Raw genomic sequence first — 55,750 nt, 5'->3', positions numbered from 1 at the left:
CTGGGCTCGACGCCATGCTTCACCGCGTTCTCGACCAGCGGCTGCAGCAGCAACGGCGGCAGCCGGGCCTCGTTGGCCGCGGGATCGATGTCCCAGCGAATGCGCAAACGGTCGCCGAAGCGCACCTGCTCGATCGCCAGGTAGCGCTCGGCCAGCGCGATCTCGTCGGCCAGCGTGACCGATTCGCCCGCATCCGCCAGGGCGTGGCGGAACAGCTCGCTCAGGTCTTCCAGCATCGCCTCGGCCTTGGCCGGCTCTTCTCGCACCAGTGCGATGGCACTGTTCAGGGTGTTGAAGAGAAAGTGCGGGCGGATGCGCGACTGCAGCTCCTCCAGCCGCGCGGTCGTGGCCGCCGGCGTCTGGCCACGCGCGCGCAGCACCAGCGCGACCATCACCAGCGCCGCGATCATGGCGCCGGCCAGGGCGCTCGCGAGCCATGGCGCGTTGCCCACGACGCCGGTCAGCCGCAGCAGCCCGCAGCCGTAGAGGGCCGACAGCGCCCCCAGGAGCACACCGGCGCCGTACTGCCCGGGGTGCGGCAGGCGCCCCAGCAGCTTCTTGAGCCAGCAGGCCGCGAGCAGCCACAGCAGCGCGGCCGGCAGGGCGCCGCCGGTCACGGTGGCCAGCAGCATCAGCCACTCGGCAGCCGTGGGCGCCTGGAACAGCGTGACGACGGCCACCACCGCCTCGACGAACATCACGGTGCGCAGCACCACACCGATCTGGCAGGCATCGAACAGCGCGACATCGGCGCGCACCGGTGCGCGGGCCCGTGCCTGGGGCGGCGCCTGGGGGGTGGTCGATAAAATCGATGGGTTGCGCATCAAGCAGACATCGGGTGCAAACCCATTATTGCCTCCCAACCGGCTCACCCCATGACCCACAACCAACTCGACAAGAAATCCGAAGCCTGGTCCGCCCTGTTCTCCGAACCCATGAGCGACCTGGTGAAGCGCTACACCGCGAGTGTCTTCTTCGACAAGCGGCTGTGGCAGGCCGACATCCAGGGCTCGCTGGCGCACGCAGGCATGCTGGCAGCGCGGGGCATCATCGGCGCCGAGGACCACGCGGCCATCGAGCGCGGCATGGCGCAGATCCAAGGCGAAATCGAGTCCGGCGCCTTCGACTGGAAACTCGAACTCGAGGACGTGCACCTGAACATCGAGGCCCGCCTCACCCAGCTGGTCGGCGACGCCGGCAAGCGCCTGCACACCGGCCGCAGCCGAAACGACCAGGTGGCCACCGACGTGCGCCTCTGGCTGCGCGGCGAGATCGACCTGATCGACGCGCTGCTGGCCGACCTGCAGAAGTCGCTGCTGGCCATCGCCGAGAAGAACGCCGAGGTGATCCTGCCGGGCTTCACGCACCTGCAAGTGGCGCAGCCGGTGAGCTTCGGCCATCACATGCTGGCCTACGTCGAGATGTTCGCGAGGGATGCCGAGCGCATGGCCGACGTGCGCGGCCGCGTCAATCGTCTGCCGCTGGGCGCCGCCGCGTTGGCCGGCACCAGCTACCCGCTGGACCGCGAGCTCGTGGCCCGCACGCTGGGCATGGACGGGGTGTGCGAGAACAGCCTGGACGCGGTGAGCGACCGCGACTTCGCGATCGAGTTCAGCGCCGCGGCGGCGCTGGCGATGGTGCACATCAGCCGGCTCAGCGAGGAGCTCGTGCTCTGGACCAGCCAGGCCTTCGGCTTCATCGACATCGCCGACCGCTTCTGCACCGGCAGCTCGATCATGCCGCAGAAGAAGAACCCGGACGTGCCCGAGCTGGCTCGCGGCAAGACCGGCCGCGTGGTGGGCCACCTGATGGGCCTGATCACGCTCATGAAGGGCCAGCCGCTGGCCTACAACAAGGACAACCAGGAGGACAAGGAGCCGCTGTTCGACACCGTCGACACGCTGAAGGACACGCTGCGCATCTTTGCCGAGATGGTGGGCGGCATCACGGTCAAGCCCGAGGCGATGGAAAACGCCGCGCTGCGCGGCTACGCGACGGCCACCGACCTGGCCGACTACCTGGTAAAGAAGGGCCTGCCCTTCCGCGACGCGCACGAGACCGTGGCGCACGCGGTCAAGGCGGCGATCTCGCACAAGGTGGATCTGTCGGAGCTGCCGCTGTCGGTGCTGCAGACTTTCCATCCGAAGATCGAGAAGGACGTCTACGATGTGCTGAGCCTGCGGGGATCGCTGCATGCGCGCAACATCCTAGGCGGCACGGCGCCTGCGCAGGTGCGCAAGCAGATCGCACGGCATCGCGCCCGGCTGGGCTGAGAAATATTTGGGGTTTACCCCAAATATCGCCTGAAGCCTTTTCTGGCTCTCGTTCGGACGCTATCAATTGGATAGCAACTGCGCCAGCAAGCACACCCTAGGGCGTAAGCCTATGCCGTAAGCTTTGTGGCCAGTTGTAAAACTGTAGTGCTAAAGTTTGGCATTGCATTGCAGCAAAGTGCCCGGCAACCTGTGTTGCCGAAGCACGCCAGCCGACCGAATCCCATGGAACAAGCACCCTGCGTCGTCGTCATCCTCAGCTTCAATTCCGCCTCGATCATCCGGGAGACCGTGTCGCAGGCGAAGAAGGTGAGCCCGAAGGTCTTCGTGGTCGACTCGCATTCGTCCGACAACACCGTCGCCATCCTCGAGGAACTGGGCTGCACCGTGGTGCAGCGGCCCTTCTCCAACTACAGCGACCAGCGCAACTGGGCGATCTCCCAGGTCGAGGGTTCCTACGGCTGGCAATTGCACCTCGATGCCGACGAGGTGCTGGACGAGCAGGCCGTGGGCGAGATCCGCGCCCTGCTCGCCGGCACGCCGCGCTTCGACGCCTACATGCTGCGCCGGCGCGACTACTTCATGGGCAAGATGCTGCGCTTCTCGGGCGTCAACCCCTGGCACCTGCGGCTGTTCCGCTCGGGCGCGGGGCGCTGTGAGTCGCGCCTCTACGACCAGCACTTCATCAGCAGTGCAACGCCGGGGCGCCTGGAGGGCTTCATGCACGACAAGAACTCGGCGCGGCTTACCGACTGGATCAGCAGCCACAACCGCTGGAGCGATGCCGAGGCCAAGGAGAAGCTGGGCCCGCGCCTCGCCGCCGACAACGTGCTCAAGCCGCGCCTGATGGGCGATGCGCGCGAGCGCACGCGCTTCATCAAGGAGCTCTACTACAAGCTGCCGACCGGCCTGCGCTCGCTCGGCTATTTCGTCTATCGCTACGTCTTCCGGCTCGGCTTCCTCGACGGCACCACCGGCTTCTATTTCGCTTTCTTCCAGGCCTTGTGGTTCCGTATGCTGGTCGACGCGAAGATGTACGAGCAGCGCGCAGCGCAGCGCCCGGCGCCTGAACTGAAGGCCAAGGCCACCCACCCGATTCCCCCAATGGAGTGATCTCGCAACATGCGGCAATACAACGCTTCCAAGAAAGTCCTGGTCACCGGCGGCGCCGGCTTCCTGGGCAGCCATCTGTGCGACCGGCTCATCGCGCAGGGCCACGACGTCCTGTGCGTGGACAACTTCTTCACCGGCACCAAGCGCAACATCGAACACCTGCTGGGCCATCCCCGCTTCGAGCTGATGCGTCACGACGTGACCTTCCCGCTCTACGTCGAGGTGGACGAGATCTTCAACCTGGCCTGCCCGGCCTCGCCCATCCACTACCAGCACGACCCGGTGCAGACCACCAAGACCAGCGTGCACGGCGCGATCAACATGCTGGGCCTGGCCAAGCGGGTACGCGCCAAGATCCTGCAGGCGTCCACCAGCGAGGTCTACGGCGACCCCGAGATCCATCCGCAGGTCGAAGCCTACTGGGGCCGCGTCAATCCGATCGGCCTCCGCAGCTGCTACGACGAGGGCAAGCGCTGCGCCGAGACGCTGTTCTTCGACTACCACCGCCAGCACAAGCTGCGCATCAAGGTCGTGCGCATCTTCAACACCTACGGCCCGCGCATGCACATGAACGACGGGCGCGTGGTGTCCAACTTCATCGTGCAGGCGCTCAAGGGCGAGGACATCACCATCTACGGCGACGGCCAGCAGACGCGCAGCTTCTGCTACGTGGACGACCTGGTGGAGGCAATGCTGCGCATGATGGCCACCGGCGACGAGGTGCCGGGCCCGATCAACATCGGCAACCCGGGCGAGTTCTCGATGCTGGAGCTGGCCAACAAGGTGATCGAGCTCACCGGCTCCAGGAGCCAGCTGATGCGCATGCCGCTGCCGGCGGACGATCCCAAGCAGCGCCGCCCCGACATCAGCCTGGCCCAGCAGGAGCTCGACGGCTGGGCGCCGAAGACCCAGCTCGAGGAAGGCCTCAAGAAGACCATCGCCTATTTCGACAAGGCACTCTCCGAATCAACTTCAGACTGAACGCATGAACGTCACCATCATCGGTACCGGCTACGTCGGCCTCGTCACCGGCGCCTGTCTCGCGGACATCGGCAACAACGTGCTGTGCATGGACCTCGACACGCGCAAGATCGACACCCTCAACGCGGGCGGCATTCCGATCTACGAGCCCGGCCTCGGCGAGCTCGTCGAATCGAACGCGGCGGCGAAGCGCCTGAGCTTCACGACCGACATCGAGGCCTCGGTGGCGCACGGCGAGGTCCAGTTCATCGCCGTGGGCACCCCGCCCGACGAGGACGGCAGCGCCGACCTGCAGTACGTGCTGGCAGCGGCACGCAACATCGGCAAGTACATGAACGGCTTCAAGGTCGTGGTCGACAAGTCGACGGTGCCGGTGGGCACGGCCGACAAGGTCGCGGCCGTGATCCAGGAGGAACTCGACAAGCGCGGCCGCACGGACCTGCGCTTCTCGGTGGTGAGCAACCCCGAGTTTCTGAAGGAAGGCGCGGCGGTCGAGGACTTCATGCGGCCCGACCGCATCGTCATCGGCTACAGCGACGACGAGGACGGCCGCGAAGCCCTCGCCGCGATGCGCAAGCTGTACGCGCCCTTCAATCGCAACCACGAGCGCACCCGGGTGATGGACGTGCGCTCCGCCGAGTTCACCAAGTACGCGGCCAACGCGATGCTGGCCACCCGCATCAGCTTCATGAACGAGCTGGCCAACCTGGCCGACCGCGTGGGCGCAGACATCGAGGCCGTGCGCCAGGGCATCGGCTCCGACCCGCGCATCGGCTACAGCTTTCTCTACGCAGGCACGGGCTACGGCGGCAGCTGCTTCCCGAAGGACATCCAGGCGCTCACGCGCATCGCACGCGACAACGGCCAGACGCTGCGGGTGCTGGAGTCGGTCGAGGAGGTGAACGACGAGCAGAAGCGCGTGCTGACGCAGAAGGTGCTCGACCGATTCGGCCCCGACCTCAGCGATCGCAGCTTCGCGCTGTGGGGCCTCGCCTTCAAGCCCAACACCGACGACATGCGCGAGGCTCCGAGCCGCGTGGTGCTGGACGCGCTGCTGCGCGCCGGCGCGCGCGTGGTGGCGCACGATCCGATCGCGGTCGACGAGACCCGGCGCGTGCTGCAACTCGACTTCGCCGATGCGCCGGCGCTGCTGGAGCGCGTCAGCTTCTCCTCGGCCAAGGATCCGATGGAGGTGCTGGCCGGCACGGACGCGCTGATCATCGTCACCGAATGGAAGGCCTACCGCAGCCCCAACCTGGAGCGGCTCAAGGCGCTGATGAAGTCGCCGGTGATCTTCGACGGCCGCAACCTCTACGAGCCCGGCGTCATGAAGGAAGCCGGCGTCGTCTACCAGGGCATCGGGCGCAACAGCCTCTGAGCGCGCGCCACCATCGCCCGGCAGCGTGTTCTACGCCATCCCCCTCGAGAGCCGGCCGAGCTGGCGCAGCCCGCCCTGGATGACGGTGCTGCTCATCCTGGTGAACATGCTGGTTTTCTGGGGACCGCAGCGCGCGGAAGACAAGGCGCAGGCGCAAGCCGCGCAGTTCTACCTGCAGAGCAGCCTGCCGACGCTGGAGCTGCCGCCCTTCGTTGCCTGGCTTCAGGAGACCGGCTCGCCGCGCGCGGCAGTGGCCCGGCGCCTGCTGGCGCGCGAAGGCCATGCCGAGTTGCTCGAAGGCCTGCAGCAGGAGCAGGGCTTCCTGCGCAAGCTGCACGCGGACCAGGTCATCACGCGGGGCCATCCGCAATACGCAAACTGGAAGCGCGAGCGGCAGCGCTACGAGGCCCTGCTGCCGCCGCCCTTCACCACGCGCTGGGCGCAGGACCACGACGCGGATGCCGAATTCAAGCCCTGGACCTGGCTCACGTCGGCCTTCCTGCATGGCAGCAACGGTCACCTGCTGGGCAACATGCTCTTCCTCTTTCTTTTCGGCTTCTCGGTGGAGCTGGCGCTGGGCGGAGGCCTTTACCTGGGGTTCTACCTGCTGGGTGCGGTCGGCGCCTCGGCGCTCGCGGCCTGGGCCTATGCGGGCCAGGGCGGCTACGGGCTGGGCGCCTCGGGCGCGGTGTCGGCGCTGATGGGCATGTACGCCGTGATGTACCGGCTGCGGCGCATTCGCTTTTTCTATCAGCTCTTCTTCTACTTCAACTACGTCACGGCGCCGGCGCTGATCCTGCTGCCGGCCTGGATCGCCAACGAATTGCTGCAGCATGCCGTCGGCGGCAAGGGAATCGCCTACATGGCGCACCTGGGCGGGCTGCTGACCGGCGCGCTGCTGATGGCCATCGCGATGCGTTGGCGCCGGCTGCGCCTGCCAGAGGCGTCGCCCAAGCAAGCGCCGGACCCTTTCGAGCAGCATGTGACCGCGGCGCGGCGGCTGGCCGGCGAGATGAAGTTCGAGCCGGCCTGCGCGCAGTGGCGCGCCGCCGCGAAGCTGCGCCCGGACGATGCGGACACGCTGCGCGCCTGGTTCAACACCGCCAGGCTCTGGCCCGCCGGCGAGGACTTTCATCGTGCGGCACACCGCATCTTCCGGCTCCGGCCGCAGGACCCTGCCACGCTGGAATTGCAGCATGCGAGCTACAAGATCTACCTCGATCACGCCAAGCCGGGTGCGCGCCTGCGGCCCGAAGACATGGCGCGGCTGGCGCGCCGCTTCACGCGCGCTCAGCAGTTCGCCGATGCCGAGCGGCTGTGCCACGCACTGATGAAGACGGCGCCGGCGCATCCGGAGCTGGCCGAGACCGTCACGTTGTGCGCCAGCGGACTGATGCAGGCGGGCCAGCGCGAACAGGCGCTCGGCTGGCTGCCGCATCTGTTGCGGCTGGCGCCGGAGGACATGGTGACGCGGATGCTCCAGAAGGCCTGAACGACTTGCGCCCTGCCTCCAAGCGCGGCGGAGAAGGCCTCAGCCCTGCGGAACCTCGCGCATCAGCCAGCGCACCTCCTGCGTCTGCTCGCTGTCCGGATAGCGCTTCTCAAGCGTCCTCAGGATCGGCCGTGCCATGTCGTGCCGGTTCAAGCCCTGCACCAGCACCCGCGCCGCCAGTTCGTAGGCCTGTGGGACTGCGGCATGCCCGCGGAAGCGCTTGTCGAAGCCGGTCAGCAGCGCGAGCGCGGCCTTTCCATCGCCGTGGCGCCACTCCGTGCGGGCCAACGCCAGGGTCGTCGCCGGATCGTCGAGCACGAAGCCACTGTCCTTCTCGCGGCAGGCGTTGTAGACCTTCAGCGCCTCCGACGCGAGATCGCGTGCGGCGAGCATGCCGATCAGCCGCCGCCCATGGTCCAGCAGCGTGGCCGTCTTGTCGGGCGCCAGCAGCAGCACGCGGTGGTAACGCCGCTGCGCGGCCAGGTCGTTCGGCTCGGTGCGCTGCTCCTCGTAGGCCAGCGCCAGGGCGCCGGCCATGTCGCCCTCGGTCACCATCTGCGCCACCAGCATGTCGGTCTGCTGCTGGGCGATCTGGGCCGGCGTGCGGGTGTCGAGCACACGCTCGTCGGCACCGGCGCCGGGCAGCAGGTCGATGCCGAGCGCCGCATGGTTCTGGTACATCACATAGCCCAGCAGGCTGGCCATGACCCAGCCGAAATAGATCATCACGAAATTGAAGAGCGGCAGCGCCACCCAGCCCTTGAAGACGGGCAGCAGCATGACCATCGCCAGCTGCGCGCCCGAGTTCAGCAGGAACAGGAAGAAGCACAGCAGCACATAGGGCCAGCCGATGGCACGCAGGGTCTGCCACACCAGGCCGGGGTTCAGCGCCTGCCAGAAGCTGCCCGACTGCACCAGCACCATCGTCGTGGCCGGCAGCGTGAACGAGAGCAAGAAGATGGCGATGTAGCCGAGCGCCGGATTCAAGGCGCCGATGAAGCCGCCCGCCAAGCCCTGCAGCACCAGCAGCGCGAACAGCTTCCAGGGGAGGTGGATCCACGCCTCGTCCAGCAGGCGCGGAAAGTCGGCGGCGCGCACGATCCCGCGCGCGCCGAGCGCCATCACCTTGAAGCCGTAGCGGCTGGCCGCGAGCACGATGCCCAGCTCGACCAGCAGGAGGCTCAGCGCCTGCGGCAGGAAGAACATCAGATGGATCAGCAGGCTGGAAGCCGCGAGCAACAGCGCATAGCCAAGCGGCTGGAGCTGCAACGGAAAAGCGAAGAAGGTGTTCAGGCGCTGCCAGAACGGGCGGGGCGAAGGACTTCCGGGCTCTTGCTCTTGCATGGGCGCTCCAACGAAGGAGTGTCCAGTATAGGTTTCAAAATGTTGCAATGCCGCATCACGAAGCGCGGCGGCTGTGCAGGACCGCGCACATCGCGGGATAAAAGGTGCAGTCGGCCCGATCGGTCGGCGGCCTGATGCGGTGCCTCCCGAGAAGAGGCTCCGAGGGCCGTTAACATCCTTCGACGCATCGTCGAAGGCTCGAACGCATGATGCGATCGAAGCCCTTGCCCTGGACTCCACCCTTGTGATGAACGCTGCCCGCCGGGCCCTGCTGCCGATCGCCCTCCTTCTCGCGGCCTGCGCCTCGCAGGCCCAGCCCTCGCCCGCCGACGACGCCCCCACGCCCGCGTATCTGGCCGCGCAGACCCGCTGGCGCGGGGAGCTCTCGGCCTTCGATGCCGCCGACCGGCAGCAATGGCCTGGCGAGGGCGGCGTGGTCTTCGTCGGCAGTTCCACCATCCGCCTGTGGACCCGCCTCGCGCAGGACTTCCCGCAGTTGCCGGTGGTCATCAACCGGGGCTTCGGCGGCTCGACCATGGCCGACTGCAGCGTCTTCGCGCGGGAACTGGTGCTGCGCTACAAGCCGCGGCATGTGGTGGTCTACGCGGGCGACAACGACCTGGCCGAGGGCCGCACGCCGATCGAGATCCTGGAGAGCTTCGCGCAGTTCGCCAACACCGTGCGTGCCGCGCTGCCCGAGGCGCGCATCAGCTACATCTCGATCAAGCCCAGCCCCTCGCGCGAGAAGCTGTTGCCGCGGATGCGCGCGACCAACGACATCATTGCCGCCTATCTGCGGCGCCTGCCGAACAGCGACTACATCGATGTCTTCACCCCCATGTTGGGGGCGGACGGACGCCCGCGTCCAGAGCTGTTCCGCGGCGACCAGCTGCATCTCAACGACGAAGGCTACGGGCTGTGGCGCTCCGTGATCGGCGGGCAGTTGGCGCGGGTGGCGGAGTAGAGGCTGTCGAAGTTCGCGAGGATCGAACATCCGGACGCGAAGGTTTTCGCGAATAGCGCGAAATGAAAATGTCCGCCTATCGGCCCTGAACCGAGCTGTCGATTGCAGCGATGTCGCGGTAGGTGCCGCGGCTGCGACGGTGCTCGCCCCACCATAGCGCCGCGCGGGCGACGGCGTAGAGGCCTGCGAAGACCACGGCCAGCAGCAGCACATCGCCCCACCAGGGACGCGCGGTCTGGCTGTCGCCGTAGAAGGCCAGCACCAGCAGCACCGCGACCAGGTGCGCGCAGAACACGGGCAGCGAGGCCGAGCCCATCGCTTCCAGCGCGTGCAGGCGCGGCAGGCGCCGCATGAGCGCCGGCCCGAAGCGCACGGTGACGATGCCGAGCACCACCAGGTTGACGATGCGCAGCGGCCCGAGCTGCCATTTGTCGAACAGCAGGTTCATCGCTTCGTCGCCGCCGAAGGGGGCCTGGCCATTGATGCCATGGTGCCGCCACCAGAACCCATAGAGCGCCGTGCCGACCGCGAGCGCCACCAGCCAGGCCGGGAAGCGGAAGGGCTCGGCATCGGGCGCGTGCCGGCTGGCGCCCATCCACAGCCCCGTGAACCACAGGAACTGCCAGGCGAAGGCGTTGAAAGCGCCCATCTCGCGAAAGGGCACGGGCAGATGCAGCGAGTGCACCGCCAGCCCGTATAGCCATTCGCTGAAGCCGAACTGCGCCAGCCCCCACAGCGCCGCGCTGGCCACCATCACGCCGGTCCAACCATGGCGCAGCGCGAAGGCAAGCACCCAGGGGCTCATCAGCATGAAGAAGATGTACATCGGCAGGATGTCGAGCAGCGCCGGCTCGTACACCAGCAGCAGCGAGTAGCCGAAGCCCTCGAGCGGCTGCGCGAGGTAGAAGGACAGCAGGTTCTTCACCGCCGGCTGGTCGATGCGCAGGCCGACCCGCGTGATGATGGTGAAGAGGAACAGCAGCGTTGCGGCCTGCACCAGATAGACCTTGAGCGCGCGCCGCCAGAAGGCGCGGCGCATCGCATCGACACCGCGGCTGTCGCTGATGCGCGTGTAGACCAGCCCGGCAACGAAGGCCGAGAGCAGCACGAAGCCTTCGGCCGCCGAGACGAAGCCGAAGGGCTGCCCGAGCGGATCGGTGAACCGCGTGGGCAGGTGGGTGAAGGTCATCAGCACGAGCATCAGCCCGCGCAGTGCGTCGATTTGCCAGTAGCGCTTCATGGTGGCTCGGCACCCGGCATCTTCGGCGGGCGCCGTTTTCGGTGCTACGCCAGCTTGCGAATGGCGTCGATCACCACCTCGCTGTACTTCTCCCAGGTGTAGCTGGCCGCATGCCGCATGGCCGCCTCGCTCATGGCCGGGAGTTCGTGCCGGTTCTGGTTGAACCAGGCGAGCTTCTCGGCGATCTTCTCCGGCGAACGGATCGGCACCAGGAAGCCGGTCTTGCCCTCGATCACGAGGTCGTCGCCGCCGGTGTTGGGCGTGATCACGATGGGAAGGCCCTGACTCATCGCCTCCTGCATCACCAGCGCGCGCCCTTCGTACAGCGAAGGCAGGCAGAACACGTCGCAGCTGCGCATCAGGGCCAGCACCTCGGCATGCGGGCGCCCCTTCTCGTGGGTGAAGTCGGCGTACTGGCTGCGGTAGAAGCTGGGCTCGTTCAGCAGCGAGCCCATCACGACCAGCTCGATGTTCTCGCCCTCGAGCAAATGCATGGCCTGGAACAGGTCGGCCAGTCCCTTGCGCTGCCCCATCGAGCCGACGAAGAGCACGCGCAGCGGCTTCGAAGGGTCGACCGCCTGGCGCGCCGGCGCGGCCGCCGACAGCGGCGAGCCGAAGGGCGACAGCACCCGGGTCTTCTGCCCGGCCCAGGCGGGCAGCGAGTCGGCCACGAATCGGCTGGGCACCACCACCAGGTCGGCCAACTCCAGTTCGCGTGCCTTGCGCTCCAGCTTGGCCGGCGAATCGGACATGCCGCCGCCCAATGCATGGGCCCAGGCCGGCAGGCGCTGGATCTCTTCTTCCATCAGCTTGCGGCCGACTTCCCAGTACGAGATCGGCAGGTCGTACACGCACTTGAGGCCGAGGTCCTTGGCCGTGCGGAAGGTGTCGAGGGCGGAGTCCTCGTAGGTGTAGACCGCGCCGAGGTCCAGGCGCTGGTGCAGCCGCGGCAGGGCGCGGGCGCTGAAGCGGTCGAAGTCCTGGAGCACGCCGTCGATCGAGGCGAAGCCCTGCTCGTGGCGCAGCCAATAGTTCCAGCCGGCCCGGGAACAGACGGCCCGCGCCAGCTCGCGCCAGGGGTGCTGCAGGATCTTTTCGCGCGGGACGTTGAAGCGCCGCCGCAGCAGGTCGCGGCTCAGGCCCTGGGGCACCAGTTTCAGCGCCACGTTGTCGGGCGCCACCGCCAGGGTGGTCGTGAAACGCGCAAGCATTCCGGCGGCCTCCAGTCCGTCGAGCATGGCGCGAACGTTCTGGTTGCCTGCGGGGTGGCTGAACAGCAGTTTCATATCGATCGATCATAGTGGACGCCTGTGGCGCGTCGGGCGGGTTGCGCTACGCTGCGCACCCGAAGGAGAAGCCTCTTGCAACCAATGAGAACAACGCCGCGGGCGCTGGCGGCCGCGGCCCTGGTCTTGTGCAGCCTCGGCGCCCACGCGCTGCAGATCAGCAGCCTCACGCCGCAGGGTGAGGTGGCTCGGATCCGGCAGGTGGTCGCGAAGTTCGACCAGCCGGCCGTCAACTTCGGCGACCCCAAGGCGCCCGCCCCGCTGGCCGTCAGCTGCAGCGACGCGCAGGCCGCCAAGGGCACGGGCCGCTGGACCGGCGAGAAGCAGTGGGTCTGGGACTTCGAGAACGACCTGCCCCCGGGCGTGCGCTGCACGATCACCCGGATCGCAGGCTTCAAGTCGGCCGCGGGCGCGGATCTGACGGGGCCGGAGCGCTACCAGTTCTCGAGCGGCGGTCCTTTCGTGCGCAGCTGGCAGCCCGGCGATGGAAAGATCGACGAAGAGCAGCAGTTCATGCTGGAGCTCAACGGCCCGGCCACGCTGGAAAGCGTGCGCGACAACATCTGGTGCCAGGCCGACGGCGTGGGCGAGCGCATCCCCGTCCGGCTGGTCGAAGGCGAGCAACGCCAGGCCCTGCTCAGGGCCCTCGGCCGCGACAGGGAAGCCGAGAAGACGCCGCTGCGCTTCGTCACGCTGCAGTGCCAACGCAGGCTGAGCCCGGGCGCACGCCTGCAGCTGGTCTATGGCAAAGGCGTGGCCACGCCCTCCGGCGTGGCCAACGCGATCGAGCGGCGCCTGAGCTTCCAGGTGCGCGAGCCCTTCGCGGTCTCCTTCAGCTGCGAGCGCGAGAACGCGCAGTCGGCCTGCCTGCCGCTCAAGCCCTTGGTGCTGCGGTTCAACGCGCCGGTGGCGCGCAAGCTGGCGGCGCAGATCACGCTCCAGGGTGGCGGCAAGACGATCAAGCCCAAGTTCGACGACGAGAACACCTCCGCGGACGAGGACGCGGTGGTCGACTCGGTGAGCTTCCCGCCGCCTTTCGCCGAGCAGACGCCCTTCACTCTCACGCTGCCGGCCAGGTTCGAGGACGCCTCGGGCCGCGCCCAGGCCGCGTCCGACAGCTTTCCGCTGAAGGTCGCGACCGGCGCCATGCCGCCGCTGGCCAAGTTCGCGGCCTCGCCCTTCGGCGTGGTCGAGCGCCTGGCCGAGCCCGGCGGAACGGCGCTGATGCCGGTCACGGTGCGGCGCGTCGAGCCGGCGCTGCAGGTGCAGGCGCTGACGCCCGGCAAGGTGAGCGACATGAATCCGAGGACCGACGCGGAAATCATCGCGTGGTTCCGCAAGGTGCGGCGCTATGACGGCAACTACACGGTCTCCCGCGCGCAGGCGGCGCGCGACGTCAAGGGGCCACTGCCCAAGGTGATCGACAAGGACGAACGCGACCGTGTCCAGACTCGCATGGTCTCGCTGCTCGGCGGCCAGGCCGGCGTGAAGACGCTCGACATGCCCAAGGCCGAGAGCGGCGACCCGAGGCCCTTCGAGGTGATCGGCATCCCGCTCACGCCGGGCTTCCACGTGCTGGAGATCGCCTCGCAGAAGCTGGGCGACACGCTGCTCGACGAGCGCTACGGCGCCGGCCGCACGATGTACGTGCGCACCACCGCGCTGGCAACCAACCTGGCCGTCCATTTCAAGCTGGGACGCGAGAACGCGCTGGCCTGGGTCACCACCTTGGACAAGGGCCAGGTGGTGGCCCATGCCGCGGTGCGCGTCTCGGACTGCAACGGCAAGGAGGTCGCCGCCGGCACCACCGACGCGCGCGGCCTGGTGCAGCTGTCCGGCATCTCGCCGAACCCGCCGAGCTGCTCCGGCGAAGAGGACGAGGGCGGCGACGCCTGGTTCGTCAGCGCACGCGCCCGGGACCCGGCCGGCGTGGAAGACCTCGCCTTCACCTGGAGCGACTGGCAGCGCGGCATCGAGCCCTGGCGCTTCAACGTGCCCACCAGCCTGGAGCCCGAGCCCGACCGCGTGGCCCACACCATCTTCGATCGCACGCTGCTGCGCGCCGGCGAGACGGTGTCGATGAAGCACCTGATCCGGACCCAGACCCGTGCGGGCTTCGGCCTGCCGAAGACGCTGCCCGACACCCTGGTCGTGACGCACGTGGGCAGCGGCCAGCAGTACACCCAGCCGCTGAAATGGCGCAAGACCGCAACCGGCGGCCAGAGCGGCGAGAACAGCTTCGCGATCCCGCCGGCCGCCAAGCTCGGCCTCTACCAGGTCGAGCTGCGCAATGGCAAGGGCAGCGGCGGCGACAGCGAGGAGGGCGGCGAGCGCAGCTACGGCACCGGCGAGTTCCGCGTCGAGGAATTCCGCCTGCCGGTGCTCGAGGGCCGCATCGCGCCGGCCGAGAAGAAGGCGCTGGTCGCCGCGAGTTCGCTGCCCATCGAGGTGCAGGTCAACTACGTGGCCGGCGGCGGCGCGGCCCGTCTGCCGGTGCGGGTCTCGGCGGCGGTGCGCGCCAAGAGTCTCGCCTTCGCGGACTTCGACAGCTTCAGCTTCGCCCCGCCGCGCAAGGACGGCCCGGCCGCGAGCGAGGCCGAGGAACCGGATTCGGCCTCGCAGGCGTTGCGCGTGGTGGCCGACAAGCTCCCGCTCACGCTCGACAAGGACGGCGCGGGCAAGCTCACCCTCGAAAAGATCCCGATGGCGAAGGGGACGCCCCGCGAGCTGCTGCTCGAAGCGACCTACGCCGATCCCAACGGCGAGGTGCAGACACTGCGCAGCGTGCAGACGCTGTGGCCCGCTTCCGTGATCGCCGGCGTCAAGACCGAAGGCTGGGTCTCGACCGGGCAGAAGATGAAGTTCCAGGCCCTGGCCCTGGACCTCGCGGGCAAGCCGCAGGAGGGCGTGACGCTCAACGTCCGCGCCATCGCGCGCATCACCACCACCAGCCGCAAGCGCATGGTGGGCGGCTTATACACCTACGACAACAAGACCGAGGTGAAGGAGATCGGCACCGTCTGCAGCGGCAAGAGCGATCCGCGCGGCCTGCTGCTGTGCGAGGCCGAGCTCAAGGAGTCCGGCCAGGTCGAGCTGATCGCCAGTGCCACCGACAAGGACGGGCGCGACAGCCGCGCCGCGAGCTCGGTGTACGTCACCCGGCAGGGCGAGCTTTGGTTCGGCGGCGAAGACCACGACCGCATCGACGTGCTGCCCGAGAAGAAGAGCTACCAGCCCGGCGATACCGCCCGCTTCCAGGTACGCAGTCCGTTCCGCTTCGCGACTGCGCTGGTATCGGTGGAGCGCGAAGGCGTGATCGAGACGCAGGTCGTCCGGCTCGACGGCAAGGACCCGACGGTGACGCTGCAGGTCAAGCCCGAATGGGGCCCCAACGCCTACGTGAGCGTGCTCGCGTTGCGCGGGCGGCTGCGCGAGGTGCCGTGGTACAGCTTCTTCACCTGGGGCTTCAGGGCGCCGCGCGAGTGGTGGACCGCCTTCTGGTACGAGGGCAAGGCGTACGTGGCGCCGACCGCGCTGGTGGACCTCAGCAAGCCGGCCTTCCGGCTCGGGATGGCCGAGATCCGCGTCGGCACGCAGGCCCACCAGATCGACGTGAAGGTGGCGAGCGACAAGCCCAGCTACCCGGTGCGCGGCAAGGCGCTGATCACCATCTCCGCGCGGCTGCCCGATGGCAAACCCGCCGCCGGCGCCGAGGTGGCGCTGGCCGCGGTCGACCAGGCCCTGCTGGAGCTGATGCCCAACGACAGCTGGAAGCTGCTCGAGGCGATGCTGCAGCGGCGCAGCTGGGGCGTCTCCACCTCCACCGCGCAGATGGAGATCGTGGGACGCCGCCACTATGGGCGCAAGGCGGTGCCGGCCGGCGGCGGCGGGGGCAAGGGCCAGACGCGCGAGCTGCTCGACACCCTGCTCCTGTGGAACCCGGCCGTGGTGCTCGATGCCAACGGCCAGGCCACGGTGACGGTGCCGCTCAACGATGCGCTGACCACTTTCAAGATCGTCGCAGTGGCGGACTCGGGCACAGGTTTGTTCGGCACCGGCCAGGCCTCGATCCAGGCCACGCAGGACCTGCAGATCGTCAGCGGCCTGCCGCCGCTGGTGCGCGAGGACGACCGGTTCCGCGCCCAGATCACCCTGCGCAACACCACGCAGAAGCCGATGAAGGTGGAGGCGGCGCCGCGCGCCACGCTGTCGGAACCGAGCGCCGCGCCAGGCCGCCCCAGGCAAGCGAGCACCTCCTCGGAAGGCAGCGAAGTCCGCGCCGTGACCAGCGAGGGCGCCGTCCTTGCTCCGCAGACGGTCGAGATCCCGCCCGGCGAGGCCCGCGAGCTGGCCTGGATGGTGACCGCGCCGGCCCAGCTGGCGCAGACGCGCGCCGAGGCCTTGCTGTGGGAGATCGAGGCCAAGGACCAGATCGGCGGCGCGCGCGATGCGCTCAAGGTGCGCCAGCGCCTCGTGCCGGCGGTGCCGCTCACGGTGCAGCAGGGCCTGCTGGTGCAGCTCGAGGGTCCGTTCACCCTCGACGTCGCGCCGCCGGCCGACGCCCTGCCCGGCCGCGGCGGCCTCAAACTCTCGCTGCAGCCGCGGCTGGCCGAGGGCCTGACGGGAGTGCGCGACTGGTTCGCCGCCTACCCCTACGCCTGCCTGGAGCAGAAGACCAGCAAGTCCATCGGCCTGCGCGACGGCAAGGCCTGGCAGGCCGTGCTCGGGCAGCTGCCCAGCTATCTGGACGGCGACGGCCTGGCCAACTACTTCCCGCCGCGCGACGGCGAGGCCAACCGCGGCAGCGACATCCTGACCTCGTACCTGCTGGCGGCGGCGCACGAAGCCGCGTCCCTCGATCCGGCCTTTGCGCTGCCGGATGCCGCCAGCGTGCCGATGGCACAGGGCCTGATCGCCTTCGTCGAAGGCCGCATCCAGCGCGAGTTCTGGAGCCCGCGCAAGGACCTGGACGTGCGCAAGCTCGCGGCCCTGGAAGCGCTCTCGCGCTACGGCAAAGCGCAGGGCCGCATGACCACCAGCATCGCCATCGCGCCCAACCAGTGGCCGACCAGCGCGGTGCTCGACTGGCTCAACATCCTCAAGCGCGTGCCCGACGTGCCGCAGCGCCAGCAAAGGCTCGACGAGGCGAACAACGTCCTGAAGGCGCGCCTGAGCTACCAGGGCACCCGGCTGGTCTTCAGCACCGAGCGCGACGACTACTGGTGGTGGCTGATGGCCAACGGCGACGTCAACACCGCGCGGCTGCTGCTCACGGCGCTGGACGACCCGGCGTGGAAGGAGGACATCGGCCGGCTCGCCACGGGCTTCATCGGGCGCCAGCAGAACGGCGCCTGGCACACCACCACCGCCAATCTGTGGGGCGGCCTCGCGCTCGAAAAGTTCTCGAAGCAATTCGAGAGCGCGCCCGTGGCGGGCGTCACCGCCGCCAGCCTGGGCGGCGCCAAGGCCCTGGTGGACTGGAGCAAGGTCGAGCGCATCAAGGCCAGCGACCCGGCCGGCGCGCCGAACCAGCGCACCGCCTTCGGCGCGCCGGCAGCGCCCGGCAACCTGCGCAACAACAGCATGTTCCTGCCCTGGCCGGCCACGGCTGCTGCCGCGCGCGACACGCTGCTCGTCACGCAGAGCGGCAGCGGCAGGCCGTGGCTCACGCTGCAGTCCATCGCGGCGGTCCAGCTGAAGGCGCCCTTCGCGGCCGGCTATGCCATCAGGAAAACCGTCACGCCGGTCGAGCAGGCAGTCCAGGGCGTCTACACGCGCGGCGATGTGGTGCGCATCAGCCTGGAGGTCAATGCCGGTGCCGACATGACCTGGGTTGCGATCACCGATCCGATCCCGGGCGGCGCCACCATCCTCGGCAGCGGCCTGGGCCGGGACTCGCAGATCGCGAGCCAGGGCGAGAAGCGCTCGGGCGCCGGCTGGCCGGCCTTCGAGGAGCGCAGCTTCGAAGCCTTCCGCAGCTACTACGAGTACCTGCCCAAGGGCGTGGTCAAGATGGAGTACACGGTGCGGCTGAACAACGTGGGCGAGTTCGCGCTCCCGCCCAGCCGGGTCGAGGCCTTGTACGCCCCGGAGATGTTCGGCGAACTCCCGAACGAGCGGGTGAAGGTGGAAGCGCCAAGATAGGGAGGCGCATGCCCTCCGAACGACGAAGCGACGGCCCGGTTTGGGCCTAAACTGGCGCCTCGTTTCGAATGCTGAAAGTCCAGATTTTCAGCAGGCGCCATTCACCCGAAGGCATTCCCCTCGACGTGTCTTTCCGGCTGCAAGTGCAAAATGCTCCGCACCCTGCGCCGGCAGCGCGGTTTACAGCCCCAGGGTGATCGGCGATGATCGTGCCGCACTCTCACGTCTTGTTACATTCCACTGAATGGCTGCCGCTGACCCTCTCATCAAAGAAAGCTCGTCCATCGCCCTGCCCGGGCTGGCACGCGCCTTGATCTCCGCCGGCAAGTTGCCGGCGAAGACTGCGGAGGAGATCTATCAGAAGTCGCTCAGCAGCCGCAGCAGCTTCATCGCGGAGCTGACCGGCACCGGCGCCGTCTCGGCGGCCGACCTCGCCCACACCCTGTCGAGTGCCTTCGGCGCCCCGCTGCTCGACCTCGACGCAATCGATTCACAGCGGCTTCCCAAGGACCTGCTGGACGCCAAGCTCTGCCAGGCCTACCGGGTCGTGGTCCTGAGCAAGCGCAACAACCGTCTCATTGTCGCAACAGCCGACCCCTCCGATCAGCAGGCGGCGGAAAAAATAAAGTTCGCCTCGCAAATGGGCGTGGACTGGGTGGTCGCCGAGTACGACAAGCTCTCCCGCATGATCGAGGCGGCGGCGGTCAGTGCCGCCGAAACCATCGACAGCATCGTCGGCGCCGAGTTCGAGTTCGACGATTCCTCCATTGCCGAGACCGCCGATGCCAACGAATCGGCAATCGCCGAGGTCGAGGACGCACCGGTTGTGCGCTTCCTGCACAAGATGCTGCTCGACGCCTTCAGCATGCGCGCCTCGGACATCCACTTCGAGCCTTACGAGCATCAGTACCGGGTGCGCTTCCGGGTCGACGGCGAACTGCGCGAGATCGCGACGCCGCCCACCGTCATCAAGGACAAGCTGGCCTCGCGCATCAAGGTCATCTCGCGGCTGGACATCGCCGAGAAGCGCGTGCCGCAGGACGGCCGCATGAAGCTCAAGATCGGCCCGGACCGGGTGATCGACTTCCGCGTCAGCACCCTGCCCACGCTGTTCGGCGAAAAGATCGTGGTGCGTATCCTCGACCCGAGCAGCGCGCGTCTGGGCATCGACGCGCTGGGCTACGACGCCGACGAGAAAGAGCGCCTGCTGCAGGCCATCGGCCGACCGTACGGGATGGTGCTGGTCACCGGGCCGACGGGCTCCGGCAAGACGGTGTCGCTCTACACCTGCCTGAACCTGCTGAACAAGCCGGGCGTCAACATCGCCACGGCCGAAGACCCGTCCGAAATCAACCTCCCCGGCGTGAATCAGGTCAACGTCAACGACAAGGCGGGGCTGACCTTCGCGACCGCGCTGCGCGCCTTCCTGCGCCAGGACCCCGACATCATCATGGTCGGCGAAATCCGCGATCTCGAAACGGCCGACATCTCGATCAAGGCCGCGCAGACCGGCCACCTGGTGCTCTCCACCCTGCACACGAACGACGCCCCGACGACGCTGACCCGCATGCGCAACATGGGTATCGCGCCGTTCAACATCGCCTCCAGCGTGATCCTGATCACCGCCCAGCGGCTGGCACGCCGCCTGTGCACCGTGTGCAAGGCGCCGCTCGAGGTGCCCAAGGAAGCGCTGATCGAGGCCGGCTTCAAGGACCGCGAGATCGACGGCACCTGGAAGCCCTACAAACCCGTCGGCTGCGCAGCCTGCAACGGCGGCTACAAGGGCCGGGTCGGCATCTACCAAGTGATGCCGATTTCCGAGGAGATCCAGAAGATCATCCTGCGCGACGGCAGCGCGCTCGAGATCGCCCGGCAGTCCGAGGCCGAGGGCGTGCGCTCCCTGCGCCGGTCCGGACTTCAGAAGGTCATGCAGGGCCTGACTTCGCTCGAAGAAGTACTCGCGGTCACCAACGAATAGAGAAGCGGACATCGAATGGCAACGGCAGCAGCATCCTCATCCCGGACCGCGCTCAAGGAATACGTCTTCGAATGGGAAGGCAAGGACCGCAACGGCAAGGTGGTGCGCGGCGAGATCCGCGCCGCCGGCGAGAACCAAGTCCAGGCCGCGCTGCGGCGCCAGGGCGTGCTGGCCTCGAAGATCAAGAAGCGGCGCATGCGCGCCGGCAAGGCCATCAAGCCCAAGGACATCGCCATCTTCACGCGCCAGCTGGCGACCATGATGAAGGCCGGCGTCCCGCTTCTGCAGGCCTTCGACATCGTCGGCCGCGGCAACGCCAACCCCAGCGTGGCCAAGCTGCTCAACGACATCCGCAGCGACGTCGAGACCGGCACCTCGCTGTCCGCCGCCTTCCGCAAGTTCCCCAAGTACTTCGACAACCTCTACTGCAACCTGGTCGAGGCCGGCGAGGCCGCCGGTATCCTGGAAGAGCTGCTGGACCGGCTGGCCACCTACATGGAGAAGACGGAGGCCATCAAGTCGAAGATCAAGTCGGCGCTGATGTACCCGACCTCGGTGATCGTGGTGGCCTTCGTGGTGGTGGCGATCATCATGATCTTCGTGATCCCGGCCTTCAAGCAGGTGTTCACCTCCTTCGGCGCCGACCTGCCGGCGCCGACGCTCTTCGTCATGGGCGTCAGCGAGTTCTTCGTCGCCTACTGGTGGCTGATCTTCAGCGTGATCGGCGGCGGCCTCTACTTCTTCTTCCAGGCCTGGAAACGAAATGAAAAGGTCCAGCGCTTCATGGACCGCCTGCTGCTGCGCCTGCCGATCTTCGGCACGCTGATCGACAAGTCCTGCGTCGCGCGCTGGACCCGCACCCTGGCCACCATGTTCGCTGCCGGCGTGCCACTGGTGGAGGCCCTCGACTCGGTCGGCGGCGCCTCGGGCAACACGGTGTACAGCGATGCCACGGTCAAGATCCAGCAGGAAGTCTCCACCGGCACCAGCCTGACCGCGGCGATGACCAATGCCAACCTGTTCCCCTCGATGGTGCTGCAAATGACCGCCATCGGCGAGGAGTCCGGGTCCATCGACCACATGCTGGGCAAGGCCGCCGACTTCTACGAGTCGGAAGTCGACGACATGGTGGCGGGCCTGTCGAGCCTGATGGAACCGATCATCATCGTGTTCCTCGGGGTGATCATCGGCGGCATCGTGGTCTCGATGTACCTGCCCATCTTCAAGCTCGGCCAGGTCGTCTGATGCTGCCGTCGCAGGGGGTCGACGCCGCGCTGGCCGGCGTGCTGGGGCTGCTCGTCGGCAGCTTCCTCAACGTGGTGGTCTACCGCACACCGGTCATGATGTACCGGCAGTGGCTGGGCGAGGCCGTCGGCAACCTGATGAAGGTCGACGGCGTGCCCTCGTTGTGGAGCCTTGTGTTCGGCCCGAAGACGAACACGCCGCCGGCGCTCGAAACGGCCGCCGGCGAAGCGGCCAAGTCCATCGATGCGCTGCCCCCCTTCAGCCTGGCGCGTCCGGCCTCGCGCTGCGGACACTGCGGTCACCAGATCCGCTGGTACGAGAACGTCCCCGTGCTCAGCTACCTCTTTCTGCGCGGACGCTGCAGTGCCTGCAAGGCGTCGATCAGCCCGCGCTACCCGCTGGTGGAACTGGTCACCGGCGCGCTGTTCGCGCTGTGCGCCTGGCGCTACGGACTGTCGCCCACCGCGGCGCTGTGGGCGGCCTTCGCAGCGCTTCTCGTCTGCCAGTTCCTGATCGACCTGGACACGCAGTACCTCCCCGACTCGCTCAACTATGCCCTGCTCTGGCTGGGCCTCATCGGCGCGGCGGCAGGCCTGACGCGCGTGCCGCTGGCGTCCGCGGTCTGGGGTGCCGTGTTCGGCTACCTGGGCCTGTGGCTGGTGTTCCACGCCTATCGCCTGGCCACCGGCAAGGAGGGCATGGGCTATGGCGACTTCAAGCTGCTGGCGGCGCTGGGCGCCTGGCTCGGCGCCGACTACCTCATCGCCATCGTGCTGGTTTCCTCGCTGGTGGGCGCCATTCTCGGCACGGTCCTGCTGGTGGTGGGCAAGCTGGCCCACAAGGACGTTCCGATCTCCTTCGGCCCCTTCCTGGCGGGCGCCGGGCTCGTGTGCCTCGTCGCCGGGCCCGATACTGTGCGGCAATGGATTCCCTTCGCCTTTCCCCTGGGCGCGCTGACGTCCTGAAGCTGCGCATCGGCCTGACCGGCGGTATCGGCAGCGGCAAGAGCACGGTCGCGTCCATCCTGGTCGCAGACGGCGCGACGCTGATCGACACCGACGCCATCGCGCGCGCCATCACCCTGCCTCGCGGCGCCGCGATGCCGGCGATCGCGGCCGCCTTCGGCCCCTCGGTCGTCGCCCCGGACGGCGGCATGGATCGTGCACGGATGCGGGAGCTGGTGTTCGCGGACTCCGCGGCCAAGCAGCGGCTCGAGGCCATTCTTCACCCCGCGATCGGCGCCGAGTGCGAAGCCCAGGCGGCCGGCGCCACGGGCCTGATCGTCTTCGACGTGCCGCTGCTGGTCGAATCGAAGCGCTGGCGCGCGCGGGTCGACCGCGTGCTGGTGGTCGACGCCACCGAAGCGACCCAATTGCGGCGCGTGGTCGCGCGCTCGGGCTGGACCCCCGAGGCGGTGCTCGCCGTCATCGCGCAGCAGGCGCCGCGCAGCGCGCGCCGGGCGGCCGCGGACGCGGTGATCTTCAACGAGACGCTGTCGTTCGAGGAACTTGCGCTGGAAGTCCGGGCTCTGCCCTGGCATCCCGCCGCCACGCGATAATGCAGGGCTTTCTGCCCCCCGGCGGCAGCCCTCCCCCACCCGATCAGAAGAAGGCGGCGCATGAGGCCAGCGCGCCCGCCCCATCCGAGATGCTTTTCAATTCACACGCGTTTCTCTTTGTCTATTTCCCGATCGTCCTGTTCGGCTTCTTCCTGATCGGCAAACGCAACGCGCGCGCAGCGGCCGGCTTCCTGGCCCTCGCTTCGCTCTTCTTCTACGGCTGGTGGAGCGTCAAGGCCATACCGCTGCTGATCGGCTCCATCTGCATCAATTACTGGTTCGGGCTGCGGCTCACGCCTGGCCCGGCACGCGATGACCACCAGCGCAAGCGCCTGCTGATCATCGCCCTGGTGGTCAACCTCGGCGTGCTGGCGGTCTTCAAGTACGCGAACTTCTTCGTGTCCAACGTCAACGAGGGGCTGGCGGCCGCCGGCTTCTCGCCCATCCCGATGCTGCACATCGCGCTGCCGATCGGGATCTCGTTCTACACCTTCACGCAGATCGCCTTCCTGGTCGACTGCTGGCAGGGCAAGGTGCACGAGCGCAGCTTCGTCCATTACGCGCTCTTCGTCACCTATTTCCCGCACCTGATCGCGGGCCCGGTGCTGCACCACGCCCAGATGATGCCGCAGTTCGCCAACCCGCAGACCTACAAGGCCGACCCGCGCAAGCTGGCGCTGGGCCTGGCGATCTTCAGCTTCGGCCTGGCCAAGAAGCTGCTGATCGCCGACCCGATGGGCCAGTACTCCGACCTGTTGTTCAACGGCGCGCACAACGGCCTGGCGCCCACGCTCTACACGGCATGGTTCGGCGTGCTCGCCTATACGCTGCAGATCTATTTCGATTTCTCGGGCTATTCGGACATGGCCGTCGGCCTGTCGATGTGCCTCGGCGTGCAACTGCCGCTCAACTTCCGCTCGCCCTACAAGTCGACCAACATCATCGAGTTCTGGCGGCGCTGGCACATCTCGCTGTCGACCTTCCTGCGCGACTACCTCTACGTGCCGCTGGGCGGCAACCGCAAGGGCCCGGCCCGGCGTTACCTGAACCTGTTCCTCACCATGCTGCTGGGCGGGCTCTGGCACGGTGCCGCCTGGACCTTCGTGCTCTGGGGCGCGCTGCACGGCGCCTACCTGATGGTCAATCACCTCTGGAACGCCAAGGTGCGGCGCAACGTGCCGGCGGGGCCCATTGCCCGCGTGGTCGGTTGGGTGCTCACCTTCCTCTGCGTGATGATCGCCTGGGTCGTGTTCCGCGCCGACGGCATGCACACCGCGGTGGCGGTCTACAAGGGCATGCTGGGCCTGCACGGGGCACCCCCCACCGCCTTCAGCGAGATGGGCCTGGTGCCCTACCGCAAGTCCGAGTTCTTCAGGACGCTGCTGGTGGGCCTGCTCATCTGCCTGGCTTTCCCGCCCACCATCTCGCTGGAGCGCTGGGTGCCTCATCCGCAGGCGCTGACGGGCCGCCGTGTGCTGGCCCTGGGCTCGACCGTGATGATCGCGTCCGGCAGCTTCCTGATGTTTGCCTGGGCGGTATCGAAGCTGGGCGGCTACAGCCCCTTCCTGTACTTCCAATTCTGAAAAGCGACATGACGCTCGCAAAAGTCTGGCTCCGCATCTTCATCACCGGCTACGTGGCCGTGTTCGCGATGTGGCTCGTCTCGCTCACCAGTCTTCCGCCCTATGGCGACCTGACCCGCATCGGCCACCTGGCGGAAGAGGATTTCGGCTGGACCAAGCCGGCCCCCACGGTCGACCCGGCCTACCTGAAGGCGGCGCCGGTCAACCAGGCCGACATCCTGGTCATCGGCGACAGCTTCTCGATGACGCTCTACTGGCAGGCCTCGCTGGTGAAGGCGGGCTACCGCGTCGCGACCACCTACTGGGGACAGTACGGCACGGTGATGTGCAAGGACTTCGACCAGTGGCTCGAGCGCGCGGGCTTCAAGGGGAAGCTGATCATCTTCCAGAGCGTGGAGCGCCTGCTCGACGAACGGACGGTGGACGGCCAGAACTGCGACAAGGTCATCAAGCCCTTCGAGTCGAAGCTCGAGCCTTTCGTCAAGCCCGCCCAGCTCCCGGGCCCCGATGCGCTGCCCAACTGGACCGCGCGCTTCGACACCGGCCCGGAGGCCTACTACAACTCGTGGCGCGCGAAGAAGTCCCCGGTCGATCTGCTGTTCAACAAGAATGCGTGGGTCCGGTCGTTGCCCGGCGGCTGCCAGTACTTCTCGCACCGGGAGTGCAACAAGCTGCCGGTCTTCGTCGACGACGAAGGCAACGGCCCGCTGACCACGGGCACCCTCGACCGCATCAAGCGCTTCGCGCAGCAGCACCCGTCCATCCCGCAGCTGTGGATGGTGATCCCCAACAAGACCACCGTCTACCTCAAGCCCGACTTCTCGAAGGACTTCGTGCAGGGCTTCCGCGAGGCGAAGCTCGGCCCCGACCTCTACGCTTTCGCGCAGGAGAAGGGTCATCGGATGCAGGACTTCTATTTCTCGAACGACACCCACCTTTCGATGCACGGACAGCTGGCACTGGGCGAGTACATGCTGGGCGTGGTGCGCGAAGCGCTGCCCGTGTCGCAGACGAAGGCGCCGTGAGAGGCTTATCATCCCGCGACGGGAAACCCACAGACACGTGATCCTCTACGAATACCCCTTCAACGAGCGCATCCGGACCTACCTTCGTCTGGAGCACCTGTTTCGCCGCCTGGGCGAACTGGTGCCTGCGGACTCGGCACTGTCCCACCATTTCGCGCTGGTAACGATCTTCGAGATCATGGACGTCGCCGCGCGCGCCGACCTGAAGGCCGACGTGATGCGCGACCTGGACAAGCACAAGAATGTCTTCAACGGCTATCGCGGCAACCCCGCGATCTCCGAGGCCGTGCTGGACCAGGTGGTCGGCAAGCTCGAAAGCAACTTCGCCACGCTCAACACGATCCCCGGCAAGGCCGGCCAGGCGCTGACCGAAAACGAGTGGCTGATGAGCATCCGCAGCCGTGCCGGCATTCCCGGCGGCACCTGCGAGTTCGACCTGCCTGCCTACTACGCCTGGCAGCACCGTCCGGGCCACGAACGCCGGGCCGACCTCGAGCGCTGGTCCTCCACGCTCGCGCCGCTGGCCGAATCGATCTACCTGCTGCTGAAGCTGCTGCGCGACACCGACGTGCCTTACAAGGTGATCGCGACCCACGGGCAGTTCCAGCAGAACCTGCCGCAAGGCCGCAGCTTCCAGCTGCTGCGGCTGCGCATCGATCCGCGGCTGGGGCTCATCCCCGAGATCAGCGGCAACCGGCTCATGGTGTCGGTGCGGCTGATGCGCCACGAGGCAGACGACCGCCTGCACCAGAGCACGGAGGACACGCCCTTCGAGCTCACTCTCTGCGCCTGAGTGTTTCGATGAGCACGAGCAGAAAGACGGCCGCCGGCGAGCGCATCGTGCGCTGCCCGGCCTGCGGCAACGACAGCGTCTATGGCCCGAGCAACCCCTATCGCCCCTTCTGCAGCGCGCGCTGCAAGGGCATCGATCTGGGCGCCTGGGCCAGCGAGGAATTCCGCATGCCGACCGATGCGCCGCCCGACGACGAAGCCTTCGGCGACCCCAAGCTTCAGTAAGGCCTGGGCAGGCCGCGCTCCTGCGCCAGCCAGTCGAGCACCGGCAACGCGCCCGGCAGCACCGGCGACACCGACAGGGGCAGCTGCTGCCAGCGCATCGCCTGGCCCTCGCGCATCTCGAAATCGCCCTGCCACGCGCGCACCTTGCACCAGTGCAGGCGCACCAGCGCGTGCGGGTAGTCGTGCTCGGTGGTCTTCCAGACTTCGGCGGCATCGATGGTGATGCCCAGCTCCTCGTGCAGTTCGCGCCGCAGCGCCTGCTCGATCGATTCGCCGCTCTCGATCTTGCCGCCGGGGAACTCCCAGTAGCCGGCGTAGGGCTTGCCTTCGGGGCGGGTCGACAGCAGCAGCGCCTCGTCCTCCTGGCGGATCAGGATGCCGACGGCCACCTCCGTGTGCTTGCGCGCCTCGCTCATGGCCGATCAGTGCCGGCCCGCGTAATCGCGCGCGAACTGGTAGGCCACGCGGCCGCTGCGCGAGCCGCGCTCCAGCGCCCACACCAGCGCCTCGGCGCGCGCGCCTTCGATGGTCTTCGCATCGGCGCCGAAGGAAGACAGCCACTGCGCAACGATCGCCAGGTACTCGTTCTGGCTGAAGGGATAGAAGCTGACCCAGAGGCCGAAGCGTTCCGACAGCGAGATCTTCTCTTCGATCACCTCGCCCGGATGGACTTCGCCGTCCTCGGTGTGGGTGTAGCTGAGGTTGTCCTTCATGTACTCGGGCAGCAGGTGGCGCCGGTTGCTGGTCGCGTAGATCAGCACGTTGGGCGTGGCCGCGGCCACCGAGCCGTCGAGGATGGACTTGAGCGCCTTGTAGCCGGGCTCGCCCTCGTCGAAGCTCAGGTCGTCGCTGAAGACGATGAACTTCTCGGGCCGCTGCGACACCACCTCGACGATGTCGGGCAGGTCGGTGAGCTCGGCCTTGTCGACCTCGATCAGCCGCAGCCCCTGCGGCGCATAGGCATGCAGGCAGGCACGGATCAGCGACGACTTCCCGGTGCCCCGGGCCCCGGTCAGCAGGACGTTGTTGGCCGGCTTGCCCTCGACGAACTGGCGCGTGTTGCGCTCGATCTTTTCCTTCTGGACGTCGATCTCCTTGAGCGCGTCGAGCGGCATCGGCGCCAGGTGGCGCACCGCCTCCAGCGTGCCATGGCCCGAGCTGCGGCGGCGGTAGCGCCAGGCGATCGAGGCGTTCCAGTCGGCGGGGGCCGCCAGCGGCTGGGGAAGAATGGATTCGATACGTCCGATCAGTTGCTCGGCACGCTCGATCAGGCGTTCGAACTTCTCGTTCATGACCGGTAATCGGCGTTGATCGAGACGTAGTCGTGGCTCAGGTCGCAGGTCCACACCGTATCGGCGGCGTCGCCGCGGCCGAGCGCGATGCGCACGGTGATCTCGCTCTGCTTCATCACGCGCTGGCCGTCTTCCTCGCGATAGCCCGGATTGCGCCCGCCCTTGACCGCCACGTGCACATCGTCGAGGTAGAGGTCGATGCCGGTCTGGTCGAGATCGGCGATGCCCGCATAGCCGACCGCCGCCAGGATGCGCCCGAGGTTCGGGTCGCTGGCATAGAAGGCGGTCTTGACCAGCGGCGAATGCGCGACCGCATAGGCCACCTGCCGGCACTCGGCGGCGTCGCGGCCGCCCTCGACACGAACGGTGATGAACTTGGTCGCGCCCTCGCCGTCGCGCACGATGGCCTGCGCCAGCTGGCGTGCGACTGCCTGCATCGCCTCGACCAGCGCACGGCCGTCGGCCGAGTCCAGCGAGTCGATGGCGGCATGCGCGGCCTTCTGCGTCGCGATCACCACGAAGGAGTCGTTGGTCGAGGTGTCGCCGTCGATGGTCACGCGATTGAAGGAGGCTTCGGCCAGGGTCTTGGCCAGCGGCTGGATGAGGGCCGGCGCGATCTTCGCGTCGGTGGCCATGAAGCCCAGCATGGTCGCCATGTTCGGCCTGATCATGCCGGCGCCCTTGCTGATGCCGGTGATGGTGACGGTGGCGCCGCCGATCTGCAGCTGCCGGCTGAAGGCCTTCGGCACGGTGTCGGTGGTCATGATGCCCTCGGCCGCGCGCGCCCAGTGGTCGGGCTGCGCATCGGCCAGCGCGGCCGGCAGGCCGGCCTCGATGCGGTCGATGGGCAGCGGCTCCATGATCACGCCGGTCGAGAAGGGCAGGATCTGCTCGGGCGCCACATTGAGCTTGCGGGCCAGCGCGATGCAGGTGGCCCGGGTGCGGGCCAGCCCATCCTCGCCGGTGCCGGCGTTCGCATTGCCGGTGTTGATCAGCATTGCGCGAATGCCGAAGTCCTTCTGCAGGTGATCGCGGCAGACCTGCACCGGCGCCGCGCAGAAGCGGTTCTGCGTGAACACGCCGCCCACGGCAGCGCCTTCGTCGATCAGCACCACCGTCAGGTCCTTGCGGTTGGGCTTGCGCACGCCCGCCTCGGCCACGCCGATGCGGACGCCGGGCACCGCATGCAGCGCAGCGGGATCGGGAGCGGAGAGATTCACTGGCATGAGTCGCTCCGTCCTAGCTCAGCTTGCCGTGGCAATGCTTGAATTTCTTGCCGCTGCCGCAGGGGCAGGGATCGTTGCGGCCCACGCGCGCGAAGGCGGCGGCGCCTGCAGGCAGGCTGCCTGTCGCGAGCGCCGCGAGGCGGCGCTGGCTTTCCTCGTCGACGCGGACTTCCACTTCGCCGGTCTCGGTCGGCGCGCTGTAGGTGATGTTGGCGAGGTTCTCGCCTCGGCTCTCCATCGCCTCGGCGGCCTGCTCCAGCTGCTCGGTGGACTGCACGCGCACCGTCATCAGCTGGCGCGTGACTTCGTTCTTGACCGAGTCGAGCAGCTGGCCGAAGAGCTCGAAGGCTTCGCGCTTGTACTCCTGCTTGGGCTGCTTCTGCGCATAGCCGCGCAGGTGGATGCCCTGGCGCAGGTAGTCCAGTGAAGCGAGGTGTTCGCGCCAGTGGGTGTCGATGCTCTGCAGCAGCACCATGCGCTCGAACTGCGTGAAGTTCTCCTGGCCGATCAGTGCCACCTTGGCATTGAAGGCCTCGTTGGCCGCGGCGATCACCTTTTCGACGATGTCCTCGTCGGTGATGGCGGTGGCCGCCTCGACTTCCTTTTGCAACGGAAGGTCGATGCCCCAGTCGCCGGCCAGCGTCTTCTCGAGGCCCGCCAGGTCCCACTGCTCCTCGACCGATTCCGCCGGCACGTATTGGCGGACCAGGTCGGTGAAGCAGCCTTCGCGCAGGGCCTCGATCTGCGCCGTCAGGTCGCCGGCGTCGAGGATGTCGTTGCGCTGTTGGTAGATCACCTTGCGCTGGTCGTTCGAGACGTCGTCGTACTCGAGCAGCTGCTTGCGGATGTCGAAGTTGCGCGCCTCGACCTTGCGCTGCGCACTTTCGATGCTGCGGGTGACGATGCCGGCCTCGATCGCCTCGCCGTCCGGCATCTTGAGGCGGTCCATGATGGCCTTGACGCGGTCGCCCGCGAAGATGCGCATCAGCGGATCGTCCAGGCTCAGGTAGAAGCGTGAGGAGCCGGGGTCGCCCTGGCGGCCCGAGCGGCCGCGCAGCTGGTTGTCGATACGGCGCGACTCGTGGCGCTCGGTGGCGATGATGCGCAGGCCGCCGACCGACTTGACGAACTCGTGGTCCTTGTCCCACTCGGCGCGAAGGCGCGCGGCCTCGGCGGCCTTGGCCGAGGGGTCGAGCGCCTCGTCGGCCTCGACCGCTTCGATCGCCTTTTCGACGTTGCCGCCGAGCACGATGTCGGTGCCGCGACCCGCCATGTTGGTCGCGATGGTGATCATCTTCGTGCGGCCCGCCTGCGCCACGATCTCGGCTTCGCGCGCGTGCTGCTTGGCATTGAGCACCTGATGCGGCAGGCCGGCCTTGACGAGCAGGCCGTCGATGATCTCGGAGTTCTCGATCGAGGAGGTACCCACCAGCACGGGCTGGCCGCGCTCGTAGCACTCGCGGATGTCCTGGATGGCCGCTTCGTATTTCTCGCGCGTGGTCTTGTAGACGCGGTCGAGCTGGTCCTCGCGCTTGCTCGGACGGTTGGGCGGGATGATCACGGTTTCCAGGCCGTAGATCTCCTGGAATTCGTAGGCCTCGGTGTCGGCCGTACCCGTCATGCCGGCCAGCTTGGCGTAGAGGCGGAAGTAGTTCTGGAAGGTGATCGAGGCGAGGGTCTGGTTCTCGGCCTGGATCTCCACGCCTTCCTTGGCTTCCACGGCCTGGTGCAGGCCGTCGCTCCAGCGCCGGCCGGACATCAGGCGGCCGGTGAACTCGTCGACGATCACCACCTCGCCCTGCTGCACCACGTAGTGCTGGTCCCGGTGATACAGATGCCGCGCGCGCAGCGCCGCATTGAGGTGGTGCATCAAGGTGATGTTGGCCGGGTCGTAGAGCGAGGCGCCCTCGGGCAGCAGCTTGAACTCGGAAAGCAGCTGCTCCGCCTTCTCGTGGCCGTCCTCGGTCAGGAAGACCTGGTGCGTCTTCTCGTCGACCGTGAAGTCGCCCGGCTTGGTCACGCCCTCGCCGGTGCGCGGGTCGGCCTCGCCTTCCTGCCGGGTGAGCAGCGGCACGACCTTGTTGATCGCCAGGTAGAGCTCGGTGTGGTCCTCGGCCTGGCCGCTGATGATCAACGGGGTGCGGGCCTCGTCGATGAGGATCGAGTCCACCTCGTCGACGATCGCGTAGTTCAACCCCCGCTGCACCCGGTCCTGCGTCTCGTAGACCATGTTGTCCCGCAGGTAGTCGAAGCCGTACTCGTTGTTGGTGCCGTAGGTGATGTCGCTGCCGTAGGCCTGCTGCTTCTCCTCGCGCGGCATCTGCGGCAGGTTGATGCCGACCGTGAGCCCGAGGAAGTTGTAGAGGCGGCCCATCCAGCGCGCGTCGCGGTTGGCGAGGTAGTCGTTCACCGTGACCACGTGCACGCCCTTGCCGGTCAGCGCATTCAAGTACACCGGCAGCGTGGCCGTCAGCGTCTTGCCTTCGCCCGTGCGCATCTCGGAGATCTTGCCGTAATGCAGCGCCATGCCGCCGAGCAGCTGCACGTCGAAGTGGCGCATCTTCATCACGCGCTTGGAGCCCTCGCGCACGGTCGCGAAGGCTTCGGGCAGCAGGTCGTCCAGCGTCTCGCCGCGCGTCAGCCGGTCCTTGAATTCCTGCGTCTTGGCCAGCAGCGCCTCATTGCTGAGTTTTTCGAAGCTCGGCTCGAGCGCATTGATGCGTTCGACCGTCTTGCGATACTGCTTGAGAAGCCGGTCGTTGCGACTGCCGAAGATCTGGGTCAGGAAGTTGGTTGCCATGCGAGCGGGTCGACAGCGACCCCATGGCTTGCGGGGCTGCGACCGGAATTCCTAAGATAGTGAAAGCAGGTGGGCGCGCCTGGCGCAAAATCAACACGCCAAATGGGACGGACCCCACCGGCACGAATGCCGGCAAACCGGGCATTTTAGCCGCGTTGCCATACCAGCACCTTTGTCATGAACCGTCGTCTCCACCCTGTCACCTTGCAGCAGGCCGCCGAGGATTCGCCCACCCTGGCGAGCCTGATGGCGCGCGCGCGCGACGCCTCCGAACGGCTCCAGGCGATCCAGGAACTGATCCCGCCCGAAATGCGCGCCGCAGTCCAGGCCGGCCCGGTGGAAGGCGACAGCTGGTGCCTGCTGGTGCGCGGCAGCGCCGCGGCGGCCAAGCTGCGGCAGCTGGTACCTGCGCTCCAGGCGCGCCTGAAATCCAGAGGCTGGGCGGACGTGACCCTGCGCCTCAAAGTCCACACGCGCCACTGAGAAGCGAAGCCTTGTCATCCACATCCAGAACCTTTCGCATCGCACTCTCGGCTTCGGCAGCCGCCATCGGCAGCCTCGCGGCTTACTGGACCCTCCTCGCGGCACGCCAGGGCGACATCCTGTTCAACGCCCGCAAGCACCCGGTCGTGCATTTGTCCGACGACTTCTCCACGTACTCGCACACCGTCCCGGGCGGGATGGTCAGGGGGTACGTCTACCACCCCCACGGCGAGGACGCGCTGCGGGACCTGTTCATTTACTTCGCCGGCCGCGGCGAGGATGTCCGCGCCACGGCGCGGGCGCTGCATTGGCTGCCCGAAGGCTTCGGATTCGCCGCCATCAACTACCGCGGGGTGGCCGACTCCGAGGGGCACCCCTCCGAGCTCGCCTCCGTGCAGGATGCGGGCCAGTTTGCCAACCACTTGCGCCGCGCGCTCCCGCACGTCCGCCTGCACGTCGTCGGGCGCAGCCTGGGCACGGGCGTGGCCATCCAGCTGGTGGCGCGGCAGGCGTTCTCGAGCCTTCAGCTGATCACGCCCTACGACTCGATGCTGGAGGTGGCGAAGCGACGCTTCCCGCTGGTTCCGCTGTCCCTGTTCCTGCGGCACCAGTTCAACTCACTGGCGCACTGCAAGGAGGTGGCGGCGAAAACCCAGGTCCTCCTCGCGGAGCAGGACGTGGTCGTGCTGCCGGAGCGCTCGCAGAAGCTCATCGCGGCCTGGCCGACGCCGATCAGCGTGCAGACGATCGCCGGGTCCGACCACTACAACATCATGGGGCTCGAAACGACCTGGCTCCATCTCGTCGACTTCGCCTTGACGGCCATCCTGCCCGAGCCGAAGGCGGCCTGAGCAAGGCTTCGGGGAAGCAGCGGCAAATCACTATGGCGATCACGCCGGTGACGGCGAGCATCGCCGCCGTGTGAACGCCGACGGCCGCGAGCGCCAGTGCCAGCGCCAGCGAACCCGATGCGCCGAGCGCCCGGGCCGACGCGTCGCCCAGGCAGAGCGGGATCAGCGCCGGCACCAGCATCAATCCCGCGCCATGCGCTGTGGACATGATGAAGGACCAGAGCGCCAGCCCTGCATGCCCGGCCGGCGCGCGGGCCCGCCGGGGCGAGCGGCCCGACAGGTGAAGCGCCACGGCGATGACCAGCAGCCCGCCTGCCACCGCTTGCACCGCCACGCGATCCATCGACAGCCCGAGCGCCACGGCACCGGCCACCAGCGCGACCGACCCGGCATGGCCGAGCGCGATCGGCACCAGCGCGCGCAGCGCCTGCGCCCGATCGCGCGAACGCACGCCCCAGGCGGCGGCCCACATCCAGCCGGTGGCAGGGTTCAGCCCGTGAAGGGCGCCGACCCCTGCGACCGCCAGCCATGGCCACCAGCTTGCCATGCCATGGGCTCCGAGTCTCGGCCTACGCCCTCATTCGTGCGCGCAGCACGCGTGGGCAGCCGGCTTCGGGAGCGGCGACGGGTCGTAGCGATCGTGGTGGCGCACCCACTCCATCTTGTGCCGCACATCGCGCTCGCCGCGGCCGTTCGGCACGAGATCGAGCATGTTGTACGTCCCCATCATCACCTCCACGCCACGCCCGTAGGTCGAGTAGGTGTGGAAGATCCGACCCGTGTCGTCCCGGTAGAACACGCTGATGCCGGGCCATTCCTCCGACGCGAAGAGCCACTCGCCGTAGTTGTAATGGAGCTTGCCCTGGGCGACTTCCTCCGGCGTGAAGGTGACGCCGAAGTCGCGGTTGAAGTCGGTGCCATGGGAGGACACCCACTTGAACTGCCAGCCCATGCGCCGGCGAAATCGCTCGATCTCGGCCAGGGGCGCCCGCGAGATGGCCACGAAGGTGACGTCGCGATGCGCCAGGTGCACGTTCATGCCGTCGGCGTGGTCGGCCATGAACGAGCAGCTCGGACATCCTTGCTCCCACCCCGGGGCGAGCATGAAGTGCTGCACCAGCAGCTGGCGGCGGCCGTCGAACAGCTCGGCGAGCGTGCGCCGGCCTTCGGGGGTGTCGAAGGCGTAGTCCTGCTCGACGCGCTCCCAAGGCAGCGCGCGGCGCTCGCGGGCAATCTGGTCGCGCAGTCGGGTCAGCTCCTTTTCGCGCGCCAGCAATGCCCTGCGTTCGGCGAGCCATCGGTCTCTCGACACGACGGAATGGTCGACAGTGCCTGCGTCGAAGGTCGCTGTGTTCATGATGTGCCCCTTTCCTGGTTCGATGCGCGGCCGGGGCGCCGCACGGCGCGGACCTTTCCGCTCGTTCCGCCGCCGGCATAGAAGAGGCCGGCGCCATCCGATTCGAGCCCGCTGACGCCGGTGCCGCGCGGCATCTCCAGCTGCTCGAGCACGGCGCCGCTGGCGGGGTCGATGCGGCGGATGTCGCTGTCGTCCCCTTCCCAGGTTCCATGCCACAGCTCACCGTCGACCCAGGTGACGCCGGTGACGAAGCGGTTGGTCTCGATGGTGCGAATGACGGCGCCGGTCGCCGGATCGATCTGGTGGATCTTGCGATCGCGGTACTGCCCCACCCACAGGCTGCCCTCGGCCCAGGTGAGCCCCGAGTCGCTCCCCTGGCCCGGCGCAGGGATCGATGCCACGATGTCGCCGGTGGCCGGATCGATCTTGTCGATGCGTGACTCGGCAATCTGATAGAGATGCGTGCCGTCGAAGGCGGTGCCCGCGTCGCCTGCGCAGGCCAGCGTGCGCGTGGGCTCGCCGCTCTCGGGATCGAAGGCGACCAGCCTCGCGCCGGTGGCGGCCCAGACCCGCTGGCCATCGTGGGTCACGCCGTTGATCTTGTCGGCGCCGGGAAAGGGCCCGTACTCGCGGACGATCTCGGCCGCATGCACTGCGGTCCGGGGCCTGCCCTGGTTTGTCCTGCTGCTCATCGCTGCTCCTGGTGATGCGCCGCGGATCGGCGCCTTGGGGCAACTCTATTCAAACGGGAGCGCAGCGGGGAGTAACAAGATCGTCGTGAATCCGGCCAGCGGCGGCGCCAACCAGCGCTGCGCGCGGGCCCGCCCGATCGAGCGCACCCGGCCCTGTGCCTCGAGTTCCACCAGCGCGCGCTGCACGGTGCGCTGGCTGGCCCCCACCGCCAGTCCCAGCGCCGAGGTCGACCAGGCCGCGCCGTCGGAGAGCAGCGCCACCAATGAAGCCTGCTCGCCGTCGATGGGGGGTGCCAGCACGGCGACGGTGCGCTCGTCGTGCGGCCTCAGGACGAAGCCGCGCGCGGTGGCCTCGATGTGCGCCAGCGGCGCGACGAGCGCGCGCAGGCGGCCGATCTCGACCCGCAGGCGCGCCCGGTGCGTCTCGTCGGGGTCCTGGGTGCGGAATGCGCACGCGATCAAGGCTTCGCGGTCGGCATCGCCCGGCCACGCTTCGGCGAGCGCACGCAGCAAGGCGAACAGCACCGGCCGGCGCGCCAGCGGCCGCCACTGCGCATCGGCACCCAGGCCGCGCCGGCAGGCGTCGACCACCAGCGCGCTGGAGCCCAGGAGCGCCGCCACCTCGCCGAGCCGAAGCGCCTGCTCACCGCCGGGGAAGAGGCGGCGGGCAGCAGGGCGTTCGAGCGCTGCGGCAGCCTCCGCCACCTCGGCCAGGAGCGCCGGCACGCGCGCGCGCAGAGCGGCCTCTTGCGCGCGGCCCAGTGCCGCCTGCGCGGCATCGGTATGCAGCTTGCGCAGCGCCAGTTCAGCCGCGCTCAACTCGGCCACTGCCGCCAGCGACGGCGGCAGGCCGCGCGCATCGAGATGTGCCAGCGCGGCCGCCGCCTCGCCAAGGCGGCCGAGCAGCAGCAGCCGGCGCGCTGCGATCAGCCGCGCCTGCAGAGCGTTGGCACGATCGCCGCGGGATTCGAGCGTGGCCGCGGCGGCCGCCAGCGGGCGCGACGAACCGCCGAGATCGCGCATGGCCAGCGCCACCTCCGCTTCGGCGACAAGGCAGCGGGCGCGGGCGTGCTCCTCATGGGCGCCGAAGCCGCGGGCGGCGCGCCGCAGGAGCTCGCGCGCGCGCGGATGCTCACCCAGCTGGGCCATGGCGATGCCGCGCAGGGCGAGCGCTGGCGGGTCCTCGCGCAGTGCGACACGCTTGAGGGCACCGAGCGCGTCGCCGGCGGCGAGTGCGCGCGCGGAGGCGGCGATGAGGGAGTCCATGGCGACAGGCTAACGCAGCGCGCCGATGCCGCGTCGCGCTTGCGATGGGTTCTGCGCCGGAAGGGGGCACGCAGCGGTGGCCGTCGAGGCGCTCGAGCTGCGGGCGCGCCGCCTTGCCGAACCGGGGGGAAATGTCGGATGGTGCCGCTTGTCGGACTAGAACACAGCCCGGGAACCCGCATGAATGCTTGATGTCGTCGGAGCGGGGGCAGAATGTACCCCCATATGTACCCCCAACCTGCGAGGGATACCCCCGTGCGACTCACCGATGCAAAGCTACGCAAACTAACCGAACCGGGCAAGCACGCCGATGGTGGCGGACTGTTCCTGCACATCACCCCTGCGGGTGGCAGGTACTGGCGTTTGAAGTACCGCCATAGCGGCAAGGAAAAGCTACTCGCGTTTGGCGTGTACCCCGCCGTCAGCCTGAAAGATGCGCGCGAGTGCCGAGACAGCGCAAAGCAATCGCTCGCTCGTGGCGAAGATCCTGGCCTGTTGCGCAAGACCGCCAAGATCAAGATCGCTACCGACGCGGCCAACAGCTTCAAAGCCGTTGCGCTCGAATGGCACAAGGCCAATGCCAAGCGCTGGGCCGCAGTCACTGCAGCAAAGACGCTCAAGCACTTAGAAGCCGATGTGTTTCCCGTGATCGGCAACCGGCCGGTGTCGGCCATCACACCGCCCGAATTGCTGGCGATGCTGCGCAAGATCGAAGCCCGAGGCGCAACCTACACAGCAACGCGCCTGCGAGAACTGTGCGGGCAAGTCTTCCGCTTTGGCATTGCGACTGGCAGCGCCACCTACAACCCTGCCGCCGATCTAGTTCGAGCGATCGTGGCCCCCGATGTGAAGCACCGGCCGGCGCTGACGGACCGCCGCCAGTTCGGCCAGTTCCTGCGCGACCTCGACAGCTACCAAGCTGCTGACCGCCTGACATTGCAGGCAACCCGCTTGGCCCTGCTGACCTTTGTGCGCTCGCGCGAGCTTCGCCATGCACGATGGAGCGAAATTGATTTCGAGGCCAGTGAGTGGCGAATCCCTGCTGCACGCATGAAGATGGGCAAGGGGCTCAATCAGGCCCATGTCGTACCGTTGTCGCAAGCGGCCATCGACACGCTGCGCGACCTGCACGCGCTAACCGGAGACACCCCGAGCGTGTTCCCGAATCGCGATGGTGCCGACGCCTTCATGAGCGAGAACACCATTGGCCGCATGCTTGTGCGCATGGGCTACCAAGGCCGGCAGACCTTGCACGGCTTTCGCGCATCGGCTCGAAGCCTGCTTTCGGAACGGGGGTGGAGCGTCGCGGCTTTAGAGCGCCAGCTCGACCATGCCGAACGTAGCAAGGTCGTTGCAGCCTATGCGCGCAGCGAACACCTTGAAGAACGCCGCAAGATCATGGACGACTGGGGCGCGCTGGTGACTTCGCTGGAAGCCGGAGCCAACGTGGTCCCGCTTCGCACTGCTGCCTAAAGACGCCAAAGCTCGTGGCCACACTAGTGCGCCCACGTCGAATGCAAGCACTTCTACCCTCTTTTGCTTGCGTCTCCTGGAAAGAATCGGGCAGAATGCAAGCAGCCAAACCAACTTTCTGCTTGCATGCCTCAAGATCAAGAACCTACCGGCCGCGCAAAGGGCGGTGCCGCGCGCGCCGCAAAGCTCACCGCAGAACAGCGAAGTGAGATTGCGCGGAAGGGCGCACTTGCCAAAAAGGCCAAGTTTTCAAGCGTCAAACTCCCCCATGCGGCATACAAAGGCGTCCTAAAAATCGCAGACCTTGAGATCGCTTGTTTTGTCTTGGACGACGGGCGACGAGTAATCTCAGGTAGAGGATTAACAACTGCAATCGGGATGAAGGGCCGTGGCCAAGGTATTGCAAGAATTCAAGGGTTAAAAGCGTTAAAGGCTTTAGAAAACAACAACTTACCCTTGGCCATCGAAACGCCGATCCAGTTTACGGGCGGCTCCCCTAAGGTGGGGGTTCCAAGCGATGGATTTGAAGCGACTGTTTTGCAAGAACTCTGCGAAGCGCTCCTACAGGCACGCGACGCCGGTGCGCTGATTACTGAGCAAGAGCAACGATATGGCCAGTTCGCGGACATGCTGGTCCGATCATTCGCGCGAGTGGGCATCGTCGCTCTTGTTGATGAAGCTACCGGCTATCAAGAAGAACGACCACGCGATGCCCTTCAATCTTACTTAGAACTGCTTGTCCGCAAAGAACTTGCAGCATGGGCAAAAAAGTTTCCAGATGAGTTTTACGAGAACATCTACAAGCTGCGCGGCTGGACTTGGCCAGGGATGGGCAAGAACAGATATAGCGTAGTGGCCAAGTACACGACTGACCTTGTTTACGATCGAATCGCACCTGGATTGCTCGATGAATTGAAGAAGAAAAGTCCGAGAGATGAAAAAGGGCGGCGTCCGAGCAAGTTGCATCAATGGCTCACAGAAGACATTGGCAATCCCATGCTCGCCCAGCACATGCACGCGCTTGTAATGTTCCAGCGGTCGGCGCTCAAGAACGGTTATGGATGGCACCGCTTCGTGAAGATGGTGGATCAGGTCATGCCTAGGAAGGGCGCAACGCTTGAGCTTGATTTACCGTCCCCCGAGGATTCCTAACAGCAAACCGACTCGACACACCACCGACCGTGGCTCAGTTCGCCATTTCGAGGGCTGATTCCCGAGAAGCCGTTTCCCTGACGGCCCGGGCTGGCACCTTTTCAGGGGCGTGAGGGGACGCATGCGATCTTCCGAGGATTCAGAAGACTTCGAGAGCCTCGAAGTTTCCGAAGACGTGCAGTATTGGGAAAACGTAGAACAGATCCAAACAGAAGACACGGAGAAAAAAAGCGCGCTGAACAGGGAACGAGCCCAAAAGCTGCTTATTCACCTACAAAGTATTCCAGATGTTTTTTTGGACGATCTAGAGGGAAGCGAGGCGGAGTTTCTACGCCACACGACAACCACAAATGAACTAATTGCGTCGAACCTCGATGCAGATTCAATTTGGGAGTTCGTGTTTTTGGCAGGAAACATGCGAGAGTCAATGAAAGCCAAGTTGTTGGCGAAAAGGCGGCTCGAAGCTGACCCAAAGCAAGGGGCAAAGAAGCAAGTTCGGGAACTCTGGGATCTGTGGCAGAAGGATCCGTCACGCTACCGCGGTAAAGCGGCTTTCGCGCGGGACATGCTTGAAAAGTTTGAGTCGCTAACCAATCAACGCGTAATTGAGCGGTGGTGCCAGTCATGGGAGTCCGTACCCTTCTAGCAGAGTACGTATTCAACGGGAAAAGTACGTACTCTGCCGGTTGGGTGCCGTTGATTACTTTGCAATCAATGCGCACCATGCACTCCGTCATCAATCACGGAGCGCCAAGTGCATTCAGTTTCCACCACGTCTCGTCAAAAGCGTCCGCCGCTCCAGACGGTCCAATCACTTCATATCCCTGAAGCCCTGCTGAAAATTCAAACGGTCATCGAAGTTACTGGCCTATCTGAATCGACTATCCGTCGCAAGGTGGCCGAGGGCAAGTTTCCGATGCCGGTCAGAGACGGCAATCGCTGCACTCGCTGGGTGGCCGGCAGTGTCTCCAACTGGCTGCGCGCCAAGGGGGCGAAATGAACGCCCGCATGATCGACTCGGCAGCAACTGCCACAGGCCCCAAATACGCCCGTGCAAAGGCTGCGTGCGCCCATTTCCAAATTGCTCGCTCAACCTTGTGGGCATGGATTCAACGCCCCGGTTTTCCGCAACCGTTGAAAGCTGGCCCAAGGGTGACGCTGTTTGACCTCAATGCAATCGACGCCTACTTGCGGGCGAATGCAGGAAGGTAGGCGGCCATGGATCGCGATCAGACCACTCCCCCAGAAAAGATAGCCGACCTGCAGGCAATTCGCGCGACGTACACCGGCAGCGCGAGCAATGCCCAGCGCGTGCGCTTGCTGGCTGCACTGGGCCGCTACGCAATCAACACCTTCGAGGCCATGCGCTATCTAGACGTGTACCACTGCCCGGCGCGTGTTCTCCAGCTTCGCAAGTTGGGCCATCGCATTGAGACTCACTGGCAGACGATTACGACCGAGGCCGGCGCTGCACATCGGGTCGGCATGTACGTCCTGCAGAGCGGGGAAACATCATGAAGTTGCCGCGCGACTGGCTGAAGGAATTGGAGTTGCTGACGTGGCGCTTCGCAGGGATGGGCATCACCCCCGACCTTGCCAGCATGACGATGGTGGAGTTGGCCGGGCTGTACCTGTACCTGCGCCGGCTGAGCGGGGCATAGGCATGGCGCGCAACAAGGCTCCTGCTGATCCTCGGGGCGGGCATGTGCGCCTGTACTGGCACCTGCTGGACAGCCCGGCATGGCGTGCCCTGACTCACGCTGACGTGCGCGTGTACCTGGCCATGCGTCGCAAGCTGGGCCGCACCAATAACGGCGACATCAATGCCACGCTGGCCGAGATGCGTCACGCTGGCATCAGTAGCAGTTCCACGCTGGCCATGGCACTGCACCGATTGGAGGCGCTGGGCTTCATCGAGAAAACGCGACAAGGCGGCATCGCGAGCGGCGGCAAGCTATGCAGCCTGTACCGCTTCACCGACGAATCCACCTTCGAGATTCCGAAGGCCAGCGTGAAGGCTGGGCCAGCAACAAACGAGTGGCGGCGATTCGCCAACGTGCGCGAAGCGAAGCATGCGGTGCAGGCGTTCACCCGCAAAAGCGCATCGAAGGTTCGACTATCGAATCGGAAAGCTTCGACCATCGAAGCGGACAAGCCGATTGCCGCTTCGACTATCGAACAAGTGCGCGTTTCTCCGGTTCGACCATCGAAGCTAGGGGCAAAGGCTCAAATCGTCCGGGAACCCGCATGAATACTCGCTTGCGGCCGTTTCCTCGATTGCTCTGTGCGTTGCTGCCCATGCTTCGACTATCGAACACCATTGCATTGTTGCCATCCCTACGCTGCACGAAGGTCAGCGAGAAAGGCAATTCAAAGATGGTCGGGGTCGCGCGATGCAGGAAAGACTGGGCGGTTGATTTCGTTTTCTGTGGAGGGGCTCGCACATGGCAAGAGGCGGACTGAGATGGGGTGCGGGAAGGCCGGCGCATCGGGCAAAGGCCGAACACCTGTTGCGGCTGGATGTTCGTGATCTAAATCGGCGGCGACTGCTGAAGCCCGGCAACCAGTTCGCCTGGACATGGCGGCGCGGCAGCGAGGTGACCGGGACGATCAGCATTCGCGTGGATAACCGTGATCGACTGTCCCTGCTGTACTCCATCGGCGGGGATCAGAACCGACGCGAAGCAAGCCAGTTCGTGCGCATCGAACCAACGTCATGCGGCTTTGGGGGCTCGCGCACTTGGTTCGCTTGTCCCGTGTGCTCCAGACGAATTGCGGTGCTCTACATGCGGTCTGGGCGCTTTGCCTGCCGAACTTGCCAACGGGTGGCCTACTCCAGCCAATCGGAAGACTGGATCGGCCGTGTGTGGCGTCGGCAAGCAGGCCTAGAACGCCACCTAGGCGAAAACTGGACCCGACCAAAGGGTATGCACCAGACAACCCATGATCGGCTCATACAGGCCATTCTGGACTGCGAGGAACAGCGCGACCGGGCGATGGCCCTGTTTGTGCAGCGTCACGGCTTGGCCGACCTGCTGAGGTGACTCGGCAGCAGCGAAATACCCCCAACTTTGCGACACACACCCCCAAAAGTACCCCCATGTACCCCCGGATTCAGGCAAACTTGAACGGACGACATTGGACGTTCATCAGGGCTCCCCAGAGGGGGAAAAGAAAAAACCCGGTCAACTTTGGATGTTGCCGGGCTTTGATTTGGTGCCGCTTGTCGGAATCGAACTGACGACCTACCGCTTACAAGGCGGTTGCTCTACCAACTGAGCTAAAGCGGCACGGGAATGGCGGTTGATTCTAACGGTGCCCCCTGACGCAGCCCCTTGTGTCCGCAGCCGGCTACTTGATGCGCTTGAGCGAAGGACGCGAACCGCCGCTGCCCGGCGGGCGCGGTGGATCCTCCGGGTCGGGGGGCGTGGACGCCGTTGTTGCCGTGTCGTCGTCTGCCGCCCCTTCTCCGCTGATCAGGTGCACCACCTTGCCGGGGTCGGCTTCCGCGCCGCGGGAGGCATCGCGCAGGGGCGTGCGCGCGGCAGGCGTTGGCGCGCCGGCAGAGGCGCCGGCGGCATCGGCCGGCGCCGTGGTGGGCGCGGGCGCCGGAAAGGCCATGCCCTGGCCGTTCTCGCGCGCATAGATCGCGATCACGCGGCCGACCGGCACGCTGATCTCGCGCGCGGTGCCTGCGAAGCGGGCCTTGAACTCGATGAAGTCGTTGCCCAGCTTGAGCGAACTGGTCGCATCGAAGCTGATGTTGAGCACGATCTCGCCGTTCTTCACGTACTCGCGCGGCACCTGCACGGTGTCGTCGACCTGCACCGCCACGTAGGGGGTAAAGCCGTTGTCCGTGCACCACTCGTACAGCGCCCGGATCAGGTACGGGCGGGTCGAAGAGGACTCCAGCGCATTGATCATGAAAAAGCAGCGGGGTTCGGCATTTACTTGCGCATGACCTTTTCGGAAGGCGTCAGCGCTTCGATGTAGGCGGGGCGCGAGAAGATGCGCTCGGCGTACTTCAAGAGCGGGGCTGCGTTCTTGCTCAGGTCGATGCCATAGTAATCCAGGCGCCAAAGCAGCGGCGCAATGGCGACATCCAGCATCGAGAAATTGTCGCCCAGCATGTACTTGTTCTTGAGGAACACCGGCGCGAGCTGCGTCAGGCGGTCGCGGATGTGCGAGCGCGCTTTCTCCAGCGCCTTTTCGTTGCCCTTGGCGCTGCGGTTCTCGAGCGTGGACACGTGCACGAACAGTTCCTTCTCGAAGTTGAGCAGGAACAGGCGCACGCGCGCGCGGTCGACCGGGTCGCCGGGCATCAGCTGCGGATGCGGGAAGCGCTCGTCGATGTACTCGTTGATGATGTTCGACTCGTACAGGATCAGGTCGCGCTCGACCAGGATCGGCACCTGGCCGTACGGGTTCATCACACTGATGTCCTCGGGCTTGTTGTAGAGATCGACGTCGCGGATCTCGAAGTCCATGCCTTTTTCAAACAGCACGAAGCGGCAACGATGGGAGAAGGGGCAGGTCGTTCCTGAATACAAGACCATCATGGCTTAAGGCTCCTAAAAACTAAAAAGAGTGGGTTGCTCTCGGCAACCCACTCCGCAAGGACCGCGCGCCCGCAAAGGCCGGGCCGCGTTCCGTCGTTACTTCACGTCTTTCCAGTACGACGCATTGAGACGCCACACGAAGACCAGCGTCATGACCAGGAACAGCAGGACCCACACGCCGACGCGGATGCGGGTGTTCTGCGCCGGTTCGGCCATCCACTGCAGGTAGGCCACGAGGTCGCCGATGGCCTGGTCGTATTGGAGGGGCGTCATGGTGCCGGGCGTGACCTGCTCCCAGCCCTTGAACACCTCGGTCTCATGGCCATGCGATTCGGCCTTCTCGAAGACCGGGCGGCGATCGCCCTGCAACTCCCACAGCACGTGCGGCATGCCGACGCTCGGGAACACCAGGTTGTTCCAGCCGGTCGCCTTGGTGTCGTCGCGGTAGAAGGTGCGCAGGTAGGTGTACAGGTAGTCGGCCCCGGTGCCGCCGTGGCCGGCGCGCGAGCGGGCAACCAGGGTCAGGTCGGGCGGCACGCCGCCGAACCAGGCCTTGGCCTGGACCGGATCGATGTTGGCCTTCATGGTCTCGCCGACCTTGTCGGTCGTGAACAGCAGGTTTTCCTTGATCTGCTGCTCGGTGATGCCGATGTCCTGCAGCCGGTTGTAGCGCATGAACGCCGCCGAATGGCAGTTGAGGCAGTAGTTGACGAACAGCTTGGCGCCGTTCTGCAGGGCGGCCAGGTCGTTCGTCTTGCTGGGCGCCTTGTCCCAGGCAATGCCGCCTTCGGCAGCATGCGCGCCGGCCACGATGCCGAGCGCAGCGATCAACGTGAGGATCAGTTTCTTCATTGTTGTGTGCTCCGGCTCTCTCAGTGCGCGTGGAAGGTCACGCGCTCGGGCACCGGCTTGAATTCGCCGAGGCGGCTCCACCACGGCATCAGCAGGAAGAAACCGAAATAGAAGAGCGTACCGACCTGCGACACGCGCTCGCCCGTCGGAGAGGGCGGCTGCACGCCGAGGTAGGCGAGGACCACGAAGTTGATGACGAACAGGCCGTACAGGTACCAATGCCAGCCTGGGCGGTAGCGGATCGAGCGCACCGGGCTGTGGTCCAGCCAGGGCAGGAAGAACAGGATGACGACCGCGCCGCCCATCACGAGCACGCCCCAGAACTTGGCGTCGGTATTCAGCATCGTGACGACGACGATCACCGCGGCGACCACCATCGCAGCCTTGAAGATCGTGGCGATGCGAGCCTTCCAGACGCCGAAGGCGGCGGCAGCCACCACGCACGCGATCAGCGCATACACCATCTCGGCGGTGATCGCGCGCAGCATCGAGTAGTAAGGCGTGAAGTACCAGACCGGCGCGATGTGGTTCGGCGTCTTCAGCGAATCGGCCGGGATGAAGTTGTTGTACTCCAGAAAGTAGCCGCCGGCCTCGGGCGCGAAGAAGATCACGGCCGAGAAGATGGTGAGGAACACCACCACGCCGAAGATGTCGTGCACGGTGTAGTAGGGGTGCGACGGAATGCCGTCCAGCGGGTGGCCGTCAGGGCCGCGCTTGGCCTTGATCTCGATGCCGTCCGGGTTGTTCGAGCCCACCTCGTGCAGCGCGATCAGGTGCGCGACCACCAGGCCCAGCAGCACCAGCGGCACCGCGATCACGTGGAAACTGAAGAAGCGGTTGAGCGTGGCGTCGCTCACCACGTAGTCGCCGCGAATCAACAGCGCCAGGTCGGGGCCGACGAAGGGGATGGCGGAGAACAGGTTCACGATCACCTGCGCGCCCCAGTAGCTCATCTGGCCCCAGGGCAGCAGGTAGCCCATGAAGGCCTCGGCCATCAGGCAGAGGAAGATGGCGCAGCCGAAGATCCAGATCAGCTCGCGCGGCTTGCGGTAACTGCCGTAGATCAGGCCCCGGAACATGTGCAGGTACACCACGATGAAGAAGGCCGAGGCCCCTGTCGAGTGCATGTAGCGGATCAGCCAGCCCCAGGGCACGTCGCGCATGATGTACTCGACCGAGGCGAAGGCCTGCGCCGCGTCGGGCTTGTAGTGCATCACGAGAAAGATGCCGGTCACGATCTGGATCACGAGGACCAGCATCGCCAGCGAGCCGAAGATGTACCAGAAGTTGAAGTTCTTCGGCGCGTAGTACTTGCCCCACTGGTCGTTCCAGAGCTTGGTCAGCGGGAAGCGGTTGTCGACCCAGTTCAGCAGCTTGTCGCCGGCGGGCGCGTTGGGCGAGATTTCCTTGAATTCAGCCATGTTCCTTTGCTCCTCAAGCCTTCTTGTCTTCGCCGATCAGAAGGCGCGTATCGGAGAGGTACATGTGCGGCGGCACCGGGAGGTTGTCGGGCGCGGGCTTGTTCTTGAAGACGCGGCCGGCCAGGTCGAAGGTCGAGCCGTGGCAAGGGCAGAGAAAGCCCCCTTCCCAGTCGTCGGGCAGCGAAGGCTGCGGGCCGGCCTGGAACTTGTCGGTGGGAGAGCAGCCGAGGTGGGTGCAGATGCCGACGACCACCAGGACCTCGGGCTTGATCGAGCGGTTCTCGTTGCGTGCGTATTCGGGCGTGAACTCGTCGGGATTGCGCTTGGACTGCGGATCGGCGAGCTGGCCGTCCAGCTTGGGCAACTGGGCGATCTGGGCCGGCGTGCGCTTGAGGATCCATACCGGTTTGCCACGCCATTCGACGGTCATCTTCTCGCCCGGCTGAAGACCGCCGATGTCCACCTCGACGGGTGCGCCCGCGGCCTTGGCTTTTTCCGAGGGCTGGAAGGTGCTGACGAACGGGATGGCGGTGGCCACTCCGCCCACTGCGCCGGCACAGCCTGATGCGATCAACCACGTCCGCTTGCTGCTGTCGATCCGCTGGCGGCCGACGGAGATGTCACTCATGGGGGTCCTCAATCTTCTTCGCTGGGGGCTTGGGTCAACCGGCGATTGTAGCGGAGCGTCACAAGCTGATTCAACGCGAGCGCAAGGCGTGGCCGCGCCCGAGGCGCCCCTCTATACTGGCCCGGACCAACAACAAGCGCGCGAGGTGGCCCCCATGAGTTTCCTGAAGGAATTTCGCGAGTTCGCCGTCAAGGGCAATGTGGTCGATCTCGCGGTCGGCGTGATCATCGGCGCCGCCTTCGGCAAGATCGTCGAATCCATCGTGGCCGACATCATCATGCCGATCGCGGGCCTGGTGTTCGGCAAGCTGGACTTCTCGAACCTCTACGTGGTGCTCGGCACGATACCGCCGAACGTGCCCAACAACCTGGCCGATCTCAAGAAGGCCGGCGTGCCGGTGCTGGCCTACGGCAACTTCATCACCGTCGTGGTCAACTTCGTGATCCTCGCGTTCATCATCTTCTTGATGGTCAAGCAGATCAACAAGCTGCGCAGGAGGCACGAGGAAGCGCCTGCGCCGGCCGCGCCGCCCGAGGAAGTCGTGCTGCTGCGCGAGATCCGCGACAGCCTCAGGCGCCCCTGAAGGCCAGTGCGCGCGCCATCCGGATCGCCTCGAGCAGGCTGGACGCGTCGGCCCGCCCGGTGCCCGCGATGTCGAAGGCGGTGCCGTGATCGGGGCTGGTGCGCACCAGCGGCAAGCCCAGCGTCACGTTCACGCCCTTCTCCACGCCGAGGTACTTGACGGGGATCAGGCCCTGGTCGTGGTACATCGCGACCACCACATCGAATTCGCCGGCGCGCAGGGCCGTGGCGCGGGCACGCATGAAGACGGTGTCGGGTGCATGCGGCCCGCTCGCATCGATGCCTTGCGAGCGAGCAGCCTCGATCGCCGGCGCGATGATCTCGCGCTCTTCCGTGCCGAACAAGCCGCCCTCCCCCGCATGCGGATTCAGGCCGGCGACGCCGATCCGCGGCGCGCGCCCGAGCAACGCCGATAGCGAATCGTGCGCGATGCGCAGCGTCTGCAGCACGCCCTCGAAGTTGACGGCCTCGATCGCCGCGCGCAAGGACATGTGGATGCTCACGAGCACGGTGCGCAGCTCGTCGTTGGCCAGCATCATGCGCACCGGCACTTCCGCGACCGGCCGGCCCAGGTGGGCCGCGGCCTCGGCCTGCAGCAGCTCGGTGTGGCCGGGGAAGGCATAGCCGGCCGCGGCCAACGCCTCCTTGTGCAGCGGTGCGGTCACAATGGCCGCCACTTCAGCCCGCAGGGCGGCGCGCGCAGCCCAGACCACGCAGTCGCCGGCGATGCGGCCGGCGAGCGCACTGATCTGGCCAGGCACGATCGCCTCGCCGGGTGGACGCACGACCTGAAGCACGGGGATGCAGCGTGGCGGTACGGCGAGCGCCTCGGCCGGCGCTTCGATCAGAGCGACCGGCAGCGCCGGCCTTCCCGGCGCCTCGAGCGCTTGCGCCGCCTGGCGCACGAGTCCCAGGTCGCCGGCCACGAAGCAGCCCTGCGTGAGCTCGGGCGCGTCGCGAAAGGCCCGGGCGATGATCTCGGGGCCGATGCCGGCGGGATCGCCCAGGGTGATGGCGAGTGCCAAAAAGCGCTTCACGCGGGATTGTCGATGTCGATGAACTCGTGCGCGAGGCCCAGCTGAGCGGCCACATGGGCCGCCACCGCGGGCGCGCCGTAGCGCTCGGTCGCATGGTGCCCGCAGGCCAGGAAGGCCACGCCCATCTCGCGCGCATAGTGCGCCTGGGGCTCCGAGATTTCGCCGGTGATGAAGGCGTCCGCGCCGGCCGCGATCGCGGCCTCGAAGTAGCCCTGCGCCCCCCCCGTGCACCACGCGACGTTGCGGATGGGCCGCGGCGCCGGCACGTCGACCAGCGTGATCTTCTTGCCCAGCGCGTGCTCCAGGTGCGCTGCCAGCGAGCGGGCGTTGGCAAAGGTCTCGCCATTGCTGGGCGCGCCGAGGAAGCCGATCTCCTGCTCGCCGAAGCGGCCGGTCGAGCCCGCATGCGCCACCAGGCCCAGCTTCAGCCCGAGTTGGGCGTTGTTGCCGAGCTCGGGATGGGCGTCCAGCGGCAGGTGGTAGGCGAACAGGCTCACGTCGTCGCCCAGCAGCAAGCCCAGCCGCTGCTTCATCCAGCCGGTCACGCGGCCGTCCTGGCCACGCCAGAACAGGCCGTGGTGGACGAAGATCGCATCGGCCTCGGCCAGGATGGCGGCTTCGATCAGCGCGCGGCTCGCGGTCACGCCGGAGACGATCTTGCGCACGGAGGTGCGGCCCTCGACCTGAAGGCCGTTGGGTCCATAGTCCTTGAAGCGCTCGGGCGCGAGCAGCAGGTCGAAGGCGTGCAATAGCTCGTGGCGGGTGGTGCTCATCGCGCCATTGTGGACCCGGTCGCCGCTCGGGCGACAGCGCCGGGTTTTCCCTGGATGGACAGACACGGCCGAATAGCCCCTCCTCCCTCATGCACACGGGAACGGCCCGGCATTGAGGGACAATGCGGCTCCATGGCGCCGGCTTCGCACGGCGACCCTGCAACTCTTTCCTTCTGTTGTTTCATGAAACGCACCTGGCTGCTGTTCGCCCAAGCCGTGACCGTGATGCTCGCGGCCTATTTCGTGGTCGCCACGCTCAAGCCCGAATGGATCGGGCGCCGCGCCACCTCGCTGGGTGGCGTGGTGTCGGTGATCCAGGCGCCGGCCTCCAGCCCCTCGACGATGGCGCCTGGCAGCCTGAGCGCAGCCGCGAAAAAGGCCTCTCCGGCCGTGGTCAGCATCAACACCAGCAAGTCGGCGCAGCGCAGCCCGCGCAGCGACGATCCGTGGTTCCGCTTCTTCTTCGGAGACCAGGGCGATCAGCCGCAGATCGGGCTGGGCAGCGGCGTGATCGTGAGCACCGACGGCTACATCCTCACCAACAACCACGTGGTGGAGGGTGCCGATGAAATCGATGTCACGCTCAACGACAGCCGCCATGCGCGCGGCAAAGTGATCGGCACCGATCCCGACACCGACCTCGCCGTGCTCAAGGTCGAGCTCGACAAGCTGCCCGTGATCGTGCTGGGCAACTCGGACAACCTGCAGGTCGGTGACCAGGTCCTTGCCATCGGCAACCCCTTCGGCGTCGGACAGACCGTGACCAGCGGCATCGTGTCGGCGCTGGGGCGCAACCAGCTGGGCATCAACACCTTCGAGAACTTCATCCAGACCGATGCCGCCATCAACCCTGGCAATTCGGGCGGTGCGCTGATCGACGTGAACGGCAACCTCGAGGGCATCAACACCGCCATCTACTCGCGCTCGGGCGGCAGCATGGGCATCGGCTTCGCCATCCCCGTTTCGACCGCCAAGCAGGTGCTGGAAGACATCGTCAGGGAAGGCAAGGTCACGCGCGGCTGGATCGGCGTCGAGCCCAACGACCTCTCGCCGGAGCTGGCGGAGACCTTCGGCGTGAAGGCCAACAAGGGCGTGATCATCACGGGCGTCCTGCAGAACGGCCCGGCCGCGCGGGCGGGCATTCGCCCCGGGGACGTGATCACCGGTGTCGGCGAGAAGAACATCGGCAACGTACAGGAGCTGCTGACGGCGGTCGCAGGGCTCAAGCCCGGCAACGCGACGCGCTTTGCGCTTCAGCGCGGCAGCGACAAGATGGAGCTGGACGTGACGCCGGGCCTGCGGCCGCGCAGCCCGGTGCGCCGCGCGCCACAGACCGAGTGAGATCGGCGCCGGCGGAAGCCTCTCAGGGTTGCGCCGAGTCGGCGCTTTCTTCCGGCGACTTGCTGAACTTGGAGAAGTAGCGCGCGGCGATGATGCCGACCTCGTAGAGCAGGCACATCGGAATCGCCAGCGCCAGCTGCGAGACCACGTCGGGCGGGGTCAGCACCGCCGCCACCACGAAGGCCAGCACGATGAAGTAGCCGCGGAAGCTCTTCAGCTTGTCGATCGTGACCATCTCGAAGCGCACCAGCAGCATGACCACGATCGGCACCTGGAAAGCGACGCCGAAGGCCAGGTAGAGCGAGAGGATGGACTCGACGTAGGAGGCGATGTCCGGCGTGGCGGCCACGCTGGCCGGCGTGAAGCGCTGGATGAAGCCGAACATCTTGTCCAGCACGAAGAACTGCACGAAGGCGATGCCGCAGTAGGCCAGGAAGCTGCCGAAGATGATCAGCGGCAGCGCGAACTTCTTCTCGTGGCTGTACAGGCCGGGTGCGACGAACATCCACGCCTGGTACATCAGCCAGGGCAGCGCCAGCAGGACCGCGGCCATCAGCAGCACCTTCAGCGGCACGAAGAAGGGCGAGAACACGCCCACCGCGATCAGCTTGGCGTCGTGCGGCATGTGGGCGCGGATCGGCACCGCGATCAGGTCGATCAGCCCGCTCGGGCCGGGCCAGATGGACAGCAGGATGCCTGCGATCACGAGTCCGTAGACGCAGTAGAGCAGGCGGTCGCGCAGCTCCATCAGGTGCGCGACGAAAGGCTGCTCGGTACCGGCCAGCTCGTCTTCTTTGTTCTTGTCAGGGGAATCGGCCATGTGGGGGCGCTGCGGCGAAAGTGGAGGGGCGCGCTGCGCGCGGCCGGAACGAGCGAACGGCGCTCAGAGGGCTCTCAGTTGATCTTGTGGGGGCGATAGCGGGCCACGCGCGCCGCGCCCGACAGCGCCCGGGTGCGAACCCCATTGCGTGCCTTGTACCACTGCGGCATGGCGCCCTGCTTCAGGCGCCACTTCTTGCGGGGATGCTTGTACTCGGGGTAGCTCGGCACCGGCTCGGCGAGCTCGGCGCCGGATTGGCCGACGTCCGAGAACTGCTTCTCGAAATCGCTGGCGCCGGTCTGGATGCTGTGCTCGACCTCGCGCGCGGCGTCCTGGACCGTGTCCTTCATCTTGCGCAGCTCGTCCAGGTCCATCGAGCGGTTGACCTCGGCCTTGACGTCGTTCACGTAGCGCTGGGCCTTGCCCAGCAGCGTGCCGACGGTACGCGCGACCCGCGGCAGCTTCTCGGGGCCGATCACGATCAGCGCGACTGCGCCGATCAACGCCAGTTTGGAGATGCCGAGGTCGATCACGGATGAAGCTGGCTCAGGACTTCTGGCGAGCTTCGACGTCGATGGTCGACTTGTCGGCGTTGCTGCCGTTGGCGCTCACCTGGGGATTCGGGGTAGCGGGCGTCTCGGGCGCCGAGCCGTCCTTCATGCCGTCCTTGAAACCCTTGACGGCGCCACCCAGATCGGAACCCATGTTGCGCAGCTTCTTGGTGCCGAAGATCATCACGACGACGAGCAGCACGATCAGCCAGTGCCAGATGGAAAGTGAACCCATGGATTACTCCTGAAGAAGTCCTCGATTTTAGTCGGCGCGAGAAGCAGACCTCCCGCGCGCAGGGGAATATCAACCCTTGAGCCAGGGCCTGGGTCCGCCCATGACGTGGACATGGAGATGGTGGACCTCCTGCCCGCCCTCGGCGCCGGTGTTCACGACGATCCGGAAGCCGCCCTGCGGATAGGGCCGGCAGCCCTGTTCCAGGGCCAGCTTGGGCGCCAGCGTCATGATCCGGCCGAGCAGCGCCGAATCCTCCGGCGTGACCTGGGCCATCGAGGGGATGTGGCGCTTGGGCACCAGCATGAAGTGCACCGGCGCCCAGGGCGCCACGTCGTGGAAGCCGAACAGCTCCTCGTCTTCGTAGACCTTGCGGGACGGGACCTGGCCCGCGATGATTTTGCAGAAGATGCAGTTCGGATCAGACGACATTCGAAGGCTCCATGGAGCGGCCCGCATTCATGCGCACCATCCCCTTGACGATGCGGTAGAGGAACCACAGTGAAATCAGCGCCCAGGCCAGCCAGCCGGGCAGAAAGAGCAGCAGCCAGAGCCAGGCGGTGAGGATGTAGGCGACGCCGGCCCACAGCACCGAGCGGATGCGCCAGCTGAAGTGCGAGGCCTGCCAGCTGCCGGCGGCATCGTCGCGCTTGACCAGGTCGATCACGAGGGCGATCAGCAGAAGCGCGATCGAGGCCTGCGCACCGGGCAGCACGGCACCCACGGCGACCACCAGATGCAGGATGTAACTGATCCAGCCCCAGGTCTTGAGCGACGAATCGGGTTCGACGGTCACGATGTCGTTGGGCATGGCGTCATCCTCTCAGTCGTTGGAAGCTTCGCGGTCCTGCGCCTTGCGCAAGGCCTTTTCCTCGATCCCGCTGGTGCCTTCGCGCCGCTCCAGCTCGGCCACCACGTCGCGCGGCGAGAAGCCGTAGTGGGCCAGGGCCACCATCGTGTGGAACCAGAGGTCGGCCACTTCGTTCACTATTTTCGTGCGCTCACCGCCGTGGTCGGCATCCTTGGCGGCCATCACCACCTCGGTGGCCTCCTCGCCGATCTTCTTGAGGAAGGCGTCGGGGCCGCGGTGCAGCAGGCGTGCGACGTAACTCTTGTCGGGATCGCCGCCGCGGGCCGGCAGGCGGCTCTCGATCACCGCGGCCAGGCGGGCCAGCGCGTCTTCGGTCGGATGTCGGGGGGCGTCGGTGCTCATCGTGGCGAAGGTGGGTAGATCGTTGCGGGGTCCTTCAGGACCGGCTCGGTCACGGTCCACCGGCCGTTCTCGTACCGGCTGAAGAAGCAGCTATGGCGGCCCGTGTGGCAGGCGATGCCGGGCTCGTGGCCGGTTTGCGTGACCTCGAGCAACAGCACGTCGTTGTCGCAGTCCATGCGGATCTGGTGCACGGTCTGCACATGGCCCGACTCCTCTCCCTTGAACCACAGCTTGCTGCGCGAGCGGCTGAAGTACACGGCGCGACCCAGCTCAGCCGTCTTTTCCAGGGCTTCGCGGTTCATCCAGGCGAACATCAGAACATGCTTGCTGCCCTTTTCCTGCGCGATCACCGGCACGAGGCCGTTCGCGTCCCACTTCACTTCGTCTAGCCAGTTCATGGAGGTGATTGTCGGGGATTCGGGAGGACGGACATCCGCATGCAAACCGCGCGATGGTGACGCGAAGGCCGCAGAAGAACAGCCGGTGTCATTGCTGGTTTTCCTTTCGCACCCTTCGCGAAACCTTCACGTACTTCGCGGATGGATGTCCGGCCTCACAACCGCACGGGAATTCCCCGCGCCGCCATGCAGGCCTTGGCCTCGCCGACGGTGTATTCGCCGTAATGGAAGATGCTCGCCGCCAGCACCGCGTCGGCGCCGCCTTTCTGGATGCCGTCGGCCAGGTCGTCCAGGTTACCGACGCCGCCCGACGCGATCACCGGCACGCTCACCGCGTCGCTCACCGCCCGGGTCAGGGCAAGGTCGAAGCCGCTCTTGGTGCCGTCGCGGTCCATGCTGGTCAGGAGGAGCTCGCCGGCGCCGCGGCGTGCCATCTCGACCGCCCACTGCACCGCGTCCAGCCCGGTGTTCTTGCGGCCGCCGTGGCTGTAGACGTCCCAGCCCTCGCCGCGGCGGGACGCGTCCTCGGCAGAGCGCCGCTTGGCGTCGATCGCGACCACGATGCATTGGGCGCCGTACTTGCGCGAGGCGTCCTCGATGACCTGCGGATTCGCGATGGCGGCCGAGTTGAAGCTGGTCTTGTCGGCACCCGCATTGAGCAGCCGGCGCACGTCCTCGACCGTGCGCACGCCCCCACCGACGGTCAGGGGGATGAACACCTGCGAGGCGACGGCCTCGATGATGGGCAGGATCAGGTCGCGGTCGTCGCTGGTGGCCGTGATGTCGAGGAAGGTCAGCTCGTCGGCGCCCTGCGCGTTGTAGCGCGCGGCGATCTCGACTGGATCGCCGGCATCGCGCAGTTCGAGGAAATTGACGCCCTTGACGACGCGGCCGCCGGTCACGTCGAGGCAGGGGATGATGCGCTTCGCAAGCATGGTGGGTTCGATCGGAATGAGGTTCAGAGGACGGTGAGCTGCTGCCACCCTTGCCAGCTGCCGCCGGGCGTCAGCAGCACCTGCTCGTCGATGCGCGCGGCCTCGACGCAGAGCATGTGCCGCCAGCCATCGTCCGGCAGGTCTGCCAGCTTGGCGCTCAGTTCGGGCCCGGGGTTCCAGACCACCGTTTCGGTGCAGCTCGCACTCTGCGCGATCTCGAGCGTGCCCGAGGGCTGCACCAGGTGCAGCGGCCGGGCCGGCGCCGCATAGACGCTGTCGAATTCGGAACCGAAGCGCAGCTCGGGTGCGAGGTCCACATGCCGGTCGTCGCGCACCGCATCCCAGCGGTTGGCGCCCTGCAAGCCTTGCAGTGTCGCCTGTGCGATATCGTCCACCCGCAGGTAAGTGTGCAGCGCGGCAGCAAAAGGCCAGGGCCCGCCGCCGGTGTTGTCAATGCCGAGCGCTACCCGCAGCGAATGCGGCGCCAAGGTCACCACCAGCTTGGCGTGGAAGGCATGGGGCCAGATCGCGCGCGTGGCCTCGTTGTCGTGCAGCGAGAGCACCAGGGTGTCGGGCTTGCCGCCGCTTGCCTCGGCATGCCAGGCGACATTGCGCACGAAACCGTGCTTGGGCAGCGGCCCGCGCTGGTTGAACTGCGGCCAGCACACCGGCACGCCGCCGCGGATCGCGCTCCGACCGTCGAAATGCGCCTCGGGGCTGAGGTAGAGGCGCTCGGTGCCATCTGCCGTCGTCCAGGACAGGACCTGGGCGCCATGCAATGCCACTGTGCAGGCACTGCCGTCGGAAAGGGCGAGGCGCAGGGCGGGCTGGCCGTGGAAATCGAGCTCTTGGAGAGACATGGTCCCATTCTAGGTTTGGCGCGTGACGACCGAGGTCGCCACGGCCATGACGAACGGGACTGGCGCGATGCGCTTGCGATGCGAGGGTGGGCCTTCGGTGCGAAGGGCGAACGCTTCGCCCTACCACCGCACGCGCAGCCCCACCGAGGCACCGAGCTGCGACTTCACGCGGGTGTCCCCGCCCGAGGCCCACAGCTTGCCCACCTCGCCGTAGAGGCTGGTCGATTCGCTCAGGCCCAGGGTGAAGCCCGCGGCGAGTTCGGTGGAGGTGCTGCCCGTGCTGCTGGCGATCGCCGTGCTGGCCGCCGGGCTGATGAAGCGCGTGGTGTCGCTGC

The 55,750-nt window shown here is 66.7% G+C and carries 56 protein-coding genes and 1 tRNA gene (1 of these 57 cut by a window edge); 27 read left to right on the top strand and 30 right to left on the bottom strand.

Translation table 11 applies throughout. From position 1 onward, the window contains the following. Nucleotides 1–824 carry the 5' portion of a sensor histidine kinase gene (locus J2739_RS15435; protein WP_309903147.1) on the bottom strand. Its footprint begins 241 nt before the window's first position, so only the first 824 of its 1,065 coding nucleotides appear in the window; its start codon is at nt 822–824; the stop codon falls past the left edge of the window. A gap of 51 nt (nt 825–875) precedes the next feature. On the opposite strand from J2739_RS15435, the gene argH reads away from it, so the two are divergent. The 5 genes from argH to J2739_RS15410 all read left to right on the top strand — a co-directional run bounded on the left by argH (nt 876) and on the right by J2739_RS15410 (nt 7,237). Then, complete coding sequence (argH, locus tag J2739_RS15430) at nt 876–2,273, top strand: argininosuccinate lyase (RefSeq protein WP_309903145.1); 1,398 nt, start codon at nt 876–878, stop codon at nt 2,271–2,273. A gap of 225 nt (nt 2,274–2,498) precedes the next feature. Continuing rightward, nucleotides 2,499–3,386: a glycosyltransferase family 2 protein gene (locus tag J2739_RS15425; RefSeq protein ID WP_309903143.1), complete on the top strand. Its 888-nt coding sequence runs from the start codon at nt 2,499–2,501 to the stop codon at nt 3,384–3,386. A gap of 9 nt (nt 3,387–3,395) precedes the next feature. Beyond that, nucleotides 3,396–4,367: a UDP-glucuronic acid decarboxylase family protein gene (locus J2739_RS15420; protein WP_309903141.1), complete on the top strand. Its 972-nt coding sequence runs from the start codon at nt 3,396–3,398 to the stop codon at nt 4,365–4,367. Nucleotides 4,368–4,371: 4 nt separating this feature from the next. Further along, nucleotides 4,372–5,745 (top strand): UDP-glucose dehydrogenase family protein, encoded by a 1,374-nt coding sequence (locus tag J2739_RS15415; RefSeq protein ID WP_309903139.1) that lies wholly within the window; start codon nt 4,372–4,374, stop codon nt 5,743–5,745. Nucleotides 5,746–5,770: 25 nt separating this feature from the next. Then, nucleotides 5,771–7,237 carry a rhomboid family intramembrane serine protease gene (locus J2739_RS15410; RefSeq protein WP_309903137.1) on the top strand — a complete coding sequence of 489 codons (1,467 nt, stop codon included), beginning with the start codon at nt 5,771–5,773 and terminating at the stop codon, nt 7,235–7,237. A gap of 39 nt (nt 7,238–7,276) precedes the next feature. Here the strand turns inward: J2739_RS15410 and J2739_RS15405 are convergent, their stop codons facing one another. Further along, nucleotides 7,277–8,581 (bottom strand): tetratricopeptide repeat protein, encoded by a 1,305-nt coding sequence (locus J2739_RS15405; RefSeq protein WP_309903135.1) that lies wholly within the window; start codon nt 8,579–8,581, stop codon nt 7,277–7,279. A 247-nt stretch (nt 8,582–8,828) separates the two neighbouring features. Here J2739_RS15405 and J2739_RS15400 point away from each other — a divergent pair, with 247 nt between their 5' ends. Then, nucleotides 8,829–9,545 carry an SGNH/GDSL hydrolase family protein gene (locus tag J2739_RS15400; protein WP_309903133.1) on the top strand — a complete coding sequence of 239 codons (717 nt, stop codon included), beginning with the start codon at nt 8,829–8,831 and terminating at the stop codon, nt 9,543–9,545. A 76-nt stretch (nt 9,546–9,621) separates the two neighbouring features. On the opposite strand, the gene opgC is transcribed toward J2739_RS15400, so the two are convergent. Then, on the bottom strand, nt 9,622–10,785 hold the full coding sequence (gene opgC, locus J2739_RS15395; protein WP_309903131.1) for an OpgC domain-containing protein: 1,164 nt from the start codon (nt 10,783–10,785) through the stop codon (nt 9,622–9,624). 44 nt (nt 10,786–10,829) lie between these two features. Further along, entirely contained in the window at nt 10,830–12,071 is a 1,242-nt protein-coding gene (locus J2739_RS15390) for a glycosyltransferase family 4 protein (RefSeq protein ID WP_309903129.1), read from the bottom strand. 84 nt (nt 12,072–12,155) lie between these two features. Here J2739_RS15390 and J2739_RS15385 point away from each other — a divergent pair, with 84 nt between their 5' ends. The 9 genes from J2739_RS15385 to J2739_RS15345 all read left to right on the top strand — a co-directional run bounded on the left by J2739_RS15385 (nt 12,156) and on the right by J2739_RS15345 (nt 26,621). Beyond that, nucleotides 12,156–18,215: an alpha-2-macroglobulin family protein gene (locus J2739_RS15385; RefSeq protein ID WP_309903614.1), complete on the top strand. Its 6,060-nt coding sequence runs from the start codon at nt 12,156–12,158 to the stop codon at nt 18,213–18,215. 244 nt (nt 18,216–18,459) lie between these two features. Continuing rightward, a complete protein-coding gene (gene pilB, locus J2739_RS15380; RefSeq protein ID WP_309903127.1) occupies nt 18,460–20,193 on the top strand; it encodes a type IV-A pilus assembly ATPase PilB in 1,734 nt (577 codons plus the stop codon). A gap of 15 nt (nt 20,194–20,208) precedes the next feature. Then, complete coding sequence (locus J2739_RS15375; protein ID WP_309903124.1) at nt 20,209–21,438, top strand: type II secretion system F family protein; 1,230 nt, start codon at nt 20,209–20,211, stop codon at nt 21,436–21,438. After that, nucleotides 21,438–22,403 carry a prepilin peptidase gene (locus tag J2739_RS15370; protein WP_309903122.1) on the top strand — a complete coding sequence of 322 codons (966 nt, stop codon included), beginning with the start codon at nt 21,438–21,440 and terminating at the stop codon, nt 22,401–22,403. Before J2739_RS15375 ends, J2739_RS15370 begins: the two co-directional genes overlap by 1 nt. Continuing rightward, on the top strand, nt 22,361–22,996 hold the full coding sequence (coaE, locus tag J2739_RS15365; RefSeq protein WP_309903120.1) for a dephospho-CoA kinase: 636 nt from the start codon (nt 22,361–22,363) through the stop codon (nt 22,994–22,996). The genes J2739_RS15370 and coaE overlap by 43 nt, the downstream gene beginning before the upstream one ends. 89 nt (nt 22,997–23,085) lie before the next feature. Further along, entirely contained in the window at nt 23,086–24,579 is a 1,494-nt protein-coding gene (locus tag J2739_RS15360) for an MBOAT family O-acyltransferase (protein WP_309903118.1), read from the top strand. A gap of 8 nt (nt 24,580–24,587) precedes the next feature. Then, a complete protein-coding gene (locus tag J2739_RS15355; protein WP_309903116.1) occupies nt 24,588–25,604 on the top strand; it encodes an HAD family hydrolase in 1,017 nt (338 codons plus the stop codon). Between the two features lie 37 nt (nt 25,605–25,641). Then, nucleotides 25,642–26,397, top strand: a complete 756-nt coding sequence (zapD, locus tag J2739_RS15350; RefSeq protein WP_309903114.1) for a cell division protein ZapD — start codon at nt 25,642–25,644, stop codon at nt 26,395–26,397. An 8-nt stretch (nt 26,398–26,405) separates the two neighbouring features. Continuing rightward, nucleotides 26,406–26,621 carry a DNA gyrase inhibitor YacG gene (locus tag J2739_RS15345; RefSeq protein WP_309903112.1) on the top strand — a complete coding sequence of 72 codons (216 nt, stop codon included), beginning with the start codon at nt 26,406–26,408 and terminating at the stop codon, nt 26,619–26,621. On the opposite strand, the gene J2739_RS15340 is transcribed toward J2739_RS15345, so the two are convergent. Genes J2739_RS15340 through secA form a run of 4 tightly spaced genes read right to left on the bottom strand, consistent with a single transcriptional unit; the run spans nt 26,615 to nt 31,939 of the window. Next, nucleotides 26,615–27,037, bottom strand: coding sequence for an NUDIX domain-containing protein (locus J2739_RS15340; RefSeq protein WP_309903110.1), 423 nt, complete (start codon nt 27,035–27,037; stop codon nt 26,615–26,617). The two genes, J2739_RS15345 and J2739_RS15340, sit on opposite strands and share 7 nt — an antisense overlap. Nucleotides 27,038–27,043: 6 nt before the next feature. Next, complete coding sequence (locus tag J2739_RS15335) at nt 27,044–27,913, bottom strand: ATP-binding protein (protein ID WP_309903108.1); 870 nt, start codon at nt 27,911–27,913, stop codon at nt 27,044–27,046. Continuing rightward, complete coding sequence (gene argJ, locus J2739_RS15330; protein WP_309903106.1) at nt 27,910–29,139, bottom strand: bifunctional glutamate N-acetyltransferase/amino-acid acetyltransferase ArgJ; 1,230 nt, start codon at nt 29,137–29,139, stop codon at nt 27,910–27,912. Before argJ ends, J2739_RS15335 begins: the two co-directional genes overlap by 4 nt. 13 nt (nt 29,140–29,152) lie before the next feature. Continuing rightward, nucleotides 29,153–31,939 (bottom strand): preprotein translocase subunit SecA, encoded by a 2,787-nt coding sequence (secA, locus tag J2739_RS15325; RefSeq protein ID WP_309903104.1) that lies wholly within the window; start codon nt 31,937–31,939, stop codon nt 29,153–29,155. A gap of 177 nt (nt 31,940–32,116) precedes the next feature. Here secA and J2739_RS15320 point away from each other — a divergent pair, with 177 nt between their 5' ends. Then, on the top strand, nt 32,117–32,422 hold the full coding sequence (locus J2739_RS15320) for a hypothetical protein (protein ID WP_309903102.1): 306 nt from the start codon (nt 32,117–32,119) through the stop codon (nt 32,420–32,422). Nucleotides 32,423–32,433: 11 nt separating this feature from the next. Continuing rightward, the gene (locus J2739_RS15315) at nt 32,434–33,273 is read left to right on the top strand and encodes an alpha/beta hydrolase (RefSeq protein ID WP_309903101.1); all 840 of its coding nucleotides are present in this window, start codon (nt 32,434–32,436) and stop codon (nt 33,271–33,273) included. On the opposite strand, the gene J2739_RS15310 is transcribed toward J2739_RS15315, so the two are convergent. Genes J2739_RS15310 through J2739_RS15295 form a run of 4 tightly spaced genes read right to left on the bottom strand, consistent with a single transcriptional unit; the run spans nt 33,194 to nt 36,588 of the window. Further along, nucleotides 33,194–33,820 carry a hypothetical protein gene (locus J2739_RS15310; RefSeq protein WP_309903099.1) on the bottom strand — a complete coding sequence of 209 codons (627 nt, stop codon included), beginning with the start codon at nt 33,818–33,820 and terminating at the stop codon, nt 33,194–33,196. The two genes, J2739_RS15315 and J2739_RS15310, sit on opposite strands and share 80 nt — an antisense overlap. 30 nt (nt 33,821–33,850) lie before the next feature. Further along, nucleotides 33,851–34,630 (bottom strand): DUF899 domain-containing protein, encoded by a 780-nt coding sequence (locus J2739_RS15305; protein ID WP_309903097.1) that lies wholly within the window; start codon nt 34,628–34,630, stop codon nt 33,851–33,853. Next, nucleotides 34,627–35,322, bottom strand: coding sequence for a Vgb family protein (locus tag J2739_RS15300; RefSeq protein WP_309903095.1), 696 nt, complete (start codon nt 35,320–35,322; stop codon nt 34,627–34,629). Before J2739_RS15300 ends, J2739_RS15305 begins: the two co-directional genes overlap by 4 nt. Before the next feature lie 45 nt (nt 35,323–35,367). Next, nucleotides 35,368–36,588, bottom strand: coding sequence for a helix-turn-helix domain-containing protein (locus tag J2739_RS15295; protein WP_309903093.1), 1,221 nt, complete (start codon nt 36,586–36,588; stop codon nt 35,368–35,370). Nucleotides 36,589–36,843: 255 nt separating this feature from the next. On the opposite strand from J2739_RS15295, the gene J2739_RS15290 reads away from it, so the two are divergent. The 8 genes from J2739_RS15290 to J2739_RS15255 all read left to right on the top strand — a co-directional run bounded on the left by J2739_RS15290 (nt 36,844) and on the right by J2739_RS15255 (nt 42,257). Further along, nucleotides 36,844–38,061 carry a tyrosine-type recombinase/integrase gene (locus tag J2739_RS15290; protein ID WP_309903092.1) on the top strand — a complete coding sequence of 406 codons (1,218 nt, stop codon included), beginning with the start codon at nt 36,844–36,846 and terminating at the stop codon, nt 38,059–38,061. Between the two features lie 126 nt (nt 38,062–38,187). Further along, complete coding sequence (locus tag J2739_RS15285) at nt 38,188–39,213, top strand: P63C domain-containing protein (protein WP_309903090.1); 1,026 nt, start codon at nt 38,188–38,190, stop codon at nt 39,211–39,213. Between the two features lie 121 nt (nt 39,214–39,334). Continuing rightward, on the top strand, nt 39,335–39,859 hold the full coding sequence (locus J2739_RS15280; RefSeq protein WP_309903088.1) for a hypothetical protein: 525 nt from the start codon (nt 39,335–39,337) through the stop codon (nt 39,857–39,859). A 108-nt stretch (nt 39,860–39,967) separates the two neighbouring features. Continuing rightward, the gene (locus J2739_RS15275) at nt 39,968–40,213 is read left to right on the top strand and encodes a helix-turn-helix transcriptional regulator (RefSeq protein ID WP_309903086.1); all 246 of its coding nucleotides are present in this window, start codon (nt 39,968–39,970) and stop codon (nt 40,211–40,213) included. A gap of 218 nt (nt 40,214–40,431) precedes the next feature. Next, a complete protein-coding gene (locus tag J2739_RS15270; RefSeq protein ID WP_309903084.1) occupies nt 40,432–40,731 on the top strand; it encodes a helix-turn-helix domain-containing protein in 300 nt (99 codons plus the stop codon). After that, nucleotides 40,728–40,874 carry a hypothetical protein gene (locus tag J2739_RS15265; protein WP_309903082.1) on the top strand — a complete coding sequence of 49 codons (147 nt, stop codon included), beginning with the start codon at nt 40,728–40,730 and terminating at the stop codon, nt 40,872–40,874. The genes J2739_RS15270 and J2739_RS15265 overlap by 4 nt, the downstream gene beginning before the upstream one ends. 2 nt (nt 40,875–40,876) lie before the next feature. After that, nucleotides 40,877–41,464 (top strand): hypothetical protein, encoded by a 588-nt coding sequence (locus J2739_RS15260; protein WP_309903080.1) that lies wholly within the window; start codon nt 40,877–40,879, stop codon nt 41,462–41,464. 193 nt (nt 41,465–41,657) lie between these two features. Further along, nucleotides 41,658–42,257: a hypothetical protein gene (locus tag J2739_RS15255; protein WP_309903078.1), complete on the top strand. Its 600-nt coding sequence runs from the start codon at nt 41,658–41,660 to the stop codon at nt 42,255–42,257. A 170-nt stretch (nt 42,258–42,427) separates the two neighbouring features. On the opposite strand, the gene J2739_RS15250 is transcribed toward J2739_RS15255, so the two are convergent. The 6 genes from J2739_RS15250 to petA form a co-directional block, all read right to left on the bottom strand. Further along, nucleotides 42,428–42,503: transfer RNA gene (locus tag J2739_RS15250), tRNA-Thr, on the bottom strand. A 61-nt stretch (nt 42,504–42,564) separates the two neighbouring features. Beyond that, complete coding sequence (locus tag J2739_RS15245) at nt 42,565–43,137, bottom strand: ClpXP protease specificity-enhancing factor (protein ID WP_309903075.1); 573 nt, start codon at nt 43,135–43,137, stop codon at nt 42,565–42,567. A 23-nt stretch (nt 43,138–43,160) separates the two neighbouring features. Beyond that, nucleotides 43,161–43,772 carry a glutathione S-transferase N-terminal domain-containing protein gene (locus tag J2739_RS15240; RefSeq protein ID WP_068684852.1) on the bottom strand — a complete coding sequence of 204 codons (612 nt, stop codon included), beginning with the start codon at nt 43,770–43,772 and terminating at the stop codon, nt 43,161–43,163. 96 nt (nt 43,773–43,868) lie between these two features. Next, on the bottom strand, nt 43,869–44,624 hold the full coding sequence (locus J2739_RS15235) for a cytochrome c1 (protein ID WP_309903074.1): 756 nt from the start codon (nt 44,622–44,624) through the stop codon (nt 43,869–43,871). 20 nt (nt 44,625–44,644) lie between these two features. Further along, nucleotides 44,645–46,045, bottom strand: coding sequence for a cytochrome b (locus J2739_RS15230; RefSeq protein WP_309903073.1), 1,401 nt, complete (start codon nt 46,043–46,045; stop codon nt 44,645–44,647). Between the two features lie 13 nt (nt 46,046–46,058). Then, a complete protein-coding gene (gene petA / locus J2739_RS15225; protein ID WP_309903071.1) occupies nt 46,059–46,673 on the bottom strand; it encodes a ubiquinol-cytochrome c reductase iron-sulfur subunit in 615 nt (204 codons plus the stop codon). A 154-nt stretch (nt 46,674–46,827) separates the two neighbouring features. Here petA and mscL point away from each other — a divergent pair, with 154 nt between their 5' ends. Continuing rightward, entirely contained in the window at nt 46,828–47,256 is a 429-nt protein-coding gene (mscL, locus tag J2739_RS15220; RefSeq protein WP_309903069.1) for a large conductance mechanosensitive channel protein MscL, read from the top strand. Here the strand turns inward: mscL and pdxA are convergent. Both pdxA and J2739_RS15210 read right to left on the bottom strand, forming a co-directional pair. Further along, nucleotides 47,243–48,292: a 4-hydroxythreonine-4-phosphate dehydrogenase PdxA gene (gene pdxA, locus J2739_RS15215; protein WP_309903068.1), complete on the bottom strand. Its 1,050-nt coding sequence runs from the start codon at nt 48,290–48,292 to the stop codon at nt 47,243–47,245. The genes mscL and pdxA overlap by 14 nt on opposite strands. Next, nucleotides 48,289–49,065 (bottom strand): Nif3-like dinuclear metal center hexameric protein, encoded by a 777-nt coding sequence (locus J2739_RS15210; protein ID WP_309903066.1) that lies wholly within the window; start codon nt 49,063–49,065, stop codon nt 48,289–48,291. Before J2739_RS15210 ends, pdxA begins: the two co-directional genes overlap by 4 nt. A gap of 183 nt (nt 49,066–49,248) precedes the next feature. On the opposite strand from J2739_RS15210, the gene J2739_RS15205 reads away from it, so the two are divergent. Next, on the top strand, nt 49,249–50,406 hold the full coding sequence (locus J2739_RS15205) for a S1C family serine protease (protein WP_309903064.1): 1,158 nt from the start codon (nt 49,249–49,251) through the stop codon (nt 50,404–50,406). A 22-nt stretch (nt 50,407–50,428) separates the two neighbouring features. Here the strand turns inward: J2739_RS15205 and tatC are convergent, their stop codons facing one another. The 10 genes from tatC to J2739_RS15155 form a co-directional block, all read right to left on the bottom strand. Beyond that, nucleotides 50,429–51,226 carry a twin-arginine translocase subunit TatC gene (gene tatC / locus J2739_RS15200; RefSeq protein ID WP_309903062.1) on the bottom strand — a complete coding sequence of 266 codons (798 nt, stop codon included), beginning with the start codon at nt 51,224–51,226 and terminating at the stop codon, nt 50,429–50,431. A gap of 74 nt (nt 51,227–51,300) precedes the next feature. Continuing rightward, a complete protein-coding gene (gene tatB, locus J2739_RS15195) occupies nt 51,301–51,759 on the bottom strand; it encodes a Sec-independent protein translocase protein TatB (protein WP_309903060.1) in 459 nt (152 codons plus the stop codon). A gap of 13 nt (nt 51,760–51,772) precedes the next feature. Further along, nucleotides 51,773–52,012 (bottom strand): Sec-independent protein translocase subunit TatA, encoded by a 240-nt coding sequence (gene tatA / locus J2739_RS15190; protein WP_309903058.1) that lies wholly within the window; start codon nt 52,010–52,012, stop codon nt 51,773–51,775. Between the two features lie 69 nt (nt 52,013–52,081). After that, complete coding sequence (locus J2739_RS15185) at nt 52,082–52,441, bottom strand: histidine triad nucleotide-binding protein (RefSeq protein WP_309903057.1); 360 nt, start codon at nt 52,439–52,441, stop codon at nt 52,082–52,084. After that, nucleotides 52,431–52,820: a DUF4870 family protein gene (locus tag J2739_RS15180; protein ID WP_309903055.1), complete on the bottom strand. Its 390-nt coding sequence runs from the start codon at nt 52,818–52,820 to the stop codon at nt 52,431–52,433. The genes J2739_RS15185 and J2739_RS15180 overlap by 11 nt, the downstream gene beginning before the upstream one ends. A gap of 12 nt (nt 52,821–52,832) precedes the next feature. Further along, complete coding sequence (locus J2739_RS15175; RefSeq protein WP_309903053.1) at nt 52,833–53,222, bottom strand: phosphoribosyl-ATP diphosphatase; 390 nt, start codon at nt 53,220–53,222, stop codon at nt 52,833–52,835. Further along, nucleotides 53,219–53,620 carry a phosphoribosyl-AMP cyclohydrolase gene (gene hisI / locus J2739_RS15170; protein ID WP_309903051.1) on the bottom strand — a complete coding sequence of 134 codons (402 nt, stop codon included), beginning with the start codon at nt 53,618–53,620 and terminating at the stop codon, nt 53,219–53,221. The genes J2739_RS15175 and hisI overlap by 4 nt, the downstream gene beginning before the upstream one ends. A gap of 155 nt (nt 53,621–53,775) precedes the next feature. Next, a complete protein-coding gene (gene hisF, locus J2739_RS15165; RefSeq protein ID WP_309903049.1) occupies nt 53,776–54,555 on the bottom strand; it encodes an imidazole glycerol phosphate synthase subunit HisF in 780 nt (259 codons plus the stop codon). Nucleotides 54,556–54,578: 23 nt separating this feature from the next. After that, the gene (locus tag J2739_RS15160) at nt 54,579–55,415 is read right to left on the bottom strand and encodes a D-hexose-6-phosphate mutarotase (RefSeq protein WP_309903047.1); all 837 of its coding nucleotides are present in this window, start codon (nt 55,413–55,415) and stop codon (nt 54,579–54,581) included. 120 nt (nt 55,416–55,535) lie between these two features. Continuing rightward, on the bottom strand, nt 55,536–55,750 hold a 215-nt coding region (locus J2739_RS15155; protein ID WP_309903045.1), incomplete at its 5' end, for a hypothetical protein.

Source organism: Variovorax soli (assembly GCF_031454625.1).
Classification (GTDB): domain Bacteria; phylum Pseudomonadota; class Gammaproteobacteria; order Burkholderiales; family Burkholderiaceae_C; genus Variovorax; species Variovorax soli_A.
The sequence above is the reverse complement of the archived record's forward strand: the minus strand, read 5'-3'. Positions and strand labels throughout refer to the sequence as shown.

Coding starts and splice junctions, on each gene's coding strand:
- secA (WP_309903104.1), bottom strand. CDS start 31,939: ATGGCAACCAACTTCCTGACCCAGATCTTCGGCAGTCGCAACGACCGG.
- J2739_RS15405 (WP_309903135.1), bottom strand. CDS start 8,581: ATGCAAGAGCAAGAGCCCGGAAGTCCTTCGCCCCGCCCGTTCTGGCAG.
- tatA (WP_309903058.1), bottom strand. CDS start 52,012: ATGGGTTCACTTTCCATCTGGCACTGGCTGATCGTGCTGCTCGTCGTC.
- argH (WP_309903145.1), top strand. CDS start 876: ATGACCCACAACCAACTCGACAAGAAATCCGAAGCCTGGTCCGCCCTG.
- J2739_RS15385 (WP_309903614.1), top strand. CDS start 12,156: ATGAGAACAACGCCGCGGGCGCTGGCGGCCGCGGCCCTGGTCTTGTGC.
- J2739_RS15420 (WP_309903141.1), top strand. CDS start 3,396: ATGCGGCAATACAACGCTTCCAAGAAAGTCCTGGTCACCGGCGGCGCC.
- J2739_RS15280 (WP_309903088.1), top strand. CDS start 39,335: ATGCGATCTTCCGAGGATTCAGAAGACTTCGAGAGCCTCGAAGTTTCC.
- J2739_RS15425 (WP_309903143.1), top strand. CDS start 2,499: ATGGAACAAGCACCCTGCGTCGTCGTCATCCTCAGCTTCAATTCCGCC.
- J2739_RS15230 (WP_309903073.1), bottom strand. CDS start 46,045: ATGGCTGAATTCAAGGAAATCTCGCCCAACGCGCCCGCCGGCGACAAG.
- mscL (WP_309903069.1), top strand. CDS start 46,828: ATGAGTTTCCTGAAGGAATTTCGCGAGTTCGCCGTCAAGGGCAATGTG.
- argJ (WP_309903106.1), bottom strand. CDS start 29,139: ATGCCAGTGAATCTCTCCGCTCCCGATCCCGCTGCGCTGCATGCGGTG.
- petA (WP_309903071.1), bottom strand. CDS start 46,673: ATGAGTGACATCTCCGTCGGCCGCCAGCGGATCGACAGCAGCAAGCGG.
- J2739_RS15335 (WP_309903108.1), bottom strand. CDS start 27,913: ATGAACGAGAAGTTCGAACGCCTGATCGAGCGTGCCGAGCAACTGATC.
- J2739_RS15210 (WP_309903066.1), bottom strand. CDS start 49,065: ATGAGCACCACCCGCCACGAGCTATTGCACGCCTTCGACCTGCTGCTC.
- J2739_RS15175 (WP_309903053.1), bottom strand. CDS start 53,222: ATGAGCACCGACGCCCCCCGACATCCGACCGAAGACGCGCTGGCCCGC.
- J2739_RS15245 (WP_309903075.1), bottom strand. CDS start 43,137: ATGATCAATGCGCTGGAGTCCTCTTCGACCCGCCCGTACCTGATCCGG.
- J2739_RS15205 (WP_309903064.1), top strand. CDS start 49,249: ATGAAACGCACCTGGCTGCTGTTCGCCCAAGCCGTGACCGTGATGCTC.
- J2739_RS15255 (WP_309903078.1), top strand. CDS start 41,658: ATGGCAAGAGGCGGACTGAGATGGGGTGCGGGAAGGCCGGCGCATCGG.
- J2739_RS15340 (WP_309903110.1), bottom strand. CDS start 27,037: ATGAGCGAGGCGCGCAAGCACACGGAGGTGGCCGTCGGCATCCTGATC.
- hisF (WP_309903049.1), bottom strand. CDS start 54,555: ATGCTTGCGAAGCGCATCATCCCCTGCCTCGACGTGACCGGCGGCCGC.
- J2739_RS15285 (WP_309903090.1), top strand. CDS start 38,188: ATGCCTCAAGATCAAGAACCTACCGGCCGCGCAAAGGGCGGTGCCGCG.
- hisI (WP_309903051.1), bottom strand. CDS start 53,620: ATGAACTGGCTAGACGAAGTGAAGTGGGACGCGAACGGCCTCGTGCCG.
- J2739_RS15355 (WP_309903116.1), top strand. CDS start 24,588: ATGACGCTCGCAAAAGTCTGGCTCCGCATCTTCATCACCGGCTACGTG.
- J2739_RS15375 (WP_309903124.1), top strand. CDS start 20,209: ATGGCAACGGCAGCAGCATCCTCATCCCGGACCGCGCTCAAGGAATAC.
- opgC (WP_309903131.1), bottom strand. CDS start 10,785: ATGAAGCGCTACTGGCAAATCGACGCACTGCGCGGGCTGATGCTCGTG.
- J2739_RS15180 (WP_309903055.1), bottom strand. CDS start 52,820: ATGCCCAACGACATCGTGACCGTCGAACCCGATTCGTCGCTCAAGACC.
- J2739_RS15305 (WP_309903097.1), bottom strand. CDS start 34,630: ATGAACACAGCGACCTTCGACGCAGGCACTGTCGACCATTCCGTCGTG.
- J2739_RS15265 (WP_309903082.1), top strand. CDS start 40,728: ATGAAGTTGCCGCGCGACTGGCTGAAGGAATTGGAGTTGCTGACGTGG.
- J2739_RS15270 (WP_309903084.1), top strand. CDS start 40,432: ATGGATCGCGATCAGACCACTCCCCCAGAAAAGATAGCCGACCTGCAG.
- coaE (WP_309903120.1), top strand. CDS start 22,361: ATGGATTCCCTTCGCCTTTCCCCTGGGCGCGCTGACGTCCTGAAGCTG.
- tatC (WP_309903062.1), bottom strand. CDS start 51,226: ATGGCCGATTCCCCTGACAAGAACAAAGAAGACGAGCTGGCCGGTACC.
- pilB (WP_309903127.1), top strand. CDS start 18,460: ATGGCTGCCGCTGACCCTCTCATCAAAGAAAGCTCGTCCATCGCCCTG.
- J2739_RS15235 (WP_309903074.1), bottom strand. CDS start 44,624: ATGAAGAAACTGATCCTCACGTTGATCGCTGCGCTCGGCATCGTGGCC.
- J2739_RS15185 (WP_309903057.1), bottom strand. CDS start 52,441: ATGTCGTCTGATCCGAACTGCATCTTCTGCAAAATCATCGCGGGCCAG.
- J2739_RS15160 (WP_309903047.1), bottom strand. CDS start 55,415: ATGTCTCTCCAAGAGCTCGATTTCCACGGCCAGCCCGCCCTGCGCCTC.
- J2739_RS15360 (WP_309903118.1), top strand. CDS start 23,086: ATGCTTTTCAATTCACACGCGTTTCTCTTTGTCTATTTCCCGATCGTC.
- J2739_RS15415 (WP_309903139.1), top strand. CDS start 4,372: ATGAACGTCACCATCATCGGTACCGGCTACGTCGGCCTCGTCACCGGC.
- J2739_RS15300 (WP_309903095.1), bottom strand. CDS start 35,322: ATGAGCAGCAGGACAAACCAGGGCAGGCCCCGGACCGCAGTGCATGCG.
- J2739_RS15310 (WP_309903099.1), bottom strand. CDS start 33,820: ATGGCAAGCTGGTGGCCATGGCTGGCGGTCGCAGGGGTCGGCGCCCTT.
- J2739_RS15295 (WP_309903093.1), bottom strand. CDS start 36,588: ATGGACTCCCTCATCGCCGCCTCCGCGCGCGCACTCGCCGCCGGCGAC.
- J2739_RS15260 (WP_309903080.1), top strand. CDS start 40,877: ATGGCGCGCAACAAGGCTCCTGCTGATCCTCGGGGCGGGCATGTGCGC.
- J2739_RS15390 (WP_309903129.1), bottom strand. CDS start 12,071: ATGAAACTGCTGTTCAGCCACCCCGCAGGCAACCAGAACGTTCGCGCC.
- J2739_RS15345 (WP_309903112.1), top strand. CDS start 26,406: ATGAGCACGAGCAGAAAGACGGCCGCCGGCGAGCGCATCGTGCGCTGC.
- J2739_RS15320 (WP_309903102.1), top strand. CDS start 32,117: ATGAACCGTCGTCTCCACCCTGTCACCTTGCAGCAGGCCGCCGAGGAT.
- J2739_RS15240 (WP_068684852.1), bottom strand. CDS start 43,772: ATGATGGTCTTGTATTCAGGAACGACCTGCCCCTTCTCCCATCGTTGC.
- J2739_RS15370 (WP_309903122.1), top strand. CDS start 21,438: ATGCTGCCGTCGCAGGGGGTCGACGCCGCGCTGGCCGGCGTGCTGGGG.
- J2739_RS15400 (WP_309903133.1), top strand. CDS start 8,829: ATGAACGCTGCCCGCCGGGCCCTGCTGCCGATCGCCCTCCTTCTCGCG.